Here is a 55577-nt window from a genome sequence, read left to right on the forward strand (position 1 = left end):
AAACACACTCTTCCCCCCCCCGCCGCTCTTCCGAGGGGGGCCGGGGCGGGGGGTCGGGCCCCCACGGGGGGGCGGGCAGTCGATCGACTGCCCGCCCCGGCTTCACAGGTATCGGCCCGGCGGCTCAGAAGCCCCCGGTCTGCTCGTCCCGGCGACGCTGCCAGCGCTGCTCCACCCGGTCCATCATCCCGGCCTTGCGGCGCGGGGCGGCGGCCGGGCGGGCCCCGGCCCCCTGGCCGGCGGGCCCACGGCGCCAGCCGGTCACGGCGAACACCGCACACCCGAGCATCACCAGGAAGCCCACGACGCTGACCCAGATCTGGTCCGGCACGACCATGCCGCCCATCAGCAGGCCGATGCCCACCACGAAGCCGGCGACGGCCAGGTAGACCCGCCGACGGGTGTAGGTGCGCAGCCCGGTTCCCTCAAGCGCAGACGCGAATTTGGGATCTTCGGCATACAGCGCTCGCTCCATCTGGTCGAGCAGTCGCTGCTCGTGCTCCGAGAGCGGCACGGAGTCCTCCTACTCGTCGGTCGCGGGTGCGACCGGTCCGCCCACCCCGGTCGGGGAGGCAAGTCCAATCAGCCTTGGGGCACACGGTCGGACGCCCGTGCGGGGGACCCGGCCCGTGTCGTCCATATGCCCCACGCGTCCGGCTGTCATGCTTTCCGGCTTTACCCAGATCATACGGTCCGTGGGCCCGTTACGGAGTGGTCGGCGCCGCGTGGGACGGGCCACTTCGTGCGGGGACGGCCGCACCGGTGTCAACGCACCACGCCCCGGACAAGTGCCCGATCGGATGGAATCGTCCCGGACCTGGGCAGGTTCGCCACCGGGCGCCGTGGCAGGGCCGGAGCCGGGCGGCGCGGGACGGGAACACGGCCGGGAGAGCCGGCGGCTTCAAGATCCTGAACCGCCGCCGTACGGCGTGCGAAAAAGCCGTACGGCGGCGGGAGGGTCGGTGAAGGGGCGCGCGGGCCCGGAGGGGCGCCTCAGCCCAGGGTGGCCAGCAGGTGCAGCTGGGTCGCCACGGCGTGGAAGGCGGGCTGCGCGGCGGCGGCCTCCTCCAGCTTCAGCAGCGCGTCCAGCGCGCCCGGCTCGGTGTCCACCAGCACGCCGGGGACGAGGTCGGAGAAGACCCGTACGCCGTGCACCGACTCCACCCGCAGGCCCGCGGCCTCGGCCAGCCGGCCCAGCTCCTCGCCGGTGAAGCGGCGCGGCATCGGGTCCTGCTCGCCCCAGCGGCCGTCGGCGGCGGTGAGCACGGTGCGGGCCTCGTTGAAGTGGCCGGCCAGGGCGCGGGCCAGCACGGCGCCGTTGCGGTTGGCCGCCAGCAGGCTGACCACGCCGCCCTCGCGCAGGGTGCCCGCCAGGCTGCCGAGCGCCTCGGCCGGGTCGTCCACCATCTCCAGCACGCCGTGGCAGAGCACCGCGTCGACGCTGCCGGCGGCGACCAGCTCGGGCAGGGTCTGGGTGTCGCCCTGGACGGCCCGCACCAGGTCCGTCACACCGGCCTCGGCGGCCCGGCGCTCCAGGGCGAACAGGGCGTCCGGGCTCGGGTCGACCACGGTGACCCGATGGCCGAGCTTGGCGACCGGCACGGCGAAGTTCCCGGTGCCGCCGCCGGTGTCGACCACGTCGAGCACCGGCTGGTCCAGCTCGGCCGACCGCTTCTCCAGGGCCGCCCGGACCACCTCCCACACCACGGCGGTACGCAGGGCGCTGCGGGGACGCGTCGGGTACAAGGTGGGGCTCCTTGGCACGTGCAGTTCGATCAGGATGCCTCCACCTTAGAGCCTGTCCCTCGGATCCTTGCCGGGCCCACGGCGCTCCCCCGCCTCCGCCTTGCGATGCACGCACCCCGACGCCGCGGCCTGGTCCGACGAAATCCAGGAGACAGGCCTAAACCGGCCCGGCGGGGACCACGCCCACGCCCGGCGGCTCGCCGCCGTCCGGCGGCAGCCGGGGCGGGGGCGGGACGGCGTGCAGGCCGAGCAGGCGCTCGACCAGGCGCAGGAACAGGGCGGAGTTGCGGATCAGGTCGTCGGCGTCGCGGGCCGAGGCGGCGCCCCTGATCCCGGCCTCGGCGGCGGCCCGGCGGCGGGCACCCGCACCGTAGTAGAGCGCCCACTCGGCGAGCTCGGGGGCCACCTCGGGCAGCACCTCCCACGCGCTGCGGATGGCCTTGCGGCGGCGCGGGCTCTTCTCCGGGCGCCCGCGCACCGCCAGGACGGCGGCCACCGTGCGCAGCGCGGCCAGGTGGGCGGTGGCGTAGCGCTCCAGCGGATCCTCCAGGGCGCGGGCCCGGGCGAGGGTGCGGTGGGCGTCGGCGAGCAGGTCGAGGGCGGCCGGCGGCGCGGAGACCCGGCGCAGCACGGGATGGACGTCCGCTGTGGCGGGGCGTCCGGCGGACGGACCCGGGAAGAGCGGCAGGGCGGCGGAGTGGAGGCGGGCGGTGACGGGCTCAGGACGGCTGATGGTCATGGTCTCCCCCGTTCCGAGGCAGCGCGCGGACCGGGTGGCCCGTGCGTCTCCATCGTGGACGGCGGCACTGACAATCCGGGCCCCCGGTGAGCCGGAAGCGGGCAAGGGTGGCCGGAAAGGCTCCGGAAACGGCGTAAGGCGGCGGGCGCGGTCCTCCCCCGGTTCCGCGCCGCCGCCATGCCGTCGCTCCGCCGATCCCACGGTCGGCGGTGCGACTCCCCCGTACGGCCGGTCTCCCCCCGGCCCGCTCCGCCGCCCCGTGTCGGCGGTGCGAGGACCGTGACCAGCCCCGTGGCGGTCCGTCCGCCGCCTCCCCCTGGCGTTTCGCTTCCGGGGGACGGACGGATCCGCCGCCCGGGTGGGCCCGGCGCCCGACGCGCCGCCCTCCCGGGTGCCTCCACTCTCCCGTCTGCGCAGGTCGGCGGCCATCCGCTGAGGTACTCAACCGTGGATCTGAGTATCCGTACTCAGTCCGCCCCGGCCCGCCGGCCGCCGGAACCGGGAGGTGCGCCCACCGCGTCCCGGCTGCCGGTACGGTACGGCGGAGCCGGGCACGGACCGACCCCGCCGGACGACGAGACGACGAGGGGACGCGATGACGAGGAGGGGGACGAGATGACGGTCCTGCCGCTGATCTTCACCAGCGGACTGGCCAGCGGCGTCAACGCCTACGCGGTGGTGCTGCTGCTCGGCCTGCTGGGCAGGTTCGCCGACGCGGACTCGGTGCCGCGGGCGCTGGAGCGCACGGACGTGCTGGTCGTGGCCGGCGTGCTGTTCGCACTGGAGGCGGTGGCCGACAAGATCCCGTACCTGGACAGCGTCTGGGACGCCGTGCACACGGTGATCCGGCCGGTCGCCGGCGCCACCGTCGGCGTGCTGATCGCGAGCAACGACCCCGGCTCGCTGAGCGAGGTCGCGGCCGGCGCGATGGGCGGCACCTCGGCGCTGGTCAGCCACCTGGTGAAGGCCTCGCTGCGGATGGCCGTCAACACCTCCCCCGAGCCGGCCAGCAACATCGTGGTCAGCCTGGCGGAGGACCTCTCGGTGGCCGGCCTGATCACCCTGGCGATCTTCCACCCCTGGCTGGCCGCCACCGCGGCCGCCGTGGTCCTGGCCGTCGGGCTGCTGCTGGTCCGGCTGGCGGTCAGCAGGATCCGGGCCTTCCGGGCCCGCCGCCGCGAGCGCCGGGCCGCCCGGGCGGCGGGGGTCGCGTAAGGGCCGTCCTAGGATCTGGTGCCATGGCACGGATCGTCATCATCGGCGCAGGAATGAGCGGGCTCGCGGCGGCCTCACGGCTGGCGACCATCGGCCACCGGGTGACGGTCTGCGAGGCGGGCGGCACCCACGGGGGCATGGTCGGGCGGTACGAGCGCGAGGGCTTCGCCTTCGACACCGGGCCCGGGCTGCTCGCCCTCCCCGCGGTCTACCGCGACCTGGCGCTGAAGACCGGCAGGGAGCCGCTGGAGCAGCTGGTCGAGCTGGCCCCGGTCGACCCGGAGAGCCGGCACCTGTTCGCCGACGGCACCGTCGTCACCCTGCCGAACGCCTCCCGCGGCGGTGTCAGCCAGGCCCTGGACGCCGCCTTCGGCGCGGGCTCCGGCGCCCGCTGGAGCGCGGTGATGAACCACGGCCGGACGGTCTGGGAGGCCACCCGCCGCCCGCTGCTGGAGGAGCCGCTGCCGGCCGAGCGCGGCGTGCTGTCCGCGGCCGACCGGGCCCTGCTGGGCACCGACCCGTACCCCGTCCCGCCGCGCACCGGCCTGGCCCGGCTGCGCCGCGCGCAGCCGTGGTCCCTGGAGCACGTGGCCGCGCGCGAGCTCGGCGGCCACCCCGGCCTGACCGCCCTGCTGTTCGAGTCGGCCGTCCGGTACGGCTTCAACCCGGCCGAGGCGCCCGCCGGGGCCACCGTGCTGCCGTACATGGAGCAGTCCTTCGGCGTCTGGTACGTCCGGGGCGGCCTGCGGGCGCTCGCGGACGCGGTGTTCCGCCGCTGCGAGCTGCGCAAGGTCGAGTTCCGCTTCGACACCCCGGTCACCCGGGTGGTCGTCGAGGGCGGCCGGGCGCGCGGGGTCGAGACGGCGGGCGGCCGGATCGACGCGGACCTGGTGGTCTCCGCGATGGACACCGCCGCCCTCCACCGCCACGGCCTCTCCGAGTGGCCGGGGGTGCCGGCCGAGGACTGGGAGCCGCAGGAGGTGCCCGGCCGGTTCAGCGTGCTGCTCGCACTGCGCGGGCCCCGGCCGGAGGGCACGGCGCACCGCACGGTGGTGCACGCGGCCGATCCGGCTGCCGAGGCGAACGCCCTCACCCTCTCCGTCCCGCCGTGCGAGCGCCCCACCGTCCAGGTGCTGCGCCCGGACGACCCGGCGCTGCGGCCCGACGACGACCACGAGAGCGTGGTGCTGACCGCGACCGTCCCCGCCCAGGGCGAGTTCGACTGGACGGCGCCGGGCGTCGCCGACCGCTACGCCGACCGCCTGCTCGCCCATGTGGACGCGGCCGGCCTGGGCCTGCGCGAGCGGGTGCTGTGGCGGGTCGTCCGCACCCCGGAGGACACCCGCAGGGAGACCGGAGCCCTCGGCGGCGCGGTCGCCCGCCCGGCCCTGGCCGGCTCCGGGGGCTCCTGGCTGAAGGCCGCCAACGAGTCCCCCGTCCCCGGGCTCTACCTGGTCGGCGGCAACGCCCACCCCGGCGGCGGCCTCGCCCGGGTCGGCATGTCGGCCTGCATCACCGCCGGGCTGATCGGCCCGGCCTAGGGCCGTCGGACCGGGGTCAGCCCTGGTGCCAGGTGTGCTGCTGCTGGTAGCCGTGGTTCTGGTCGTACGTCGGCTGCTGCGGGATGCCCTGGACGTTCGGGTCGGGCTGGGGCTGCCACTGCTGCTGGGGCTGGGCGTTCTGGTCCCAGGCCTGCTGGTGCTGCGGCTGCTGGTGCTGCGGCTGCTGGTAGCCCGCGTAGGGGTCCTGCTGCGGGTAACCGCCGTACGGGTCCTGCTGTTGCTGGGGGTAGCCGCCGTAGGACTGCTGGTCGTAGGACGACTGCTCGTACGGCTGCTGCTCGTAGTCGAAGGCGGGCTGCTGCTGGGTCTGCCACTGCTGCTGGTCGTAGCCGGCCTGGTAGGCGCCGGCGTACGGGTCCTGGGGCTGGTGCTGGACCTGCGGCTGCTGCTCGTAGTACGCGGAGGCGTAGACGCCGTCCTGGGCGAGTTCCTGCATCTCGAAGGCGGCGGTCTGCTCGACCTCCGGCACCTCGTCGGGCACCGGCAGGGGCTCCGGGGTCTCCTCGACGGCGCTGACCTCGCCGACCCGCTTCCGGGTGGCCGCGGCGGCCGCCACCGCGGCGGTGCCGCCGGTGAGGGCGCCGAGCAGCGGCACCTTGGCGAGCGGTCCGGGCAGGCTGCCGTCGGGCTTCCGCAGGGACCAGCCGGTCTGGTAGCCGCGCCTGACCGAGAGGGTGACGAAGGTCTGGCCGACCGCGAACAGCGCGGCGCCGGCGCCGATCACCACGACCGAGCCGAGGACCATCCCGACGGCCACGCCCAGGAAGCCGGCCAGGGCCAGGACCCGCCAGTGCACCGGGGCCCGGTTCTGCAGCAGCACCTCCGCGACCAGCCAGAGCGCCACCACCGCCAACGCGGCGTACAGCAGCAGGTATCCGATGCCCATCCGCCCGCTACCTCCAGTCGCGTGCCCGCGCGTGTGCGCCGCGCGTGTGCGGCGACTGTACCGGTTCAACGGCCGGGGTACCGCATCGCGTTCCCCGGGCCCCGGACACCGGCCGCACACGACCGGGCCCGCCACCCCCGGTACGGTGACGGGCGCGTGAACACCCGGCGTCAGCGCCGGTGCAGCCCCAGGTTCTGGTAGATCTCCAGCGTCGCCGTCGAGTGGTTCAGCGTGATGAAGTGCAGACCGGGCGCGCCCTCGGCGAGGAGGCGCTCGGCCATCGCCGTGGCGTGCTCCATGCCGACGGCCCGCAGGGCCTCCGGGTCGTCGATGGCCGCCCGCAGCCGGGCCTCCAGGTCGGCCGGGAAGGCCGAGCCGCTGAGCTGCGGGAAGCGCTCCAGCTGTTTGGCGTTGGTGACCGGCATGATCTCCGGGATGATCGGCGCCTCGCAGCCGGCGGCCGCCACCCGGTCGCGCAGCCGCAGGTAGTCGTCCACCTCGAAGAACATCTGGGTGATCGCGTAGTCGGCCCCGGAGCGGATCTTCGCGACGAAGTGCCGGATGTCCTCGTCCCAGTCGGTGGAGCGCGGGTGCATGTTCGGCGAGGCCGCGACGCCGACGCAGAAGTCGCCGATGCCCTTGATCAGCTCCACCAGCTCGTACGCGTAGGTGACGCCGTCGGGGTGCCTGACCCACTCGCCCATCGGGTCGCCGGGCGGGTCGCCCCGGACCGCGAGGACGTTGCGCACGCCCTGGTCGGCGTACTGGCCGATGATGTTGCGCAGCTCGGCGATCGAGTGGTCCACCGCGGTGAGGTGGGCGACCGGGGTCAGGGTGGTCTCGGTGGCGATCCGGCCGACCATGTTGACGGTGCGCTCGCGCGAGGAGCCGCCGGCGCCGTACGTCATGCAGACGAAGTTGGGGTCGAGGGGCTCGAGCCGGCGGATGGCGTCCCAGAGCTTCTGCTCGCCGACCTCGGTGCGCGGCGGCATGAACTCGAAGGAGAAGGAGCGCTTGCCGGCCGCCAGGAGTTCGCGCACGGTCAGTGCGCGATCCGTTCTCGTGGAAGCGATGCCGAGTGCCATGCTGGCAGGCTATCCGGCGGTCGGAGGGGCCGGACATCGGATTCCATCTATTGAGACAACTGATGGACGGCGCTCCGGTTCACCCCGGTAGGGCTCCGCGGCGCCTCCCGCGCGCCCCCGGCGGGGCCGCTCGCACGCCCGTTCCCGGCCGCCCCGCTACGCTTGCTGCACCCCCAGAGAACCAGCGGAGCCCCATCGTGACCTCGTCCAGCACCCGGCCGGCCAACCCCGGTTCGGCCATCAGTGCGGCCAGCAGTGCGGCCAATCCCATTGACGTGGAGGACGTCCGCACCCGCGTCAACGCGGCGCTCGCCGCGTTCATGGACGGCCAGTCCGTGCTGCTCGACAAGATCTCGCCCCGGCTGGCCCCCGCCGCCGACGCGCTGCGCGACTTCCTGCTGGACGGCGGGAAGCGGCTGCGCCCGGCGTTCTGCTACTGGGGCTGGCGCGGCGCCGGTGGCCCGGCCGGGGGCGCCACCGGCGAGGCGATCGCCAACGCGGCCGCCGCCCTGGAGCTGCTCCAGGCGAGCGCCCTGGTCCACGACGACCTGATGGACCGCAGCGACACCCGCCGCGGCCTGCCCTCGGTCCACCGCCGCTTCGAGGCGCTGCACCGCGACAACGGCTGGCGCGGTGACCGCGAGCAGTACGGCACCTCGGCCGCGGTGCTGCTCGGCGATCTGCTGCTGATCTGGTGCGACGAGCTCTTCCTGCGCTCCGGCCTGGAGCCCGCCGCCGTCCTGGCCGCCAAGCCGGTGTTCGACCTGATGCGCACCGAGGTCATGCTCGGCCAGTACCTGGACGTGCTGGAGCCGGTGGCCGGCGACTCGACCGACGAGGGCGCGCTGGACCGCGCGCAGACCGTGCTGCACTACAAGTCCGCGAAGTACACCATCGAGCGGCCGCTCCAGGTGGGAGCGCTGCTGGCCGGCGCCGGCCCCGAGCTGGTCGAGGCGTACGGGGCGTTCGGGCTGCCGCTGGGCGAGGCCTTCCAGCTGCGCGACGACCTGCTCGGCGTCTTCGGGGACCCCGCCGTCACCGGCAAGCCGGCCGGGGACGACCTGCGCGAGGGCAAGCGCACCCTGCTGGTCGCCCACGCGATGCGGGGCCTGTCGGCCGCCGACGCCCGACACCTGGACGGGCGGCTCGGCGCACCGGACCTGGCCGCCCCCGAGGTCGCCGAACTGCGCGCGCTGGTCGCCCGCAGCGGCGCGCCGGAGGTGGTGGAACGCCGGATCGAGGAGCTGATGCGGCAGTCGCTGGCCGCGCTGGAGGCGGCGCCGCTCGCCGACGGGCGGGCCCGTGCGGTGCTGCTGGCACTGGCCGAGGCCGCCACCGTCCGCAAGTACTGACGGACGGCGACGGCCTCGGGCGGGTTCTCTACCGGTTCGGGCCGGGGCCCCACGGATCCGGGCGGATCCGGCGGGTTCCGCGGACCCGGGCGGTCAGAGCGCGGCGCGCACCCGGCGGGACAGCTCGGCGGCGGCCGCCCCCGGGTCCGCCGCGGCGGTGATCGCCCGCACCACGACGATCCGGCGGGCGCCGGCGGCCAGCACCTCGTCCAGGTTGCCGAGGTCGATCCCGCCGATCGCGAACCACGGCCGGTCGGTGGCCTGCTTCGCCGCGTACGAGACCAGGCCGAGGCCCGGGGCCGGGCGGCCCGGCTTGGTCGGGGTCGGCCAGACCGGGCCGGTGCAGAAGTAGTCCACGCCGGGCTCGGCGATCGCCGCGTCCACCTCGGACTCGGCGTGGCAGGAGCGGCCGATCAGCACGTCCTCGCCGAGGATCGCCCGGGCGGCCGGTACCGGTAGGTCGTCCTGGCCGAGGTGCAGCACGTCCGGTCGGGCCGCGTGGGCGACGTCGGCGCGGTCGTTGACGGCCAGCAGCCTGCCGTGCCGTCGGCAGGCGTCGGCGAAGACCTCCAGGGCCGCCAGCTCCTGCCGGGCCTCCAGGCCCTTGTCGCGCAGCTGGACGACGTCCACCCCGCCCGCCAGCGCCGCGTCCAGGAACTCGGCGAGGTCGCCCTGCTCCCGACGGGCGTCGGTGCACAGGTACAGCCGGGCGTCGGCGAGGGCGGCGCGGGGGTCTGTCATCACAGCGCCATGGCCTGGGCGCGGCGCTTGACCTCCGTCGCCCGGTTCTCCCACAGCGCCTGCACCGGGGTGCCGGGCAGCGACTCGTCCTCGGAGAACATCCACTCGATGATCTCCTCGTCGGAGAAGCCGCTGTCCCGCAGCACGGTCAGCAGGCCGACCAGGTGCTTGACCGGGCCGGTCTCGTCGATGAAGGCCGCCGGGACCTGCAGGGACTTGTTGGGACCGCGGCGGACCGCGATCAGGTCACCCTTCTTGACCATGTTGCGGACCTCGGTGACCAGCACACCCCACCGCTCGGAGATGTCGGGCAGGTACAGCCACTGGGGGACCAGGGCGTCAGTCTTGGCATCGATCTCACTCACGGCACCAGACTGCCACCTCGACGGCCCGCCGCGCACCCGGCCCTACGCCACGGCCGCCTTCAGCGGCACCGCGGGGTCGGCCGCGCGGACCGGATCCAGCGCCGTGCCGCGCTCGATCAGCCTGCGCCCCTGGGTGAGGTCGCGCGGCCGGTCCACGGCCAGCAGCGCGCTCGGCACGCCGTCGCGCAGCCAGAGCACCGACCACTCGCCGTCCTGCGGACCGCCGCGCCAGAGCGGCACGTCGCCCTCGGCGTGCCGGCCGGCGTACTGGACCATCCGCCCGAACTGCTCGGACCAGAAGTACGGCACCGGGTCGTAGTCCGGCGCGTCCGCGCCCAGGACGGCGGCGGCCACCGCCTCACCGGACTGCAGGGCGTGGTCCCAGTGCTGGACGGCCAGCCGGGCGTCGGCCCGGGCCGACGGGTAGCTGACGCAGTCGCCCGCCGCGAAGACGCCGGGCACCGAGGTGCGCAGCCGCCCGTCCACGACGACGGCGCCGGTCGCGTCCAGCTCGACCCCGGTGCCGGCCAGCCAGCCGGTCGCGGGGCGGGCCCCGATGCCGACCACCACCTCGTCGGCGGGCAGGTGCGAGCCGTCCGCCAGCAGCACCGCGCCGGGCTCCACGGCGGCCACGCCGACGCCGCAGCGCAGCTCGATCCCGGCCGCGGCGTACCAGGCGGCCATCGCCGAGCCGATCTCCGTCGGCAGCGCGCCGGGCAGCGGCGCCGGACCGGCCTCGACCACCGTCACCTCGCAGCCGGCCGCGCGGGCCGCGGTGGACACCTCGGCGCCGATCCAGCCCGCGCCGACCAGCACCAGCCGCAGCCCGGGGCGCAGCAGCGCACGCAGCGCCAGGGCGTCGTCCAGGGTGTGCAGCAGGTGCGCCCGCTCGGCGCCGGGCAGGGCGCGCGGCACGGCGCCGGTGGCGATCACCAGCGAGCCGTACGGGAGGTCGCCGCCGTCGGTGTGCAGCACGCCGGGGGTGAGGCCGGTGGCGCGGCGGCCGGTGAGCAGCTCGATGTCGAGCTGCCCGTAGTCGATGTCCAGGGCGGTGGAGTCGGCCTTGCCGAGCAGCACGTCCTTGGAGAGCGGCGGCCGGTCGTACGGCGCGTGCGGCTCCTCGCCGACCAGCACGATCCGCCCCTGCCAACCGCCCTGCCGCAGCTTGAGGGCGCACTGCGCCCCGGCCAGCCCGGCTCCGACGACGACCACCTGATCCGTTCCGCTCAGCTCTGCCACGCCGGTCACTGTACTCAGCGGCCGACCGGCGGCCGCGGGGCCGGGGGTGGGCCGGGGGTGCGGGCGGTCCCTCCCCGGTTCGGGCCTCCGGCCGGGCGGGTCCCACCTCCCGCGCCGCTGTCCACCCCGCGTACGGGCCTTCGGCCGGGCCGACCCCCGGCGTTAAGGTGGGGGCACCACACGGGAGCCCGGCGGACCGGGCTGAGAGGCGGGCTGACACGGCCTGCGACCGTCCGAACCTGATCCGGGTCATACCGGCGAAGGGAGAAGAGCAGCTTTGTCACGCTTGCCATCGCCCGCCCACGCCGACGTGCTGGTGATCGGCGGGGGCGTCATCGGCCTCGCCATCGCCTGGCGCGCCGCCCAGCGCGGCCTGCGGAACGTGACCGTGGTCGACCCCTCCCCCGGCGGCGGCGCGGCCCGGGTCGCGGCCGGCATGCTCGCCCCGGTCACCGAGCTGCAGTACGGCGAGGAGCCGCTGTTGCGCCTCGGCATGGCCTCGAACGAGCGGTACGCGGACTTCGCCGCCGAGCTCACCGAGGCCGGCGGCGGCCGGGACACCGGCTACCGCCGCTGCGGCACGCTCGCCGTCGCGCTGGACTCCGACGACCGCGCGGAACTGCGCGAACTGCACGCCTTCCACCAGCGCCTCGGCCTGGACTCCGGCTGGCTGACCGGCCGGGAGGCCCGCAAGCTGGAGCCGATGCTCGCCCCCGGGGTGCGCGGCGGCCTGCACGTGGCCGAGGACCACCAGGTGGACGGCCGCCGGCTGCTGGACGCCCTGGTCTTCGCCTGCGAGGGCGCCGGGGTCCTGTTCCACCGGGCCGAAGCCGTCGAGCTGCTGGTCGGGAACGGCCGGGCGACCGGCGCCCGCCTGAGCACCGGGGAGACGGTGGGCGCCGAACAGGTCGTGCTCGCCGCCGGCCCGCACAGCCACCGGCTGCCCGGCCTGCCCGAGGGGGTGCTGCCCGCGATCCGCCCGGTGAAGGGGCAGGTGCTGCGGCTGCGCGTCCCTGACGCCTACCGTCCGTTCCTGTCCCGCAACGTCCGTGCCGTCGTCCGCGGCCGGCACGTGTACCTGGTGCCGCGCGAGAACGGCGAGCTGGTGGTCGGCGCGACCACCGAGGAGCAGGGCTACGACACCACCGTCACCGCCGGCGGGGTGTACGAACTCCTGCGCGACGCCCACGAGTTGGTCCCGGGCATCACCGAACTCCCGCTGCTGGAGACCTCGGCCGGGCTGCGCCCGGGATCACCGGACAACGCCCCGCTGCTGGGCCCGACCTCGCTGCCCGGGCTGGTCGCCGCCACCGGCCACCACCGCAACGGCGTGCTGCTCACCCCGGTGACCGCCGACCTGGTCTCCGAGTACCTGGCCACCGGCGAAGTCCCCGAGCTCGCAAGGCCGTTCACGCCCCTGCGCTTCTCCCCCGACCGCTCCACGACGAAGGCCTCCGCATGACCGAGACCACCCGGAACGGGACCCCGCAGAACGGGACCGCCCCGACCGAGATCACCCTGACCGTCAACGGCGAGCCCCGCCGGCTGTCCGCCGGGACCACCCTCGCCGAGGTGGTGGCCTCCGTCAGCGCCGCCAACACCGGCGTCGCCGCCGCGCTCAACGAGGCCGTGGTGCCGCGCGGTTCGTGGCCCGCGACGGCGCTGGACACCGGCGACCGGATCGAGATCCTCACCGCCGTCCAGGGAGGCTGAACCATGGCCGACGACCTTCTCACCATCGCCGGGACGTCCTTCTCCTCCCGGCTGATCATGGGCACCGGCGGCGCCCCCAGCCTGGAGGTCCTGGAGCGCGCGCTGCTCGCCTCCGGCACCGAGCTGACCACCGTCGCGATGCGCCGGGTCGACGCCGGCACCCAGGGCTCCGTACTGGACGTGCTGACCCGCAACGGCGTCCGGGTGCTGCCCAACACAGCCGGCTGCTTCACCGCCGGCGAGGCCGTGCTGACCGCGCGACTGGCCCGCGAGGCGCTCGGCACCGACTGGGTCAAGCTGGAGGTGATCGCCGACGAGCGCACCCTGCTGCCCGACCCGATCGAGCTGCTGGACGCCGCCGAGACGCTCGTCGACGACGGCTTCACCGTCCTGCCGTACACCAATGACGACCCGGTGCTGGCGCGCAAGCTGGAGGACGTCGGCTGCGCGGCCATCATGCCGCTGGGCTCGCCGATCGGCTCGGGCCTGGGCATCCGCAACCCGCACAACTTCCAGCTGATCGTGGAGGGCGCCGGCGTCCCGGTGATCCTGGACGCGGGCGCCGGCACCGCCTCCGACGTGGCACTGGCGATGGAGCTGGGCTGCGCCGCGGTGATGCTCGCCTCCGCGGTGACCAGGGCTCAGGACCCGGTGCTGATGGCCGAGGCGATGCGGCACGCCGCCGAGGCGGGCCGGCTCGCCCACCGGGCCGGCCGCATCCCGCGCCGCTTCCACGCCGAGGCCTCCTCCGCGATGGCCGGCCGGGCCGACCTGGACACCCGCGAGCGCCCCGCGTTCTGAGCGCCCGGCACGCCCACGGCACCGGCCCCCGCGGCGCGAAGCCGTGTCACAAGCAGGGCACAGCCGGGCCCGGAGGCGGTGTCCTCCGGGCCCGGCTCCGCCCGGCGGCACTAGACTCACCGGGTGGACATGGCACTGCACGACCCCCTGATCGGCAGCCTGCTCGACAACCGGTACCGGGTCGAGCAGCGCATCGCGACCGGCGGGATGTCCACCGTCTACCGGGGCACCGACACCCGCCTGGACCGGGTGGTCGCGCTCAAGGTGATGCACCCCTCGCTGGCCGGGGACGAGGGCTTCACCGCCCGCTTCATCCGCGAGGCCAAGGCGGTCGCCAAGCTCACCCACCCCAACGTGGTCAACGTCTTCGACCAGGGCGCGGACGGCGGCCACGTCTTCCTCGCCATGGAGTACGTGCCCGGCCGCACCCTGCGCGACCTGCTGCGCGACCGCGGCGCGCTGTCCGTCCGGGCCGCGCTGGACGTGCTGGAGCCGGTGCTGGCCGCACTCGGCGCTGCCCACAGGGCCGGGCTGGTCCACCGCGACGTCAAGCCCGAGAACGTGCTGATCACCGAGGGCGGCCTGGTCAAGGTCGCCGACTTCGGTCTGGTCCGGGTGCTCGGCACCGCCGACGGCGCGCCCACCTCGACCACCACCGCCACCGGCGGCACCGTCCTGGGCACCGTCTCCTACCTGGCTCCCGAGCAGATCCTCCCGGACACCCCCACCGACCAGCGGGTGGACGTCTACGCGGCCGGCATCCTGCTGTACGAGATGCTCACCGGCCACCGCCCGCACACCGGCGACAACCCCGTCCAGGTCATGTACAAGCACCTGCACGAGGACGTCCCGGCCCCGTCGCTGGTCGCCCCCGCCGTGGGCCCCGAGCTGGACGCGATCGTGGCCGGCGCCTGCGCCCGGTCCGCCGACGCCCGTCCGTACGACGCGGTCGAGCTGCTCGCCGCCGTCCAGCGGGTCCGCCGCACCCTCACCCCGGCCGAGCTGGACGCCGAGCCGCCGGCCTCCACCCGGCCCAGCCCGCGCTACCCGACCAACGAGCCGACCTCGGTGATCCAGCCGCTGCCGCGGCCCGCCGACGAGCCGCCGACGGAGCGCACCAGCGTGCTGGACATGCCGCCGGAGCTGATGGACGAGTTGCTCGCCGAGCCGCGCCCGTACGACGAGCCGACCCCGGTGCACCGGCGCCGGCCGGGGCGGCCGCGCCGCCGTCTGCCCCGCGGGCCGCTGATCTGGACGGCCGCGGCGGTCGCCCTGGCACTGGCGATCGGCGGCGCCACCTACGGGATCTCCGAGGGGCTGTACGGTTCGGTGCCGGGCGTGCTCGGCAAGGACCGGGCCGAGGCGCAGCGGGTCCTGGACAGGGAGGGCCTGCACGGGAAGTTCGTCGAGGTGTTCAGCGAGTCCGTCCCGTCCGGGCAGGTGATCTCCACCGACCCCGGGGTGGGCGCGCGCACCCGCAAGAGCGACAGCGTCACCGTCACCCTGTCCAAGGGCCCCAAGCGGATCGCGGTGCCGGACCTCGCCGGGAGGAGCGCCGCCGACGCCGCCTCGACGCTGACCGGCGCCCAGCTGACCAGGGGCACCGTGACCGAGACCTACGACGACACGGTGCCCGAGGGCTCGGTGATCAGCAGCTCGCCGGCGGCCGGGCAGCTGCTGCAGGAGAACTCCGCGGTCTCGCTGGTGGTCAGCAAGGGCATGGTGCCGGTCCCGAACGTCACCGGGATGAGCAAGGACGAGGCGCAGAAGGCGCTCCAGGCGGCGGGCTTCAGCATGCAGACCAGCGGCTGGGACGTGTTCGGCGCGGTCACGTCGTCCGGCCAGAGCCCGGCCGCGGGCGAGCGGCGCCCGCAGCGCAGCACGGTGACGGTCAAGTTCTCGCTGTTCTGAGTCCGAGAGCCGGACGGGGTCAGCGCAGCGGCCCGTCGCCGGGCTCCTCCTGGTAGGAGTAGCGCTGCTCCCGCCAGGGGTCGGCGAGGTTGTGGTAGCCGCGCTCCTCCCAGAAGCCGCGCCGGTCGGCCCGCATGTACTCCACCGCGCGCACCCACTTGGGGCCCTTCCAGGCGTACAGCCGGGGCACCACCAGCCGGACCGGGAAGCCGTGTTCGGCGGTGAGCGCCTCGCCGTTGCGGTGGGTGGCGAGCAGGGTGTCCGGGTCCGCGAAGTCGGCCAGCCGCAGGTTGGCGCTGTAGCCGTACTCGGCCCAGACCATGACGTGGGTGACGCCGGGAGCGGGCGGCACCAGGTCGAGCACGGCGGCGGCCGACACGCCCGTCCACTCGTTGCCGAGCACCGAGAACCTGGTCACGCAGTGCAGGTCCCCGACGACGGTGGTGCGCGGCAGGGCGTTGAAGGCGTCGAAGTCCCAGCTGTGCTTCTCCGCCGAGGCGGTGGCTCCGAACACCTGGAGGTCCCAGGTCAGCGGCTTGAAGCGGGGCACCGGCCCGTAGTGCAGGGCGGGCCAGCCGCGCTGCGCGCGCTGTCCCGGGGGGAGCCTCGGGTCAGACGGCGGAAGCGGTTCGTGTTTCGACTGACCCATGGATCCATGGTGACAGACGGCGGACAGGCCTCGGCGCACGCCCCTTCGCGCTGATTCGCGCCCCCGACCGTACGGACCGGCGGTCGCCCGCCCACCAGCACGTTTCGGCATGAATCGGATATTCCGACACATGTCCTAGTGAGTGTGAACTTACTGGAATTTCCTCCCAAAGCGGTGCCAGGATGCGCAGCACACCGGCAGCACGAGCGCAGGAGGCATCACCATGCAGGGCGATCCCGAGGTCATCGAGTTCCTCAACGAGCAGCTCACCGCCGAGCTGACCGCGATCAACCAGTACTTCCTGCACGCCAAGATGCAGGAGAACTTCGGCTGGACGAAGCTCGCCAAGTACACCCGGCACGAGTCCTTCGACGAGATGAAGCACGCCGAGACGCTCACCGACCGGATCCTGTTCCTGGAGGGGCTGCCCAACTACCAGCGACTGTTCCACGTCCGGATCGGCCAGACGGTCAAGGAGATGTTCGAGGCGGACCGCCAGGTCGAGGTCGAGGCGATCGACCGGCTCAAGCGCGGGATCGTGGTGATGCGGGCCAAGAACGACGTCACCTCGGCGAACATCTTCGAGGACATCCTGGCCGACGAGGAGCACCACATCGACTACCTCGACACCCAGCTGGAGCTGCTGGAGAAGCTCGGCGAGGCGCTCTACATCGCCCAGGTCATCGAGCAGCCGGAGTCCTGAGGCGCACGACCCCGGGCTCAGGCCGCCCGCAGCGGGACCACCGGGGCGATCCCCGGGGCCGGCGCCGGCACGGTCGGCCCCGCCGCCGGGACCTCCGGGTCCGCGAGGCCGAGCTTCGCGGCCAGCCTGGCGGTCGGGCAGGGGCGGGCGCCGTGCTCGCCGAGCAGCGCCTGGATGCGGCGCACGCAGGACCCGCAGTCGGTGCCGGCCCGGCAGTCCTTCGCGATCTGGCGCGGGGTGCCGGCACCACCGTCGATCGCCTTCTTCACCTGGTCCTCGGTGACCGCATGGCACATGCACACGTACATCGCGGTGTCTCCCGGGGGTGAAGCGGAGTGGATCTTGACTAAGGTCTGCCTTAGTTCACTGAGGCTTACCTTACCTGGAGAAACCGGTACGAAAAAGCCCCTCCGGGCACGGGGACACCGATTCCGGAGGGGCCTTCGTCACATCGGACGGGCGCCGGGCCTACTGGCCGCGGTACATCTCCGCCACCAGGAACGCCAGATCCAGCGACTGGCTGCGGTTGAGGCGCGGGTCGCAGGCCGTCTCGTAGCGCTGGTGCAGGTCGTCCACCATGACCTCGTCGCCGCCGCCTACGCACTCGGTGACGTCGTCGCCGGTCAGCTCCACGTGGATGCCGCCCGGGTGGGTGCCGAGCGCCCGGTGCACCTCGAAGAAGCCCTTGACCTCGTCCAGGACGTCGTCGAAGCGGCGGGTCTTGTGCCCGCTGGAGGCCTCGAAGGTGTTGCCGTGCATCGGGTCGCAGATCCACACCGGCTTGGCGCCGGAGGCGGTGACCTTCTCCACCAGGGTGGGCAGGTGGTCGCGGATCTTGCCCGCACCCATCCGGGTGATGAAGGTCAGACGGCCGGGCTCGCGCTCCGGGTCCAGCTTCTCGATCAGGGCGAGCGCGTCGTCCACCGAGGTGGTCGGGCCGAGCTTGACGCCGATCGGGTTGCGGATCTTGGAGGCGAACTCGATGTGCGCGTGGTCCAGCTGCCGGGTGCGCTCGCCGATCCACACCATGTGGCCGGAGACGTCGTACAGCTCGCCGGTGCGCGAGTCCACGCGGGTCAGCGCGGTCTCGTAGTCGAGGACCAGCGCCTCGTGCGAGGAGAAGAACTCGACCGCCTTGAACTCCTCCGGCTCCACGCCACAGGCGCTCATGAACGCCAGGGCGTTGTCGATCTCCCGGGCGAGCTGCTCGTAGCGCTGGCCGGCCGGCGAGTTGCGGACGAAGTCCTGGTTCCAGGCGTGCACCTGGCGCAGGTCCGCGTAACCACCGGTGGTGAACGCGCGCACCAGGTTGAGCGTCGCGGCGGACGCGTTGTACATCCGCTTCAGGCGCTCCGGGTCCGGGATGCGGGACTCGGGGGTGAACTCGAAGCCGTTCACCGAGTCGCCGCGGTAGACCGGCAGGGTCACGCCGTCGCGGGTCTCGGTCGACTTGGAGCGCGGCTTGGAGTACTGGCCGGCGATGCGGCCGACCTTCACCACCGGCACCGAGGCCGCGTACGTCAGCACGGCGGCCATCTGCAGCAGGGTCTTCAGCTTGTTGCGGATGTGCTCCGCCGAGACACCGTCGAAGGCCTCGGCGCAGTCACCGCCCTGGAGGAGGAAGGCCTCCCCGCGCGCCACAGCTCCGAGCCGGGCGCGCAGCTGGTCGCACTCGCCGGCGAAGACGAGCGGCGGATACGAGGCGAGCTCGGCAAGGGTCTTGCGCAGAGCCTCTTGGTCCGGCCATTCAGGCTGCTGCGCCGCGGGCAGGGACTGCCAGGAGTGGGCAGTCCTCGGAGTGTCAGTCGTAGCGGTCACACCGCAAGGCTACGGGGTGACAGGAGTGACTTGTGACTATTGCCCGAAGGATGAGACACATCTCGGACAAACGCGTGATCCCCCTCACCCGTCCCGGCGTATCCGCTAGTCTCGAACCATGCACGCGCCCCACACCCACTCCTGGTGGTGGGCCTCCCCCAAGGGTGGCCCACAGACGACGCGTTCCTAGACGAACACGACGGCCGCCCCTCGGGGCGGCCGTCGGCGTCTGAGCAGACGGCCCTCCGGGAGCGGACCTTGCACCGCCTCTCAGCCAGTCCACCCGGAAGGATGCCGTTCCCGTGACCACCGCCGTCGATCTGCTCTCCCGCCTCACCGGCCCCGACGCCCCCGCGTTCGCCCTGCTGCACCGCCGCACCCCCCGGCTCAGCCCGGACACCGTCGAGGTGCTGGTCGGCACCGTCGACAGCTACGAGCGCCTCGCCGACCTGCCCGTACGCAGCGGCGCGCCGGCCGGCGGCGGCCCGGTGCACGACCTGCTCGCGCTCGTCCCGTACCGCCAGATCCGCGAGCGCGGCTTCGAGGCGCACGACGACGGCACCCCGCTGCAGGCCCTCTCGGTGACCGAGCAGCACACCCTCCCGTTGGCCGAATTCACCCACGCCCTACCGAACTTGCCGGTCTCACTTGCCGGTGGCGGGTTCGACGTGGACGACGACGCGTACGCGTCGATCGTCCGCCGGGTGATCCGCGACGAGATCGGCAACGGCGAGGGCGCCAACTTCGTGATCCGGCGCGACTTCCACGCGACGCTGGAGGACTTCGGGCCCGAACTCGCGCTGACGCTCTTCCGCCGGCTGCTGGAGCAGGAGCGCGGCGCGTACTGGACCTTCCTGGTGCACACCGGCGGACGGGTGCTGGTCGGCGCGTCCCCCGAGGTGCACGTCCGGCAGAGCGGCGGCACCGTCGTGATGAACCCGATCTCCGGCACCTACCGCTATCCCACCGGCGGCTCCGACCTCGACTCGCTGCTCCGCTTCCTGCACGACCCCAAGGAGCTGGAGGAGCTCACCATGGTCGTGGACGAGGAGCTCAAGATGATGTGCACGGTCGGCGATCTCGGCGGCCAGGTGCTCGGGCCCCGGCTCAAGGAGATGGCCCACCTCGCCCACACCGAGTACGAGCTGCGCGGGCGCACCTCGATGGACGTCCGCGAGGTGCTCCGCGAGACGATGTTCGCCGCGACCGTCACGGGCAGCCCGGTCGAGAACGCCACCCGCGTGATCAGGCGCTACGAGCCCACCGGGCGCGGCTACTACTCCGGCGCGCTCGCCCTGATCGGCCGCTCCGCCAGCGGCGGGCAGCTGCTGGACTCGCCGATCTGCATCCGCACCGCCGACATCGACCCGGCCACCGGCCGGCTGGTCGTCCGGGTCGGCGCCACCCTGGTCCGCCACTCCGTCCCGGAGTCCGAGGTCGCCGAGACCCACGCCAAGGCCGCCGGGGTGCTCACCGCGATCGGCGCCCGGCCCGCGCCCGCCCGGCTCCCCCACCCGGCCGGGCCCCGGCTCGCCGACGACCACCGGGTGCAGGCCGCCCTGGACGCCCGCCGGGCCGACCTCGCGCCGTTCTGGCTGCGGATGCAGCAGCCGGCCGAGGTCACCGAGGCCGAGCCGACCCTGGTCGTGGACGGCGAGGACACCTTCACCTCGATGCTCTCCCACCTGCTCGGCTCGCTCGGCCACCGGGTGACCGTGGCCCGGTACGACGAGCCGGGGCTGCGCGAGCGGGTCGCGGCGCACCGGGGCGCGCTGGTGCTCGGCCCCGGCCCGGGCGACCCGGCGCTCGCGGACGACCCCAAGATGGCGGTGCTGCGACCGATCGTCGCGGACGCGCTGGCCGCCGTCCGCTCCGGCGCCCGCACCGCGCCGCTGCTCGCGGTCTGCCTGAGCCACCAGCTGCTGGCCGCCGAGCTCGGGCTCGCGCTGGGCCGCAAGGCCGTCCCGTACCAGGGGGCGCAGGAGCGCATCGACCTGTTCGGCAGCAAGCGCACGGTCGGCTTCTACAACACCTTCACCGCGCGCTGCTCGGAGGCCGACGCGGCGCGGCTCGCCGCCGAGGGCGTCGAGGTCTCCCGGGACGCCCTCACCGGCGACGTGCACGCGCTGCGCGGGCACGGCTTCGCGGGGCTGCAGTTCCACCCGGAGTCGGTGCTCACCCGCGACGGCGTCGACATCGTGGCGGGCCTGCTGCGCGAGGCGACGGCCGCGCTGCGCTGAGCCGACGGGCCTGGCCGGGGGCGGATCCCCCGGTCACGCCCGGGCCAGGCGCCCCGGCCACCCTTCGGCCGGTCCTCAGATCTCGTCGTCCAGGCCCTGCTCGATGGCGTACCGGACCAGCTCCACCCGGTTGTGCAGCTGCAGCTTCCCGAGCGTGTTCTGCACGTGGTTCTGCACCGTCCGGTGCGACAGCACCAGCCGGTCGGCGATCTGCCTGTAGGACAGCCCCTTGGCCACCAGCCGCAGCACCTCCGTCTCCCGGGCGGTCAGCTGCGGGGCGGCCGGCGCCGAGGCCGGGGCCGGCTCGGCCGCCAGCCGGCGGAACTCGCCGAGCACCAGGCCGGCCAGGCCCGGGGTGAACACCGCGTCGCCGACGGCCGTACGGCGCACCGCGTCCAACAGCTCCTCCCGCCCGGCCGACTTCACCAGGTAGCCGGTCGCGCCGGACTTCACCGCCTCCAGCACGTCCTGGTGCTCGCCGCTCGCCGACAGCACCAGCACCCGGACCGCCGGGTCGTGCGCGACCACCTGGCGGCACACCTCGGCGCCGGGCAGGCCGGGCAGGTTGAGGTCCAGCACGACCACCTGCGGCGTGCAGGCGCGGGCCCGGCGGACGGCCTCCTCGCCGTCGCCCGCGGTGGCCACCACGTCCAGCCCGGCCTCGGCGAGGTCGCGCGAGACGGCGTCCCGCCACATCGGGTGGTCGTCCACCACCATCACCCGCACCGGCCGGTCGGCGGTCGGCTGATCGGTCATCGGCTGGTCGGTCATTGAATGGCCTTCCTCGGGACGCGCAGTTCGACCTCGACGCCCTCCCCGGGCGCCGAGTACAGCTCGGCCGTGCCGCCGAGGTCCAGCAGCCGGCCGCGGATGGACTGGGAGACGCCGAGCCGGCCGGCCCGCTCCGCCTCGCCGAGCCGCCCGGGGGCGTATCCGGGGCCGTCGTCCCGGATGCCGACCGTGACGGCCTCCGGCTCGTCCTCGACCAGGATCCAGGCCCGCGCCCGCTCCCCCGCGTGCTTGCGCACGTTGTCGACGGCGGCGCCGACCGCCGCCGCGAGCTCGCCCGCCGCCCGGCCGGGCAGCAGCACCGGGGTGCCGGGGGCGGAGAGGGTGATCCGCTCGTCCGCGTACGGGCGCAGCAGCGCGGTGAGGTCGCACGGCGCGTCCGGGTCCGCCGGCCCGGCGGCGTCGGCCAGCGGCGAGCGCTGGGCCGGCAGCGGACCGCCCGTCATCAGGGCCCGCAGCGCGCGCTCCTGTTCGCCCGCCAGCCGGCCGAGCTCGGCGAGGCCCGAGCCGGGGCCCGGTCCGCCGCCCGGCTCCGTGGCGCGGCGCTGGACCAGGGCGAGCACCTGGAGCACGCCGTCGTGGATGTCCCGGGAGAGCCGCTCGCGCTCCCGGGTGGCCGCCTCGACCTGGAGCGCCCGGGTGAGGGTGGCCTCGCTGGCCCGGGCCAGCTCGATCACGTAGCCGATCGCGCAGCCGGCCACCATCAGCAGCACGATGTTGTGGATGTTGTCGCCGGTCGGACCGCCGTGGCCGAGGATGTTGGCGACGCCGATCACCGAGCCCGAGGCCGCCGCCGGGCGCCAGCCGCCCTTGGCGGCGAAGCCGAGCACCGTGCCGGCCGCCCAGATGGTCGGCAGGGTGGGCGCGCCGTGGCTGATCCTGGCCGGGGAGTCGGTCATCCCGCTCATCACGATGCCGGTGACGGCGAGGGTGAGGTCGGTGCCCAGGACGTACCAGGTGCAGCGCTGCGGGTTGCCGAAGGCCCGGGTGCTGGCCAGGGTCCACAGGGTCAGCGCGCCGAGGAATATCCAGCCGGCCACCGGGTGCAGGAAGTGCAGGTACGAGTTGAAGTACCGCAGCAGCGCGTAGCACAGGGCCAGCACCCGGAAGTAGGAGATCGCCCGCCACAGCGGGAGCTCGACGGACATCCCGCCGGCCGCCACCGTGCCGCCGACCGCGCCGGCTCTGCCGCCGTCGTCCGTCATCCGTCCCCGCCCCTCCCCTGGGCCCGTCCGGGTGGCCGCGCGGCCACCCGGGCGCCTGCTCCGGTTACTGCGGCTTCTCCGAGCTGCCCGCCTCGGCGGCCTTCTCGGCCTTCTCCGCCTTCTCGGCCTCGGCGGCCTCCGCCTTCTCCGCCTTGGCGGCGGCCCGGCGCTCGGCGTCGGCCTTCTTCTTCTCCTCGGAGATCTGCCGCTTGGCGGCGGTCGCGTAGATGTCCACATACTCCTGGCCGGACAGCCGCATGATCTCGTACATCACCTCGTCCGTCACCGAACGGAGGATGAAGCGGTCGTTCTCCATGCCGTGGTAGCGGGAGAAGTCCAGCGGGCGGCCGATCCGGATGCCGGGACGGATACCGAAGTTGGGAACGACCTGGCCGGGCGGCTGCACCTTCTCGGTGTCGATCATGGCGACCGGGATCACCGGGGCGCCGGTGGCCAGCGCGACGCGGGCCAGACCGCCGACCTTGCCGCGGTACAGCTTGCCGTCGGGCGAACGGGTGCCCTCCGGGTAGACGCCGAACAGCTCGCCGCGGTCCAGCACGGCGATGGCGCTGCGGATCGCGGCCTCACCGGCGCCGCGCACGCCCGAGCGGTCCACCGGCAGCTGGCCGACGCCCTTGAAGAACGCGGCGGTCAGCCGGCCCTTGAGGCCCGGGGTGTTGAAGTACTCGGCCTTCGCGATGAAGGTGACCCGACGCCTGATCAGCGCGGGGAAGAAGAACGAGTCCGAGAAGGACAGGTGGTTGCTCGCGATGATCGCCGCACCCTCGGCGGGGATGTTCTCCTCGCCCTCGATCCAGGGCCGGAAGAAGATCCGAAGCAATGGCGCGACGATCATCTTCATCAGTCGGTAGAACAACCCGGGCCTCCTGTTATGCGGACCGGTCGATCCTAATGCCCCGCGGCCGTCCGCCGCGCCCGGCCCCGCCGGGGGCCGGTGCCCGGGCCCGCCCGTAGGGGGTGTACGACCCGGCGCGGCGCGTGGGACGATGCGGGTCCGCAGCACCTCCCCTCCAGCGTCCCTCCCCCAGCGCCACCCGCCCGCGAAGGAGTCCGCCATGCCGTTGCTGCCCGGTGCCGAGCCGTTCCGCCACCGTGGCGGACCGGTGGGAGTACTGCTCTGCCACGGCTTCACCGGGTCACCGCAGTCGCTGCGGCCGTGGGCCGAGGACCTGGCGGCGGCCGGCCACACGGTCTCGCTGCCGCTGCTGCCCGGGCACGGGACCCGCTGGCAGGACATGCAGGTCACCCGCTGGGAGGACTGGTACGCGGAGGTCGAGCGCGAGCTGCTGGCGCTCGCCGAGGAGTGCGAGCAGGTCTTCGTCTGCGCGCTGTCGATGGGCGGCGGGCTGGCGCTGCGGCTCGCGGCGCTGCACGGGCCGACCGTCTCCGGCCTGGTGCTGGTCAACCCGTCGGTGCGCTCGGACACCCCCGCGAGTGTGCTGCTGCCGGTGCTGCGCCACCTGGTCCCCAGCCTGCGCGGGGTCGCGGGCGACATCGCCCGGGCGGGCGCGGCCGAGGTCGGCTACGACCGCACCCCGCTGCACGCCGCCTGGTCGCTGAGCCGGCTGTGGCGGGAGGTCCAGGGGCTGCTGCCGGAGGTGACCCAGCCGGTGCTGCTCTTCCACAGCCCGCAGGACCACGTCGTCTCGCCGGCCAACTCCGAACTGGTGCTGGCCCGGATATCCTCGACGGACGTGGCGGAGCGGCTGTGCCAACGCAGCTTCCACGTCGCGACGCTGGACCACGACGCGGCGGAAATATTCGCGGCCAGCCAGGACTTCATCCGACGGCTGGCTCCCGCGCACGCGGCGGGCGTCATCCGGGTTGAATCCGACGACCACCATGGCTGAAGGGCCGGAAGTGCACGAGAGCAGCACGGCGGGCGGCGGGGACGAGACTCCCCGCGAGGACGGCGCGACCAAGGACGGCGGGACGAACGCCGCCGCCCCGGGCGGCGTGCCGGCGGACCGTACCGGAGCGGACGGCGGCGCCCCGACGCCCCCGCCCGTCCGGGACGCCGTCAAGGACGCCACCGAGGGCTCCGCGCAGGACGCCACCGAGCCCGCGGCCCCCGCCGAGCGCCGTCCGCGCCGCGCGCCCGAGCGCAGCCAGGCCGAGCAGGACGAGATCTTCGCCGCCCTGGTCGCCCAGTTCGACGACCCGGTCGACCTCAACAACCCGAACTGGCCCGAGATCGAGAACCTCCGGGCGCAGAACGAGCTCAAGGGCGGCCACCAGGACGGCGGCCGCGGCGACCAGGGCGACCTCTCCGACCTCGCCCCCAAACCCCGCCCCCGCTCCGGCCGGCCGGTGATGCCGGCGGGCGGCGCGGGTCCTCGGGACTTCGAGCTGGCCGAGGAGACCGACGAGGGCCACTTCGTCCCGCCGGAGCCCCCGCCGCTGCCGACCGCCGACGTGACGGCCAAGTTCGCCTGGCTGGCGGTGCTCGGCGGCCCCGCCCTGCTGCTGGTCGACGCGGTGGTCTGGCGGGAGATCTCCGGCTGGCCCGCCTGGGTCGGGATCACCGCCTTCCTCGGCGGCTTCGTCACCCTGGTCGCGCGGATGAAGGACCGGGACGAGGACGAGCCGGAGGACCCGGACCACGGCGCGGTCGTCTAGCCGTTCGACGGGACGATCGGCAGTTCGAGGACGGCGAGCACCGGCAGGTGGTCGGTCGCGGCCCGCAGGTCCGCCTCGGTGACGCCGGGCAGCCCGTGCGGCACCCCGCAGCCGAGGACGGTGATCCCGGGCGTGGCGAAGACGGCGTCGATCCGCTGATAGGGGCGCTCCGGTACGGAGGTGAACTCGCCTCCCCAGGGCGCGGTCGGGTACCCGTCCTGGAGCCGGGAGGCCAGCAGCCGCCAGCCCGGCCCGTCCGGGTGCTCGTTGAAGTCCCCTGCCACGACGCCGAGTTCGGCGATGCCGAGCTGGTCGAGCAGCAGCTCGAACTGCCCGTGGCGCTCCTCCTGGTCCAGACTGAGGTGGCAGCTGGTGACGGTGAACGGCGCCGTGCCGGGCAGTCGCAGCAGCGCGCTGGCGAAGCCCCTGGCGTGCAGGCCGCGGGTCTTGGGCAGCAGCCGGTCGTGCACCTCCAGCAGTTCCACCGCACCGGGCCGGGCGAGCAGCAGCGGACCGGCGGCGGTGCGGCCGCCGCCGGCCAGCACGGCCGTCCCGGTGTTCCGGGCCAGCCAAGCGGCCTGGCCCTCGGGCCGCCAGTAGCGCGGGGCCTCCTGGACGCAGACCAGGTCCGGCTCGCAGGCCCTGATCACCCGGGCCAGCGCCCGCCGGTCGTCGCGCAGCGAGCGGATGTTGTAGCTGAGCAGGCGCAGCCGACCCGGGCCGGGCGGGGGCAGCGGTGCGGGCCGGGCGGCGGCCTCGGCCGCGGGGGCGCCCGTGCTCGGGCCGGTGTTCGCGGTCGAGGCGTTCGTGGTCGCGGCGCTCATGGTCCTCCCCTGGGCGGTCACCGGATCGGTCCGACCGTACGCGGCCGGGCCGGGACGTGCGACGGCGGCGGTGCGTCCGGGGTCGGTCGGGGCCCGGTCGCACCGCCGCCGGCGGGCTCGAGGAGTTCTCCCCCGCGGCCGAAGGCGCAAGGGGGAGGCCGTGATTACGGGACGCGGGCGAGGTCCGCCGCGCCGACGATGCCGGCGGCGGAGCCCATCGAGGCCAGCACGACCTCGGCGCGCGGACGGTGCACCCCGCCGGTCAGGTAGTGCTCGAAGGCCTTGGCGACCGGGTCGAGCAGCAGTCGGCCGGAGTCGGAGACGCCGCCGCCGAGCACGAAGACGCCCGGGTCGAACAGCGCGGCGAGGTCGGCCATGCCGCGGCCCAGCCAGTCGGCCAGCTCGGCGTAGCACTCCAGGGCGAGCGGGTCGCCCTCCTCGGCGGCCTGGGTGATGTGGATGCCGCGGATGGTCTCGGCCACGCCGTCGTTGAGCTCCAGCATCCGGTGGCCGCGCTGCGGGTCGGCGGCCGTCTTCTCCCGGCCGTAGCGGCGCAGCGCGCGGCCGGAGCCGTACTGCTCCCAGCAGCCCTTGCCGCCGCAGCCGCAGAGCAGGCCGTCGGGGACCATGTTGAGGTGGCCGATCTCGCCGGCCACGCCGAAGCGGCCGCGGTGCAGCCGGCTGTCCAGGACGATGCCGCCGCCGATGCCGGTGCCGACGGTGATCAGCACCATGTCACGGTGGTCGGCGGCCGCGCCGAAGCGGAACTCGGCCCAGGCCGCGCAGTTGGCGTCGTTCTCGACGACGGTGGACAGGCCGGTGAGCTCCTCGATCCGCCCGCGCAGCGGCTCGTTCTCCCAGTCGATGTTGGGGGCGAAGATCACCGTGGAACGGTTGCTGTCGACGAAGCCGGGGGCTCCGACACCCACCGCCGTGACGCCGGGGTGCTCCTCCTTGAGCTCGCGCACCGCCTGCGCGATGGCGTCGACCGCCCACTGCGGATCGGCCGGGGTGGGCACCCTCGTCCGGGCCAGGATCGCGCCCGCGTCGTCGACCACGCCTGCCGCGATCTTGGTCCCGCCGACATCGACGCCGATGGTCAGAGCCATGTGTCCCTCAGCTATTCACTCGTTCCGCTGGACGGAACGCTACCGCCCAACCCGGCCCCCGTATACAGCCTCGCATACATTATCCGAAGACAATTCTGGGGAAACCGGGCCGCGAAGCTTCAAAAGTCGTATCTAATCTCCTCCTTCGTGACGTACGAGAGCAACGCGATCACCCTCCGAAAGTTACGGTTTCACTGCTTGGCGGACGGCCCGTCAGCCTCGTCAAAGCCGGCACCACGGCCGGCACCACGGTCCGCGCCGGGGGCGGCGTCGGAGTCGGCGTCGAGGTCGATCTTCTCGGTCGGCGCGCCCGGCCCGGCGGTCCAGCGGCTCTCGTGCCCGGCCACGGCGGCGCGGTAGGCGGCCAGCAGTTCGGAGCCCGCGGCAGCGAGCCCGGTGCCGGCGGCGGCGAGGTGGGAGTAGACCTCCGGCTGCTGGGTGCGCAGCCGGTCGGCCAGCCCGGAGAGGGTGATCAGGGTGGTGGCGCTCGCCTCCTGGGCCTTCTCGCCGAGCGCCCCGGCGAACCGGCGCACCTCGTCCACCAGCGGGCCCAGCTCCGGCCCGAACGGGTGTCCCTGGCCGCCGGGCCCGCCGTCCTGCCCGCCGCCGGGCTCGGTGCGGTCGTCGCCGGGCTCGGTGCGGTCGTCGGTGCTGGTCATCGCGGGCGCCTCCTCAGCCGTGGCCGCACCCCGCGGCCCTCCGGCCCGACGCTACCCGACCGGCCGGGCGGCCCGAAAAGCCGACGACCGCCCGCCGAGAGTCGCGTCGAACGCCCGCCGCCCCCGGCCGACCCCCCGTCAGCCCCGGGGCCAGAGCGCCGGGTCGGGCGCGAACCGCACCGAGAGCACCCCCTCCTGCAGCCCCGCCCCGGCCACCGCGCAGCGGCGCAGCGCGGACGGCAGGGTGAGCACCCGGCGGTGGGTGCCGAGTCCGACCACCAGTTCGTCGCCCCGGCGGACCAGGTCCAGCTCGGAGCGGTCGGCGCCGGGCAGGTCGAGGTGCCAGACCAGCAGGCCCTCCTCGGCGAGCCGGTCCTCGACCGGCCAGGGCTCGGGCGCGAGCCGCTCGGGCCCGTCCGCGTCCCCGTAGAGCCGGTCGGCGACGTCCTCCAGGGTGACCTCGGCCAGGCCGGTGATCAGCACCGGGGCGTCGGTCTCGGCGGCGAGCCCGGTCAGCTCCTCCTGCCGGCGGCGGGCCAGGGCGGCCAGCCAGGGGTCGGGTGAGGCGGCGGCGGCCTCGGGCAGCGCCCCGTGCACGACCACGGCGTCCGGCCGGTGCCCGTGCAGCGCGAGCCCGGCCCTGATCCGGCGCAGCTCCCGGTACGGGTGGCCGTCGGCCGGGACGACCAGCCGGACGCTGGTGCCGGGGTCGGTGATCGCGGCACGGGACTCGGCGAGGGCCGCGGCGGCCTTGGTGCGCCCCTCGTACAGCCAGTCGGCGGGCATCGGGACGCCGGCCAGCCCGGCCAGCAGCGGGCGCAGGGCCCGGGCGGCCTGGCGCTGCTCGGGGACGAGCCGGTCGAGGTAGCGGGCGAGCTGCTCGGGCAGCGCGAGGGTGGCGATCAGTTCGGCGGGCGGCGGGGCGAGCACCACCAGGACGTCCTGGTCGGCGGCGGGCAGGGCGCGCAGCAGGGCGAGCCGGGCGATGCCGGGGAGGGCGGTGAGCTCCTCGGGGTCGAGCTGTTCGGCGCCGAGCAGGTCGAGGGCGGGCTTGAGCCGGCCGGTGAGCTCGCCGACGGCGTAGCGGAAGGCGGCCTGCTCGTCGATCCGGGAGACGGTCAGGCCCGGGGCGTACAGCAGCGGTTCGGGCTCCAGCCGGGTACCGAGGGCGGAGTCCAGGGCTCGGTGCGGGTCGTCGGCGGCCAGCAGCCAGGTTCGGTGGCCGCGCCGGGCGGCGTGCAGTGCGGTGGCGGCGGCCACCATGGGCGCGCCGGCGTCACCGCTGACCAGGATGGTGCGTGTCGCCGTCATGCCGTCCTCCCCCCGTTCGGTGGTGTCAGCTCTGGGCGGGCTTCTTGCCGTCGGTGCCCTCGACGCGCTTCTTCAGGCCGGCCAGGGCGCGGTCGATGATGACCTTCTCGGCCTTGCGCTTGATCATGCCGAGCATCGGGATCTTGACGTCCACGGCGAGCTGGTAGGTCACCTCGGTGCGGCCGCCGGCCAGCGGGGCGAGGATGTAGGAGCCGTCCAGCGAGCGGAGCATCTGGCTGCGGACGAGGGTCCAGGAGACCTCGCGGTCGCCGTCCCAGGTGTAGGCGAGGACGTGTTCGTCGCGGATGGCGCCGGCGTCGAGCAGCAGCCGGACCTCGGCGGCGCGGCCGTCCTCACCGGTCTTCAGGACCTCGATCTCCTTGACCTCGCCGGTCCAGGCCGGGTAGGCGGCGAAGTCGGCGATCACGGCCATGACCGTGGCCGGGGTCGCGTCGATGGTGATGCTCGACCTGGTGTGCTCCGCCATGGAATGGCCCTCCGCCTCGTCGCCTCTGCCTGCCGGTCCGGCCGGGGCGCGCTCGGCCCGGTCCGCCCGGAGCAGGCTATCGCGACCGGTGCGCGGCCCGGTGGCGCGGGCCTCGCTCCGCGGGCGGCCGTGGCACGGGCGGGCACCCGGCGGGCGGGCATGTTACCGGCCGGTCGGGCCGCGCTGCCGTAGGGTGCCATTCGAACGACCCGGTCACGGCCTGGTCGGACCCGGCCGGGTGTGACACTTCGAACACCGGGGCCGACCCCTCTGGTCGAAGCTGCCTACCGGGCAGTAACGTCCTGCCGTCCCGCAGCGTCGCGAACGAGGAGCAGTCTTGCTCGACTTCAGCCTTCCGGCCCTCTACCAGGTACCGAGCGGCGGCAACCTCGCCGACCCGGTGCACCGGAACGCCGAGGAGCACCCGGACGTCGCCGTGCTCAGCCGCAAGGTGGACGGCCACTGGCAGGAGTTGACGTCGGTCCAGTTCCTGGCCGAGGTGCACGCCGCCGCGAAGGGCCTGATCGCCGCGGGCGTGCGGCCGGGCGACCGGGTGGGCATCATGTCCCGCACCCGGTACGAGTGGACGCTGCTGGACTTCGCGATCTGGACGGCCGGCGCGGTCACCGTGCCGGTGTACGAGACCTCCTCCCCCGAGCAGGTCGAGTGGATCCTCGGCGACTCGGGCGCCGTCGCCGTGATCACCGAGACCGCCCAGCACGTCGCGGTGGTCGGCGAGGTCCGTGACCGGCTGCCGGAGCTGAAGCACACCTGGCAGATCGAGGGCGGGGCACTCGCCGCGCTGGACGCCGCCGGGCAGGACGTCCCGGACGCGACGGTCCACGAGCGCCGCCGGATCGCCGGCCCCGACGACGTCGCCACCATCGTCTACACCTCGGGCACCACCGGCCGCCCGAAGGGCTGTCAGCTGACGCACGGCAACTTCCTGGCCGAGTGCGGCAACATCGTCGAGCGCCTGGCCCCGCTGTTCCGCACCGGCGAGAGTTCCGTCCTGCTCTTCCTCCCGCTGGCCCACGTGCTCGCCCGGATCGCCGAGATCGCCCCGGCGATGGCCCCGATCAAGCTCGGCCACGTCTCCGACATCCGGGACGTCACCGCCGAGCTGGCCGCCTTCAAGCCGACCCTGATCCTGGGCGTGCCCAGAGTGTTCGAGAAGGTCTACAACACCGCCCGCGCCAAGGCCCAGGCCGACGGCAAGGGCAGGATCTTCGACAAGGCCGCCGACACCGCGATCGCCTACAGCCGGGCGCTGGACGCCGGCGGCGCCGGTCTGGTCCTGCGGCTCAAGCACGCGGTCTTCGACAAGCTGGTCTACAGCAAGCTGCGCGCCGCCCTCGGCGGCCGGGCCACCCACGCCATCTCCGGCGGCGCCCCGCTCGGCGAGCGCCTGGGCCACTTCTACCGCGGCATCGGCTTCACCGTCCTGGAGGGCTACGGCCTGACGGAGACCTGCGCGGCCACCGCCTTCAACCCGTACGACAGGCCGAAGATCGGTACGGTCGGCCAGCCGGTGCCCGGCTCCTCCGTCCGGATCGCCGAGGACGGCGAGGTCCTCCTCAAGGGCCCGCACGTCTCCACCGGCTACTGGAACAACCCGCAGGCCACCGCCGACGCCTTCAAGGACGGCTGGTTCTCCACCGGCGACCTCGGCTCGCTGGACTCCGACGGCTACCTGACCATCACCGGCCGCAAGAAGGAGATCATCGTCACGGCCGGCGGCAAGAACGTCGCCCCGGCCGTGATCGAGGACCGGATCCGCGGCCACGCCCTGGTCGGAGAGGTCATGGTGGTCGGCGACCGCAAGCCGTTCGTCGCCTGCCTGATCACCGTCGACCCGGACTTCTTCCCGAAGTGGAAGGAGCTCAACGGCAAGCCCGCCGGCGCCACCGTCGCCGACCTCGCCGAGGACCCGGACCTGCTGGCCGCCCTCCAGGCCGCGGTCGACGACGGCAACGCGGCCGTGTCGCACGCCGAGGCGGTCAAGAAGTTCCGCCTGCTGGACACCGAGTTCTCCGAGGAGAGCGGCCACCTGACGCCCTCGCTGAAGCTCAAGCGCAACGCCGTGCTGAAGGACTTCGCCGCCGACGTCGAGGCGCTCTACCGGAAGTAGCCGCCGGCGCCGTACGGGCCCCGCCTCTCCAGGAAGGAGGTGGGGCCCGTACGCGCCGTCACCCGGCCAGCAGCGAGGTCAGCCGCCCGGCCAGCAGGTCCCAGCGCCAGGAGCGCTCCACCCAGCGCCGCCCGGCCTCGCCCATCCGCCGCCGCAGCTCCTCGTCGCGCAGCAGCCGCACGATCCGCTCGGCCGCCGCCGAGGCCGAGCCGCCGGGCACCACGTACCCGGTCTCGCCTTCCAGCACCGCGTCCGGCGCCCCGCCGGAGTCCCCCGCGACCACCGGCAGGCCGGTCGCCGACGCCTCCAGGTAGACGATGCCCAGGCCCTCGACGTCCAGGCCCCCGCGCCGGGTCCGGCAGGGCATCGCGAAGACGTCCCCGGCGCCGTAGTGGGCCGGCAGCTCCTCCCACGGCACCGAGCCGGTGAACCGCACCGAGTCCCGTACGCCGGTGGCGTCCGCGAGCTTCTCCAGGTCCGCCCGGTACGGGCCGCCGCCGACGATCAGCAGCACCGCGTCCGGCACGTCGGCGAGGATCTGCGGCATCGCCTCGATGAGGGTGTCCTGGCCCTTGCGCGGCACCAGCCGGGAGACGCAGACCACCACCGGCCGGTCCGCCAGCCCGAGCCGGCGGCGCACCTCGGCGCCCCCGGAGTCCGGGTGGAAGGTCGTCTCGTCCACGCCCGGCGGCAGCTGGACCATCCGGGCCGCGGCCTGCGGCCCGACCGCGGCGGCGATCCGGGAGCGGGTGTACTCGCCCAGGTACGTCAGCACGTCGGTACCCGCGCCGATCCGCCGCAGCAGCTGCCGGGAGACCGGCAGCTGGGCCCAGGCGGCCTCGTGCCCGTGGGTCATGCCGAGCAGCCGGCCGGCCCCGGCCCGGCGCAGCGTGGGCGCCATCAGCCCGAGCGGGGCGGCGGCACCGAACCAGACCGAGTCGCACTTCTCCGCCCGCAGGATCTCGGCGGCCCGCCGGGTGACCCGCGGTGTGGGAACCATCACCTTCGTCCGGTCCCGGATCACCGGGAACGGCTGCTCCGCGTCGAAGCGGGCCACCTCGCTGCCGTCCCGCCAGGTGGAGGCGTAGACCACCACGCTGCCTGCGGGCTGACGGACGGCCATGTTGTGCACGAACGCCTGGATGCCGCCGGGGCGGGGCGGGAAGTCATTGGTGACGATCAAGGTTCTGTGCATCAGGCCAGGCTCGCTCGGTCGGGGGGTGCGCGGTGTACCGCTGGGTGATCCGTACGATAGGTCAACACCATGACCCGCCGGGAACGGAACCGCACACGGCAACCGTTTGACCCCCGGGTCAGTCCTAGTACCTAGGCCGTCGTCCAGGACGCGGCCCGGGCGTCCGTCGGTACGACGCCTCCGGTGGGGACGTCCGAGACGAACGAGGGAGCGCAGTGGAATTGGCCCCGGCCACCGAGCCCGGTTCTTCGCGCGGCCGCCTCGGCCGCCCGCTCGGGGCGCTCGCCGCGCTCGGTGCCACCGGGGTCGCCACCCGCGCCCTGCTGGTACTGCTGGCGACGGGCGTGCTGAAGGCGCCCGGCGGCGACGTCACCGCGGACGTCTGGATGATCTACCACGCCTGGTACGGCGTGCTCCAGACCGGCACCTTCCCGTTCGACGACGTGACCTGGCAGTACCCGCCGGGCGCCGCCCTGGTGATCCTGCTGCCGGGCCTGCTGCCCTGGTCGTACCTGGTGTCGTTCTGGGTGATCTGCGGGATCGCCGACGCCGCCGCGGCCGCGCTGCTGGTGCGCACCGGCCTGCGCCGGGGCCGGGCGCTGACCGGCGCCTGGATGTGGGTGGTGGGCGTCCCGCTGCTCGGCCCGATGATCTACAACCGCTTCGACGTCATCGTCACCGCGGTCGCCCTGGCCGGCCTGCTGGCGCTGATCCGCCGCCCGGCCGTGGGCGGACTGCTGCTGGGCCTGGGCGGCATCGTCAAGATCTGGCCGCTGCTCGGCCTGATCGGCACCCCCTCCGGCCGCCGCACCCGCCGCTCCTGGACGCTGGCGGGGGCCACCGCCGTCTCGATCGGCTTCCTGCTGACGGCCGGGATGAACGGCGCCTTCGAGTTCCTGGCGTTCCAGAAGGACCGCGGCATCGAGGTCGAGTCGCTCGGCGCGCTGCCGCTGCACTTCGCCCGGCTCGCCGGCGCCTGGGACGGCAAGGTCACCATGAACTACGGCTCCCCGGAGATGCTCGGGCCGTGGGTCAGCGTGATCAGCAAGGTGATGATGGCCGGCACCCTGCTGGGCTTCGCCTGGCTGCTGCTGTGGCGCTACACCTCCAAGCGCCGCAGCGCGGCCACCATGTACGACGCGGCGCTGTGCGCGCTGCTGATCTTCGTGGTGACCAGCCGGGTGATCAGCCCGCAGTACCTGGTCTGGCTGGTCGGCGTCGCGGCGGTCTGCCTGACCGTGCGCAACAGCAGCCAGCGGCCGGTGGCGCTGCTGATCCTGCTCGCCTGCCCGCTCACCCTGGTCGAGTTCCCGACCATGTTCACCCAGGTCCTGGCCAGCGAACCGGCGGCGGTCGCCGTACTGGCCGCGCGCAACCTGCTGCTGCTGGCCGCGGCCGTGCTCTCCTGCGTCCGGCTCTGGCGCTCCACCCGCGGCGAGGCGCCGCTGCCGCCCACCGTGGTGCTGGACCACGAGCCCGCCGCACTGCCGGCCGCCGGCTATCCGGTGCGCCCGGGCATCGCCTACGAGCAGGACCTGCTGGACGGCATCGACCACCCGGGCGCCCCGGCCCGGCAGCACCGCTGAGCCGGCGCCGGTCAGCCCTTCAGCGCCGCCACCTGCTCCAACCAGAGCCTGGTGAACTCCGCCAGCCCGACGCCCAGCTCGCGGCGCATCAGCCGGTCCGTCCGGCGCTCCCGGTCCTCGCCCTGCCCGTCGGCCGCTCCTACGGCCCGGTAGAAGGCGACCAGCCGCTGCGGCCCGTGGGTGCGGGCGATCAGCTCGCAGGCCAGCCAGGACTGCTCGTAGGCCTGGGCGATGCCGTCGGCCCCGGCGGCGAAGTCCCGGTCGGCGGGCAGCGCGGCGGGCTGCTTCCCGGCGGCGACGTCCCTGGCCAGCTCGGGGGCGATCTGCTGCGGGCCGCGGGCCGAGTCGCGGTAGGCCGTCCAGTCGGCGACGCCCTCGGAGAGCCACAGCGGGGTCCAGGCCCGGGTGTCGGCCCTGGTGGCGACGTGGGTGGCCTCGTGGGTGATCACCACCTGACGGCCGAAGTCGCTGAGCCGCCCGTACGCCTCCGGGTTGACCAGCACCCGGTCCGCCGGGGTGTGCCAGGGCGCGCCGGGGGCGGCCACGGTGACCGCCGCCATGCCCGTCCAGCCGTCCGGGTCGCCCTCCAGCAGCCGGGCGAACCGCTCCTCGGTGGCGGGCCACTCCAGCAGCAGCCGCTGCGGCCAGGCGTCGCCCCAGACCTCGGTGACGGCGGGCACCGCCCGGTCCGCCACCGCGACCAGCTCGGCCGGGTCGGGGCCGTCGACCGGCCCGAGCACCAGGCAGTGCGCGCCCGGCGCCGACCGCAGCGGCCCGAAGTCCCAGGGCGCGGGCGGTCCGCCCGCGTTCTCCTCGCGCTCCACCCGCCAGCCGTCCCCGGCCGGGACCAGCTCGATCCGGCGCGGGTACACCACCGGGTACTCGTCGTACCCGGCGATCCGCACCGTCAGGTCGGCGGCGGCGGTCAGCCGTTCCGGCCCGCCGGAGGCGGCGAGCACCACGTTGCGGTACGCCGCCTCGGCCACCGGCAGCCCGGCCCACGGCGGTGCCGCCCCGACCCGCTCCGCCAGTGCGGAGGCCACCTCGCCGTGCCGGTCCGCCGAGCGCGCCGCGGGCGGCGCCGCCGGGGCGGCCGGGGGCAGCGACAGCTGGGCCAGCCCGCCGGCCGCGAGCAGCAGCGCGCCCCGCCGGGACAGGGCGCGGCGGGGGCGGGGTATCCCGGCGGGGTCTGCGGGGTCGGCGGAGCCGGGCGTCGGGGCGTTCAGAGCCGGACCACCCCGGAGACCGGCATGGCGGTGACGCTCTCGTAGCGGACCTTGGCACCCGGGCGGGGGGCGTGCACGATCACGCCGCCGCCGGCGTACATGCCGACGTGGTGCATGTCCCGGTAGAAGATCACCAGGTCTCCCGGTCGCGCTTCGGACAGGCTGATCCGCTGCCCGGCGTACGCCTGGGCCTGCGAGGTGCGCGGCAGGGTCACTCCGGCCTGCCGCCAGCTGTAGTACATCAGACCCGAGCAGTCGAAGGCGTGCGGTCCGGTGGCCCCGTAGACGTACGGGGAGCCGATCATCCGCACCGCGGCGGCAAGCGCGGCCGCCCCCCGCTCGGAGGCGGGCGGGGCGGTGCCGAGGTCCAGCCGGTCGGTGCCCCGGGTGGCGCGCTGCTCGGCGTCCCGGGCGTCCTGGGCCGTCATCCGGGCCCGCTCGGCGGCGCCCAGGCCGTTCAGCAGCTTCTGCGCCCCGGCGAGCCGCTGCTGGATCTGCTGCTTGGTGTCGGCGAGCGTGCGGCGGGTCTGGTCCAGCTCGGCGAGCTTGCCGGCCGCCTCGGTGCGGCGCTGGTCGAGCCGGCGCTGCCGGGTGACCAGCTCGTGCAGGGTCTCCTGCTGGCGCGCGGCGGCCTGCCCCAGGGTGCGGGCGCGGACCAGGTAGCCCTCCGGGTCGGACGAGAGGAACAGCTGGGCGGTCTGGGCCATTCCGCCACCGCGGTACTCGGCCCCGGCCACTGTCGCCAGGTCGCCGCGCAGTTCGTTGAGCTGGTCCTGGGCGATGGCGATCTCGCCCTGGAGGATCGTGGTCTCGCCCTGGAGCCGCCGCTGGGCCTCCTGCGCCGCGTTCGCCTTCTCGGAGGCCTGCTCGGCCTCGTCGTACAGCTGCTCGACCTGCGTCCTGACGTCCTGACGATCGCCCGGGTCCGGGCTGTCCGGCGCGGCCTGGGCGCGGCCTCCGGCGGCCACGCCCAGCGCGGTGGCGGCGGCCGCGGTCAGCACCAGCGCCCGGGTGAGCAGTTGGGAACGGCGGTGCACGGGCATGGCGGCAGCGGCTCCAATCCTGCGGCGCGGCCCCGCCGCCGCACCGGGACGGGCGGCCGTCGAGCGGGAGTCCGGTGGCAGACGTTAGCGAGTCCGGGCAAGCGAGTCCAAACCCTTCCCAACCCGAATATTCGACCCCTAATCGGACATCAGCTCGACCCGCCGGAAAAGCCGCAGGCCCGGCCTTCCCTGGGGAAGACCGGGCCCGGAGGCGTCCGAGCGGGGATCAGACCCGCACGATGGAGGTCAGCGGCATGTTGCCGACCGCCTCGTAGCGCACCGACGCACCCGGCTTGGGAGCGTGCAGCACCTGGCCGTTGCCGGCGTAGATGCCGACGTGGTGGGCGTCGCTGTAGAAGATCAGCAGGTCGCCGGGCTGGGCCTGGGAGATGTCCGAGCCGATCCGGGTGCCGGCCCCGGCCTGCGCCTGCGAGGTGCGCGGCAGCGACACCCCGGCCTGGTTGAACGCCCAGACCATCAGGCCGGAGCAGTCGAAGGAGCCCGGGCCGGTGGCGCCCCAGACGTACGGGCTGCCGACCTTGGACGCGGCGTACGAGAGGGCGGCGGCACCGCGCGAGCTGCCCGCGGCCACCTTCACCGGAGCGGCGGTCGAGCCGGTCGCCAGGTTGCCGCGGCTGTTGTCGCGCGAGGCGCGGTCGGCCTGCTGCTGCTGCGCCTGGGCGGCGTCGGCCTTGGCCTTGGCGTCGGCCGCGGCCTTCTCCTCGGCCTGGCGCAGCGCCTGGCGGTCCTGCTCGGTCAGGGTGTTGAGCAGGTCCTGGGCCGCCTTCAGCTTGCCCTGGACCTCGTCCTTGGAGGCCTTCAGCTGCTGGGTGGTCGACTCCAGCTCGGCGAGCTTGCCCTGGGCCTCGTTGCGGTCCTGGTCGAGCTTGCGCTGCTGCTCCTGGAGCTCCTTCAGCTGCCCCTTCTGGGTGCTGCCGGCCTGGTTCAGCGTGCCGGCCTGGCTGAGGAAGTTGTCCGGGCTGGAGGAGAACATCAGCTGGACGGTCGGGGATATGCCCCCGTTGCGGTACTGCTCGCCGGCGATCTCGGCGAGGCCGCCCTGGAGCTCGGTGACCTGGGCCTGCTGACGGGCCACCTGGTCCTGCAGGCCGGAGACCTGCTTCTCCAGCTCCTGCTGCTTGGCCTGGGCGGCGTTGTAGTTCTCGGTCGCGACCTCGGCCTGCTCGTTGAGCTGGTCGACCTGCCCCTTGACCTGTTCCTTGGTCGGCTGCGGGTCCGCGTGGGCACCCTGCGCGGAGAGGACGACGGCCGCCGCGGCGACACCCGTCAGGATCGAGACGCGGGCGCGACCGGCGGGCTTGGGACGACGATGGGACGCCACGAAGGCGGACTCCTTCTTCCTACGTCCGCCTACCGGGTGAGCTGACGGGTTCGGGCCGGAAGCATGCCCTACGACGCCTCACGGCCGTTCCACCGGCCGACCTGGCGCCGATTCACCCCGGAGGAACATGGTTCCCCGGCTCCGCTCCGCAGCGCCCCCGAACACTGGGCTCCCCTGTCGGGCAGTCGCTTCGACCTGCCCCGCTGCCTCGCGAACTCGGCGGTAACCACCGCCGCCACCCTGGCTGGGCGATCGACAGTGCGGTGGTTCGGAGCATGACCCTAGTAACTGAACCGTGATCCGTTCAAATCCTTGTCAGAAAAAAGGCAGAAGATTACCCAAGTTCTTTTGTGAAAATGACCGATGGTGACCACTGGCACACACAAGGCTGATCGGTTCTCAGCATGTGGTCGCGAAAGGGCGGGAAAGCCGAACGCCACCCCCAAGGGAGGGTGGCGCTTTTCACAGGCCCCCGAGGGAGCCCGGCGGGCGTGTCGGACCGTCAGACCCGGCGGATGGTGTTGATCGGCATCGCGTCGGCCTTCATCACCTTCACCACGTCACCGGTGTGCGGCGCGTGGACCACCATGCCGTTGCCGATGTACATCCCGACGTGGTGCATGTCGGAGCCGTAGATCACCAGGTCGCCGGGCTGGGCCTGGTCCAGCGAGGGCACCCGGGTGCCGTAGTGGCCCTGCTCCTGCGAGGTGCGCGGCAGCGAGACGCCCGCCTGCCCGTACGACCAGACCATCAGGCCCGAGCAGTCGAAGGTGGTCGAGCCGGTGGCGCCCCACACGTACGGCGAGCCCTGCTTGCTCATCGCCTTGGCCATCGCCACGGCCGCGTAGCCGCTGGCCGGCGGCAGGCTGCCGAGGTCGACCCGCTCGCTGCCGCGCGAGGCGCGGTCGTCCTGCGCCTGCTGGGCCTTCAGCGCGGCGCGGTCGGCGGCGCTGAGCGAGTTCAGCAGGTCCTGGGCGGCCTTCAGCTTGGTGTTGACGTCCGCCTTGGCCTGATTGAGGTCCTTGGTGGTGGTGTCCAGCGAGGCGAGCACGGCGGCCGCCTCGGCCTTCTCCTGGTCCAGCCGGCGCTGCTGTTCCAGCAGCCCCTTGAGCGCCTCGGCCTGGCTGGTGCTGGCCTGCTGGACGGTCGAGGCCTTCTCCAGGTAGCCGGACGGGTCGGAGGAGAGCATCAGCTGGACGGACGGGTCGATGCCGCCGGAGCGGTACTGATCCCCCGCCACCTCGGCCAGGCCACCCTGGAGCTGGGTCATCTGCTCCTGGCTGCGGGCCACCTGGTCCTGCAGCTGGTCGGCCTGCTTGCGCAGCTGGTCGGCCCGCTCCTTGGCGCCGTTGTACTTCTCCGCCGCCTGCTCCTGCTCCTCCTGGAGCTGGTCGATCTGCGCCTTGACGTCCGCCTTGTTCGGCTGCGGCGCGGCGTGCGCGGCCACCTGGGCGGAGAGGGCGACCGCGGTCGCAGCGGCAGCGGTGAGCACGGAGATCCGCGCGCGGCTCGGCTGCTTGGGACGGCGGTGGGAGGCCAAGGGACCGGCTCCTTCTTCCAGCGGACTCACCTGATGGGATGAGATTCCCGAAAATAGGTTTGACGCCAGACCCTAGTGAAGATCTATCCGTTTTGCCACTCCCCCGATGGCATGAACTCGGCCACCCCACACTGACTCCACAGCCCCCTCACAAGGCCCCGGAACCGCCCCTGACCAGGAATCACACGGAATCGGCCGAGGTCAGGGCCGGGCCAGCCGGTTCAACAGCAGCACCGACGCCACGGGGCGCGCGCCCGCCTTCCGCACGCCCTCCGCGACCTCCCGGTCGGTGGACACCACCACCACCGGACGACCCTGCGGCTCGGCCCGCACCAGACGGCGGATCAGCTCGTCGGCCGTTTCCCCGGTCCGGCTGAACCGCACCCGGACCCCGCGCGGTGGCGCCATGATCACCGGGACGTCCAGGTCCTGCCCGTCGAACACGCAGGTGACCTCCGCCTGGGTGCGCTGAGCCAGCATCGCCAGCCCGCCCAGCAGCCGGATCCGCTGTTGCTCCAGCGGCAGTGCCGGATAGCCGGCCTTGGTCACGTTGTAGCCGTCCACCACCAGGTGGACCTGGGGGATCGCCAGCAGCTGGTCCAGCAGCGCCGGATCGTCCTCGGCCAGCCCGCGCCGGGCCACGTCGTGCGGCGAGGCCGCCCCCGGCACCACCGCCTCCACCAGGTCCGCCGGGCGGATCTGGGAGACCGGCAGCGCCAGCTCCCGCTGCAGACCCTGGGCCGACTGCAGCACGGTGTCGAGCAGCAGCCGCAGCCGCATGTCCTCGACGCTGCGCCCCTCGCGGGCCGACCGGCGGCCCTGCTCGGCCGCGGTCTCCAGTTCGGAGAGCCGGTGCCGGAGCCTGCGCGCCTCGGTCTCGGCAGCGCCGCGCTCGGCCGCGGCCTGCGCCTTCAGGGCCTCCAGCTCACCGCTCACCCGGCGGGTCTCGGCCTGCGCCCGGCGGGTGTCGCTCTCCAGCGACCGCACCTTCTTGCGCAGCGACTCGGCCTCCTTGCGGACACCGTCGGACTCGGCCCGCTGCCGGTCCAGGTCCGCCCGGGCGGCGGCCCGTACCTCGGCCAGCTCGGCCTGCAGCTTCTCCACCAGCCGGGCGGCCTCCGCGGCCGCGTCCTCGGCACCGGCCCGCTCGGCCTCCTCGCCGGCCTCGGCCACCAGCCGGCTCCAGCCCGCCGAACGCACCAGGTAGGCGGCGGCCGCGACGTCCATCGGATCGGCGGCGCTCGGGACGGTGCCGCACTCCAGCGCCCTCACCAGGTCCGGCTGCCCGAGGCGCAGCCGCTCGGCTATCCGCACCCGGAAGGCCGGCTCCGCCTCCAGCGCCGCCGCCAGCGCCGTGGCCGCGTACTTGGCCCGCCGCACCGGGGTGAACTTGACGTACTGGCGCAGGCTCTGCGGGAGCTCGGCCGGCGGCAGCCCGCCGAGCGCGTCCGAGGCCAGCCCGACCACGCGCCGGCGCACCCCCTCGGGCAGCGGCCGGTCGAGCTTCTCGGCCACGCGCTCCGCCGCGGGCTCGGAGGAGTCGTCCGCCGTCCCGGCCGCCTCGGCCTGGGCCTCGGCCGCAGCGGGCTGAAGCCCCTGGGCTTCGCCGGGCTCCTTCGCTGCGTCCACCACGTCCTCGGCTCCGATCCTGGTCCAGCGGGGTCGGCCGCGGCCGCCCCTGTCGTCACGCTCCGTGCGTCTTGTTCTGTATTGTCCCGTGCGGCGCGGGCGGGTGCTCCGCGCACCCGCCCGCCGCGGCGGCGGGGATCAGCCCTGCTCGGCGGGGGCCTGCTCCCCCTCGGCACCCGGGCGGGCCACCAGCTCGACCTGGTCCACCGCGTTGCACCAGCGGCAGCGCACCGACTCGATCGTCTCGCTGAGCACCTCGGTCTCCTCGACCTCGGACTCGCCGGCCAGGTCGAAGTGCAGGAACTCGGTCACCCGCGCGGTGCGGGTCACGTCGAAGCGGGTGAGGTTGCCGCACAGGGTGCAGCGCCAGCGCGTCTCGGCGGTCAGGGCGGGGACGGTCATCGGGGGTCCTCTCGGGTGGTCCCTGGGTGGGCTAGGCGCTCCCCCCGGAGCCCCGGCATCGGCGGCGGGAGGCGGGAATGCCCGCCCCAAGCCTATTGCCTGGGGCAACCACCGCGGCCACCGGTCGCCTGAACTCCCCGGCTAGTCCACCTGCCGTAAACCACCGTGTCACCTGCGGCGCCCGGAGGGATGCTTGGCCGCATGGCGCTCGCGGTCCCCGACCACACCGCCGCCCGGGCCGGCCGCCCGGCGGTGCCCGTCCCGGTGGTCAGCTACGCCCTGATCGCCCTCAACACCCTGGTCTTCCTGCTCGGCCCCGCCGCCGGGCTCAACCCGCTGTACGGCACCGGCCAGGCCCGGGTCTGCTCGGAGCAGCGGTACGAGCAGCGCTGGGGCGCCGTCCCGGCCGAGGTGCTGGCCGGACGGCCGCTGACCGCCGAGCAGCTGGCCGAGGCCCCCGACCCGGCCCCCGGCTGCCCGGCCGCCCCGACCCCGGGCAAGCACCCGGCCCTGTCCGTCCTCACCGGGCTGTTCCTGCACGCCGGCTGGCTGCACCTGCTGGGGAACCTGCTCTTCCTCCAGGTCTTCGGCCCCACCGTGGAACGGCGGCTCGGCCGGGCCAGGTACGTCCTCTTCTACCTGGCCGCCGGCAGCCTGACCACGTACGGCTTCGCGCTCGCCGAGGCGCACTCGCCGAACTCCACCCGGGTGCTCATCGGGGCCTCCGGGGCGATCGCGGCCGTCCTCGGTGCCTATCTACGCCTCCACCCCCGGGCCCGGGTGACCACCCTCGTCCCGCTGCTCCTCTTCCTGCCGCTGCGCTTCCCCGCCTGGCTGGTGCTCGGCCTCTGGTTCGCCCTGCAATGGTGGTCGGTGCACTCGGCCGGCCCCGGGGTGGCCTACCTGGTCCACGTGATCGGCTTCTCGGCCGGGTTCCTCTACGCCTGTACCGCGGTCCGCCACCCCCCGAGACGACCGCGCCGACGCCCGATACGCTGGCGGCACCCCACAAAGGAGCCCGAACTGTGATCACCGCCATCGTCCTGATCAAGACCAGTGTCGACCGCATCCCGGAGATCGCCGAGTCCATCGCCGCCATCGAGGGCGTCAGCGAGGTCTACTCGGTGACCGGCGGCTACAACCTGGTGGCGATGGTGCGGGTGCGCCGGCACGACGACCTGGCCGAGGTCATCCCGGGCCGGCTCAACAAGGTCCCGGGCGTGGCCCACACCGAGACCCAGATCGCCTTCCGCACCTACTCCCAGCACGACCTGGAGGCCGCCTTCGCCCTCGGCCTGGACGAGTAGCGGTCAGCCCTCGCGCCGAGAGTCGGCGACGCAACGCCCGCCCTCGTTGCGGTAGTTCCACGCCGCACCGTCCGTGACCAGCTCCCGGACGGCGGTCAGGAAGCGGTCGACGTGCTCGTCCGGCGTCCCGGCGCCGAAGCTCACCCGGATCGCGTTCAGGCTGCGCTCGCCCGGCAGCGAGGACTCGGGCGCCCCGCACTCGGACGGCGCGACGTCCTCGTCCCCGAGCAGCGTGCGCACCAGCGGGTGGGCACAGAACAGGCCGTCGCGCACCCCGATGCCGTACTCGGCGGACAGCGCGGCCGAGAAGTGCGAGCTGTTCCAGCCCCGGACGACGAAGGACAGCACGCCCACCCGTGCGGAGTCGGCCCCGAACAGGTTCAGCACCTTGACCTGCGGGATCGCGGCCAGCCCGGCCGTCAGCCGGGCGACCAGCTGCCGCTCGCGGGCCTCCAGCGCGTCGAAGCCGGCCTCGGTCAGCGCCCGGCAGGCCGAGGCGATCGCGTAGGCGCCGATGACGTTCGGCGAGCCGGCCTCGTGCCGGGCCGGGCCGGTGTGCCACTGCACGGCCACCGAGCCGTCGGCCGCCCGGGCCACCGTCCGGGTCGCCCCGCCGCCGGCCAGGTACGGCTCGGCCTCGTCCAGCCAGTCCGCCCGGCCGGCCAGCACCCCGGCGCCGAACGGCGCGTAGATCTTGTGGCCGGAGAAGGCGATCCAGTCGACGTCCAGTTCGCGCACCGAGACCCGGTGGTGCGGCGCCAGCTGGGCGGCGTCCAGCACCACCCGGGCGCCGTGCCGGTGCGCGGTCCCGGTCAGCTCGGCGACCGGCCACAGCTCGCCGGTCACGTTGGAGGCGCCGGTGACGCAGAGCAGCTTGGGGCCCTCGGGTGCCTCGGCGAGCGCGGCGTCCAGCGCGGCCACCGCCTCGGCCCGCGAGCGCGGCGCCCGCAGGTAGGTGACGTCCAGTCCGGCGTGCGCCCAGGGCAGCAGCGAGGCGTGGTGCTCGGTCTCGAAGGCGAACACCCGGGTGCCGGCCGGAACGGCGGCGGCCAGCAGGTTGAGCGAGTCGGTGGTGGCCCGGGTGAAGACCACCTGGTCGCCCTCCCGCAGGTCGAGGAACTCGCCGACGGTGCGGCGGCTCTGCTCGAACAGGTCGGTGGACAGCTGGGAGAGGTACCCGGCCCCGCGGTGGACGCTGCCGTAGTACGGCGCGTAGGCGGCGACGTCGTCCCACACCCGCTGGAGCGCCGGCGAGCTGGCCGCGTAGTCGAGTGCCGCGTAGCCGACCTTCTCACCGCTGGCGAGCGGGACCTGGACGTCGGTGCCGAGGACGGCGAGCGGGGCGCAGATTTCGGTGGCGACGGGGGACATGGGGATGCACTCCTTCAAGGGGTAAGGGACCCCGGGAGTGTCATTCGTCCGGCGTCCGCGCTTGTCGCACGGACGGCTTGCCGTGACGACCCGGTCCTCACCCAGGGCACCCCGCCACGGACGGAGGGTTGCCGGACAGCAAGCTGGGGCTTCGCGCTGTCACTCATGACCTGGCGAAGACTCTAGGCCGCGCCCATCGGGCGGTCAAACGGGCGTCCGGCATCCGGACAGCGTGAGGGGCCCGCGGGAGGAGTTCCCGCGGGCCCCGTCAACTGCCGTGTCAGATCCGGCTGGTGGCCTCCGACCAACGCCGCAGCAGGTCCTGGGCCGCGCCGGAGTCGATCGCCCTGGCGGCCCGCTCCATGCCGGCCGCCAACTGCTCGGCGAGCGGTGCGTCGCGCAGGTCGAGCGCGACCAGCGCCGCCGCCGTGTTCAGCAGGACGGCGTCCCGGACCGGCCCGTGCTCCCCCGCCAGCAGCCGCCGCGCGACCTCCGCGTTGTACGAGGCGTCCGCCCCGCGCAGCGCCTCGATGCCGACCAGCTCGATGCCGACGTCCCGCGGGTCGAAGGCGGTCCGGGTGACCGCCCCTTCGCGCACCAGCCAGACCTGAGAGGTGGTGGTGATGGTCAGCTCGTCCAGTCCGTCGTCGCCGCGGAAGACCAGCGCCGTCGCACCCCGCTCGGCCAGGACCCCGGCGATCAGTCCGGCCAGCCGGGTGTCGAAGCAGCCGATGGCGTGCGCGGTGACCTTGGCCGGGTTGGTCAGCGGGCCGAGGATGTTGAAGGAGGTCGGCACCCCGAGGTCGCGCCGCGCGGTGGCGGCGTGCCTCATCGAGGGGTGGAACTTCGCCGCGAAGCAGAAGGTGAGCCCGACCTCCTCGGCCACCTCGGCGACCCGCCGGGCCGAGAGGTCCAGCGCCACCCCGAGCTTCTCCAGCACGTCCGAGGAGCCGCTGCTCGAGGAGGCCGACCGGTTGCCGTGCTTGACCACCTTGGCGCCGGCGGCCGCCGCGACGATCGCGGACATGGTGGAGATGTTGACGGTCTTCGCCCGGTCGCCGCCGGTGCCGACGATGTCCACCGCCGGGCCGGGGATGTCCAGCGGCTCCGCGTGCGCGTACATCGCGTCGACCAGGCCGCCGATCTCCTCGACCGACTCGCCCTTGGCCCGCAGCGCGATCATGAACCCGGCCACCTGTACGGGGGACGCCTCGCCGCTCATGATCCGGTCCATCGCCCACGCGGTGGACGAGCGGTCGAGGTCCTCCCCCCGCAACAGCGCCGCCAGGAGGTCCGGCCAGGTGCGGACCACCTGCGCGGGGTCGCTACCGCCGTTCGCAGGGTTCACGTTCACCATGGCTGACTCCAGCTGTTGTCGGTTCCCCACTACGGGGGGACGTCCGTACGGATGGAGCCAGCCTATCGAGCGAAGCCTCCGCTTCTACCCCTGTCCTTTCCAGTTGCCGGGCCGCCTTCAGCGGACTGCCGGAGTCCGCTTCGCCAGTCGCGCCCGCAGCAGGGTGGCCGCCGCCTCGGCCAGCGCCACCGGCTCCACCGGGTGGGAGATGGCCGCGTCGGCCCGGCTCCAGGCGGCGAGCCAGGAGTCCTGCGGCCGGCCGATCAGCACCAGCACCGGCGGGCAGCCGTAGATCTCGTCCTTGAGCTGGCGCGCGAGGCCCAGCCCCCCGGCCGGAACGGCCTCACCGTCCAGCACGCAGAGGTCCACTCCCCCCTTCTCCAGTGCCTTGAGCACCGCGGGGGTGGTCGCGCACTCCAGGTAGGTCAGTTCCGGAAGGTCCTCGGCGGGCCGGCGGCCGAGCGCCGTCAGCACCTGCTCGCGGGTGTTGCGGTCGTCGCTGTAGACGAGGACGGTGAGCATCTCATCGGTCGTGTACGCCATGGGCCCTGCTCCCTCAAGTGTGATCCGGACCACGTTCGCCTGATCCGGATGCTACTCCCGATCACCCCCGCCGAGTCCTCCTCGTGCAGCTTCCCGGCCAACCGGGCCGCACCCCGGCTCACCCACCCGGAGGACGGTCCGTCACCCGATCCCGTCCGGTCCACCCGTACGGCCGACCCCGGGTCCCGTCCCCTACCTCCTGCGGCTGCTCCGGCCGTGCAACGACGCACCGGGCAACGGGGTCGCGGGCCCCTCCGAGGAACCATCAGAAAAGGGACACGCCGCTGCTCAGCCCCCGTCCGGACCCGGCGCCGCCCCCCAAGCGGGCATACCGCACGCACCGGACACTCCGAGGGACACCCCCCGACGTGAAGACGGAATAAGGGACCGACATAATGTCCGTCGTGGCGACAGCAACAGCAGTAGAAACCGGGCACGCGCACGGATCGGTCAACCGGCCGAACATGGTCAGCGTCGGAACGATCGTCTGGCTCAGTTCCGAGTTGATGTTCTTCGCGGCCCTCTTCGCGATGTACTTCACGCTCCGCTCCGTCAAGGGGCCGGAGTTCTGGACCGAGAAGGCCCACGCCCTCAACGTGCCCTTCTCGTCGGTCAACACCACGATCCTGGTGCTCTCCTCGCTCACCTGCCAGCTCGGCGTGTTCGCCGCCGAGCGAGGTGACGTGAAGAAGCTCCGGGCGTGGTTCATCCTCACGTTCGCCATGGGCGCGGTCTTCATCGGCGGCCAGGTCTTCGAGTACACCGAGCTGGTCAAGAAGGACGGCCTCTCGCTGTCCTCCGACCCGTACGGCACGGTGTTCTACCTGACCACCGGCTTCCACGGGCTGCACGTGACGGGTGGTCTGATCGCCTTCCTGCTGGTCCTGGGACGGACGTACGCAGCCAAGCGCTTCACGCACGAGCAGGCCACCGCCGCGATCGTCGTGTCGTACTACTGGCACTTCGTCGACGTCGTGTGGATCGGCCTGTTCGCGACCATCTACCTGATCAAGTAACCAGCTGATCAGGTCGCTGGCCACCGGCTGCGGCCCCCGCCCTCACCGGCGACGGGCCGCTTCTGCCGGTGCCGACGCTCCCACCGACCGACCGCGCGCGCAGCCCTAGACAGGCAGCCTCGTGCCGGCCAGACCGGCCGCCGGGTGCACCCACCAGTCGACCAGATCCTGACACCGGGGTTATTCCGTGAAAAAGCTCTCCGCACGACGGCGCCACCCATTGGCGGCGCTGGTCGTCCTACTTCTCGCCCTGGCGGCAACCGGGGGGCTGTACGCCGCGTTCGCGCCCGCCGACAAGGCGCAGGCCGACGTCGCCGCGCAGTCGCTCGCGATCGATGAGGGCAAGAAGCTCTTCGCCGTGGGCTGCTCCTCCTGCCACGGCCTGAACGGCCAGGGCAGCAGTGACGGTCCGAGCCTGGTCGGCGTCGGCTCCGCCGCCGTCGACTTCCAGGTCGGCACCGGCCGCATGCCCGCCCAGCAGCCCGGCGCGCAGGTCCCGCGCAAGAAGAACATCTACACGCAGGCCGAGATCGACCAGCTCGCCGCCTACGTCGCCTCCCTCGGTCCCGGCCCGGTGACCCCGACGGAGGAGCAGTTCACCTCGACCAACCCCGAGGACATCTCCAAGGGTGGCGAGCTGTTCCGCACCAACTGCGCCCAGTGCCACAACTTCGCCGGCCAGGGTGGTGCCCTGACCAAGGGCAAGTACGCCCCGTCGCTGGAGGGCGTGGACGCCAAGCACATCTACGAGGCCATGCAGACCGGCCCGCAGAACATGCCGTCGTTCCCGGACACCACCATGCCCGAGGAGCAGAAGAAGCAGATCGTGGCCTTCGTCCGCCACACCACCAACGATGAGCCCAACCCCGGCGGTCTCACCCTGGGCAGCCTCGGTCCGGTGACCGAGGGCCTGTTCGGCTGGATCTTCGGCCTCGGCACGCTCATCGCGGTCGCGATCTGGGTCGCCGCCCACACCACCAAGGCCAAGAAGTCATGAGCCACGACATGTCAGAAGAGAAGCTCCCGGAGCCGCACGGCTCCGCCGGCGAGGTGGCCGACCACGGCAGCCCGTTCGCCGACCCGGGCCTGCCGGCCCACGAGCCCCGTCGCACCGACATCGACGAGCGGGCCGCCAAGCGCGCCGAGCGCCAGGTCTCGCTGATGTTCGTGATCTCGATGCTCGCCACCGTCGGCTTCATCGCCTCGTACGTGGCCATCGACCCGGACAAGATCGTCTACATCTTCCCGCTCGGTCACGTCAGCGCGCTGAACTTCGCGCTCGGCCTGACCCTGGGTGTGGCGCTGTTCATGATCGGCGCGGGCGCGGTCCACTGGGCCCGCACCCTGATGTCGGACGTCGAGATGCCGTCCGAGCGTCACCCGATCGAGGCCTCCGACGAGGTCCGCGCGGACGTCATCGAGCAGTTCAAGACCGGTGCCGCCGAGTCCGGCTTCGGCCGCCGCAAGATGATCCGCAACACCCTGATCGGCTCCATGGCGCTGGTCCCGCTCTCCGGCGTGGTCCTGCTCCGTGACCTGGGCCCGCTTCCCGAGAAGAAGCTCAAGGAGACCGGTTGGAAGGAGGCGACCGAGACCAAGCCGCTGGCGCTCATCAACATGAACACCATGCAGCCGATGAAGCCCGAGGACATCGTCGTCGGCTCGCTCACCTTCGCCATGCCCGAGGGCCTGTCCACGCACGACGAGGACTTCCAGCAGCGGATCGCCAAGGACGCCCTGATGCTGGTCCGGATCGCGCCCGAGGACATCAAGGACGAGAAGTCCAAGGACCTCGGCTTCGAGGGCATCCTGGCCTACTCCAAGATCTGCACCCACGTCGGCTGCCCGATCAGCCTGTACGAGCAGCAGACCCACCACGCGCTCTGCCCCTGCCACCAGTCGACCTTCGACCTGGCGGACGGCGCCCGCGTCATCTTCGGCCCGGCCGGCCACCCGCTGCCGCAGCTGAAGATCATCACTGACGAGAAGGGCAACCTGGTCGCCACCGGCGACTTCGATGAGCCCGTCGGCCCGAGCTACTGGGAGCGTGCTCGATGAGTAGCGCGAGCAGCACCACGACCGGTGCCGCCAAGCCCTCCAGCACGCGTGAGAAGCCCGCCAACAAGTGGGAAGCCGCGGCTGACTGGACTGACGGCCGGCTGGGGATCTACTCCCTCGCCAAGGCCAACCTGCGGAAGATCTTCCCGGACCACTGGTCCTTCATGCTGGGCGAGATCTGCCTCTACACGTTCGTCATCATCATCCTGACCGGTGTCTACCTGACGCTGTTCTTCAAGCCCTCGATGGCCGAGGTCGTCTACGAGGGCTCGTACGTGCCCCTCAAGGGCATCCCGATGTCGGAGGCCTACGCCTCCACGGTGGACATCAGCTTCGAGGTCCGCGGCGGTCTGCTGATCCGTCAGATCCACCACTGGGCCGCCCTGGTCTTCGTGGCCGCGATGCTCGTCCACATGATGCGCGTGTTCTTCACCGGCGCGTTCCGCAAGCCGCGTGAGATCAACTGGGTCTTCGGCTTCCTGCTGCTGGTCCTGGGCATGTTCGACGGCTTCTTCGGCTACTCCCTGCCGGACGACCTGCTGTCGGGCACCGGTATCCGCTTCATGGAAGGCGCGATCCTCGCCGTCCCGCTGATCGGCACCTACGTCCAGATGTTCCTGTTCGGGGGCGAGTTCCCCGGCCACGACATCGTGCCGCGGTTCTTCACCATCCACGTGCTGCTGATCCCGGGCATCATGCTCGGCCTGCTGGTGGCACACCTGATCCTGGTCTTCTACCACAAGCACACCCAGTGGGCGGGCCCGGGCAAGACCGAGAAGAACGTCGTCGGCATGCCGCTGATGCCGGTCTACATGGCCAAGGCCGGTGGCTTCTTCTTCCTGGTGTTCGGCCTCATCGCCGTCGTCTCGGCGATCGCCACGATCAACCCGATCTGGGCGTACGGCCCGTACCGTCCGGACCAGGTCTCCACGGACGCCCAGCCCGACTGGTACATGGGCTTCTCCGAGGGTCTGATCCGTGTCATGCCGGGCTGGGAGATCAGCGTCTGGGGCGGCCACACCCTCAACCTGGGTGTCATGGTCCCGCTGGCGATCTTCCCGCTGGTCCTGGTCTCGATCGCGGCCTACCCGTTCATCGAGGGCTGGATCACCGGTGACAAGCGCGAGCACCACATCCTGGACCGCCCGCGCAACGCCCCGGTCCGCACCGCCCTGGGTGCCGCCTGGATCAGCCTCTACCTGATCCTGCTGATGGCCGGTGGCAACGACCTGTTCGCCACCCACCTGCACCTGTCGATCAACTCGGTGACCTACTTCGTCCGCGTCGGCTTCTTCGTCGTCCCGGTCGTGGTCTTCATCGTGACCAAGCGCTGGTGCCTCGGCCTCCAGCGCCGCGACAAGGAGAAGGTGCTGCACGGCCGCGAGACCGGCGTCATCAAGCGCCTGCCGCACGGCGAGTTCATCGAGGTGCACGCCCAGCTGCCGCAGCAGGACCTGTACAAGCTCACCGCGCACGACCAGAACCAGCCGGTCGAGCTGCCGGCCCAGACGGACGAGAACGGCGTGGCCCGCAAGGCCGGCGTCCTCACCCGCACCCGGGCCAAGCTCTCCCGCGGCTTCTACGGCGAGGGCAGCCAGATCCCCAAGCCGACCGCCGAGGAGCACCACGAGATCACCAGCGGCCACGGCCACCACTGATCCCGTAGGCACCACCGAGTCACCCCGAGGGCCGCAGACCAGAGTTCTTCTGGTCGGCGGCCCTCGGGCTTTCCCGTACCCGCCCGCGTCACCAGGAGCCCCCGTGCAGCTCTCCGTCGACCCCGCCTCGGCCACTCCCCCGTACGAGCAGATCCGCGCCCAGATCGCCGAGCGGGCCCGCTCCGGCGAACTGCCGACCGGGCTGCGGCTGCCCACCGTCCGGGCCCTGGCCGAGGAGCTGGGGCTGGCCGCCGGGACGGTCGCCCGGGCCTACCGCGAGCTGGAGGCGGACGGCGTTGTGGAGACCCACGGCCGGCGCGGCACGCTGATCGCCGCCACCGGGGACGCCGCCCACCGGCTGGCCGCCGAGGCCGCCGCCGAGTACGCCGCCCGCGCGCACCGCCTGGGCGTCTCCCACGCCGACGCCCTGGCCGCCGTGGACACCGCGCTGCGGCTGGCCTACCCGGAGCTCTGACGGTCCCGTCAGAGCTCCGGACGGATCATCCCCGCGGCGGGGGCCTGGGAGGCCGGTGAGGTGGTGCTGACGGGCTGTCCGGAGGCGCTGTGCTTGACCCACTCCGTCCAGGCCACGTTCCAGTCCCCGAAGCCGTTGCCGAAGGGCTCCATCGGGCCGCCGCGGCTGTTCACCACCGTCACCAGGTCCCCCACCCTGGTGTGCTGGTAGAACCACTCGGCGTTGTCGGTGCTCATGCCGGTACAGCCGTGGCTGACGTTCTCGACGCCCTGCGAGCCGACCGACCAGGGCGCGGCGTGTACGTACTCGCCGCTCCAGGTCACCCGGGTGGCCCACTTCACGTCGAGGTCGTACGACTCCGCGCTGCCCGCCGCTATGCCGATGGTCTCGCCGTTCATCCGGACCGAGCGCTCCTGGCCGAGCACCACCTTGATGCCGTTGCGGGTGTCGAAGCCGGGCTTGCCGGTGGTGACCGGGATGGTCCGCAGCACCTCGCCGTCACGCTTCAGGGTGAGCTCGTGGGTCCCCGCGTCGATCACCGACTCCACCCGCTCGCCGATCCGCAGCTTCAGCGAGCTGCGGTCACCGCCGTAGAGGCCGTCGGCGATCCGGCTGCCGGTGCCGTCGAAGGCCAGCGAGACGGTCGTCCCGGCCGGCCAGTAGGTCTCCGGGCGGAAGTGCAGGTTCTTGTCGTCCACCCAGTACCAGGCGCCGGTGACGGCGGGCTGGGAGCCGACGGTCAGCACGTGCTCGACCTCCAGGCGGGCCTGCGGGTCCTTCACGGCCTCGGAGAGCTGCACGGTGAGCGGCTGGCCCACCCCGTAGACGCCGCTGCCGGAGGAGTCCGGGCCGAGCTTGGCGGTGAGCAGGCGCTGGCCGGGGAGGGTCCTGAAGTTCGCCGTGGTGTCGCCGCGGCCGCCCTTGCCGTCGTCGGCGGAGATCCGCACGGTGTACGCGGTGGCGGCCTTCAGCCGGCCGGTGGTCTGCCAGCTGCGCTGGTCCTCGGCGAGCTTTCCGGCGACCACCCGGCCGTCCGGGCCGACCACGGTGACGTCGGTGAGCCGGCTGTCCTTGACGGCGGTCACGGTGACCGGCTGGGACGGGTCGACCTTCTCCTTTGCGGAGAGGTGGACCAGTGGGGCCGCGTCGATCCGGTGCGGTCCGACGGGCTCCTCCTCCCCGGCCGTGCAGGCGGCCAGGGGGGCCAGCACCGCGAGGGCCAGCGAGATGCCGCCGAGAGTTGCGCTTCCCCGCCTGTCGGCCATGACCGCCTCCGAAGGTTCGCACGATTGATCAGATCGTAGGAACGCCATCTGGTGGAGCGACATCCGGGGGACTTCCGATTCACCCACCGGAGTGAGCCCGTCACCCTGCAGGATGCAGCAGGGCCGGTCCTCCCGTGCGGGAGGACCGGCCCTGGTGCCGGAAAGCGGGAACCCTACTGGTTCTGGTTCTCGCCCCGGTAGAACTCGAAGACCCATCCGAAGATGCCGATCATGATGATCGGGGCGGCCCAGAACATCAGCCACCAGCCGAAGATCACGCCCAGGAAGGCGAGCGCGCCACCGAGCGCCAGCGAGAGCGGCTGCCAGCTGTGCGGGGCGAAGAAGCCCAGCTCGCCGGAGTCGTCCGCGACCTCGGCCTCGGGGTTGTCACCCGCGCCGCTGTCCACCCGGCGGGCGGTGAAGGCGAGGTAGTACCCGATGAACGCGCAGAGGCCGAAGGCCAGGAACAGCGCGGTGGTACCGGCGGCCTCGATGCCGAGGTCCGAGTGGTTGGTCCACAGACCGTAGGTCAGGGCCATCGCCAGCACGAAGACCGACAGGCCCAGGAAGATCTTTCCCTGTTCCTTCATCAGGCGTCGCCCTCCTTGTTGCCCTTGTCCAGCTTCGGGGCGTCGTACTTCGCCGGGGTCACGCCGGCGAGGTGCTTGGCCGGCTCACCGTGGTTCTCCAGGTAGTCCAGCGCGGCGATCTCCGGGTGGTGGAGGTCGAAGGCCGGGGATTCGGAGCGGATCCGCGGGAGGGTGAGGAAGTTGTGCCGCGGCGGCGGGCAGGAGGTCGCCCACTCCAGCGAGCGGCCGAAGCCCCACGGGTCGTCCACGGCGACCTTCTCGCCGTACTTGGCGGTCTTCCAGACGTTGTAGAGGAACGGCAGGATCGACAGGCCGAGCACGAAGGAGCCGATGGTCGAGACGGTGTTCAGGGTGGTGAAGCCGTCCGCGGCCAGGTAGTCGGCGTAGCGGCGGGGCATGCCCTCCGCGCCGAGCCAGTGCTGCACCAGGAAGGTGGTGTGGAAGCCGACGAACAGCGTCCAGAAGGTGATCTTGCCGAGGCGCTCGTCCAGCATCTTGCCGGTCATCTTCGGCCACCAGAAGTGGAAGCCGGCGAACATCGCGAAGACGACGGTGCCGAAGACCACGTAGTGGAAGTGGGCGACGACGAAGTACGAGTCCGAGACGTGGAAGTCGATCGGCGGGGAGGCCAGCAGAACACCGGTCAGACCACCGAAGAGGAAGGTGACCAGGAAGCCGACCGTCCAGAGCATCGGGGTCTCGAAGCTCAGCGAGCCCTTCCACATGGTGCCGACCCAGTTGAAGAACTTCACACCGGTCGGGACCGCGATCAGGAAGGTCATGAACGAGAAGAACGGCAGCAGTACCTGCCCGGTGACGTACATGTGGTGCGCCCACACCGTCACGGACAGACCTGCGATCGCGATGGTGGCCGCGATCAGGCCGGAGTAGCCGAACATCGGCTTGCGGCTGAAGACCGGGATGATCTCGGACACGATGCCGAAGAACGGCAGCGCGATGATGTACACCTCGGGGTGGCCGAAGAACCAGAACAGGTGCTGCCAGAGCATCGCCCCGCCGTTGGCCGGGTCGAAGACATGGGCACCGAACTTGCGGTCCGCCTCCAGGGCGAACAGCGCGGCGGCCAGCACCGGGAAGGCCAGCAGGACCAGCACCGAGGTCAGCAGGACGTTCCAGACGAAGATCGACATCCGGAACATCGTCATGCCGGGAGCGCGCATGCAGATGATCGTGGTGATGAAGTTGACCGCACCGAGGATCGTGCCGAAGCCGGAGAAGGCCAGACCCATGATCCACATGTCGCCGCCGATGCCGGGCGAGTGCACGGCGTCGGACAGCGGGGAGTAGGCGAACCAACCGAAGTCGGCGGCGCCGTTCGGGGTGACGAAGCCCGCCACCGCGATGGTCGAACCGAAGAGGTACAGCCAGTACGCGAACATGTTCAGACGCGGGAACGCCACGTCCGGGGCGCCGATCTGGAGCGGCATGATCCAGTTCGCGAAGCCGGCGAAGAGCGGCGTCGCGAACATCAGCAGCATGATCGTGCCGTGCATCGTGAACGCCTGGTTGAACTGCTCGTTCGACAGGATCTGGGTCCCGGGACGAGCCAGCTCGGCGCGCATGACCAGGGCGAGGATGCCACCGATCAGGAAGAAGGCGAACGACGTGGCCAGGTACAGCGTGCCGATCGTCTTGTGGTCAGTGGTGGTCATCCACTTGATGATGGTCGAACCCGGCTTCCGGGTCCGCTGCGCCCCGACCGTGACGGCCTCGGCGCCCCCGCCGGCCGCGGCGGGCTCGTTGAGGATTGTCACTTCTCTTCACTTCCCATGGTGATCAGGCCGGAGGGCACCGCACCGTTCTGGCCCTTGGCGCGAAGCTCGGCCAGGTGCTTGTCGTAGTCGGCACGGTCGACGACCTTGACGTTGAACAGCATGCGCGAGTGGTCGACGCCGCAGAGCTCGGCACACTTGCCCATGTACTCGCCCTTGACGGTCGGCGTGACCTCGAACTTGTTCACCACGCCCGGCACGACGTCCATCTTCATCATGAAGTTGACGGGCCAGAAGTCATGGATGACATCACGCGAGGTG

At 73.1% G+C, this 55577-nt stretch carries 53 protein-coding genes and 3 riboswitches (1 of these 56 running past the window's edge); of the genes, 20 read left to right on the forward strand and 33 right to left on the reverse strand.

Translation table 11 applies throughout. The annotated features are described in order from the left end of the window. Positions 1-124: 124 nt before the first annotated feature. The 3 genes from ACWDBE_RS04400 to ACWDBE_RS04410 all read right to left on the reverse strand — a co-directional run bounded on the left by ACWDBE_RS04400 (position 125) and on the right by ACWDBE_RS04410 (position 2485). On the reverse strand, positions 125-514 hold the full coding sequence (locus tag ACWDBE_RS04400; protein ID WP_074000911.1) for a DUF3040 domain-containing protein: 390 nt from the start codon (positions 512-514) through the stop codon (positions 125-127). Positions 515-993: 479 nt separating this feature from the next. After that, positions 994-1746 (reverse strand): methyltransferase domain-containing protein, encoded by a 753-nt coding sequence (locus ACWDBE_RS04405; protein ID WP_392922450.1) that lies wholly within the window; start codon positions 1744-1746, stop codon positions 994-996. Between the two features lie 157 nt (positions 1747-1903). Beyond that, a complete protein-coding gene (locus tag ACWDBE_RS04410) occupies positions 1904-2485 on the reverse strand; it encodes an SAV_6107 family HEPN domain-containing protein (protein ID WP_449807186.1) in 582 nt (193 codons plus the stop codon). Positions 2486-3100: 615 nt separating this feature from the next. Here ACWDBE_RS04410 and ACWDBE_RS04415 point away from each other — a divergent pair. Continuing rightward, on the forward strand, positions 3101-3700 hold the full coding sequence (locus ACWDBE_RS04415) for a DUF4126 domain-containing protein (protein ID WP_449790712.1): 600 nt from the start codon (positions 3101-3103) through the stop codon (positions 3698-3700). A 23-nt stretch (positions 3701-3723) separates the two neighbouring features. After that, a complete protein-coding gene (locus ACWDBE_RS04420; protein ID WP_449807187.1) occupies positions 3724-5241 on the forward strand; it encodes a phytoene desaturase family protein in 1518 nt (505 codons plus the stop codon). Positions 5242-5257: 16 nt separating this feature from the next. Here ACWDBE_RS04420 and ACWDBE_RS04425 read toward each other — a convergent pair whose 3' ends face one another. Continuing rightward, positions 5258-6148: a hypothetical protein gene (locus ACWDBE_RS04425; protein ID WP_449807188.1), complete on the reverse strand. Its 891-nt coding sequence runs from the start codon at positions 6146-6148 to the stop codon at positions 5258-5260. Positions 6149-6318: 170 nt separating this feature from the next. Then, positions 6319-7233, reverse strand: coding sequence for a methylenetetrahydrofolate reductase [NAD(P)H] (gene metF / locus ACWDBE_RS04430; RefSeq protein ID WP_449790715.1), 915 nt, complete (start codon positions 7231-7233; stop codon positions 6319-6321). 197 nt (positions 7234-7430) lie between these two features. Between metF and ACWDBE_RS04435 the strand changes: the two genes are divergently transcribed. Beyond that, on the forward strand, positions 7431-8585 hold the full coding sequence (locus ACWDBE_RS04435) for a polyprenyl synthetase family protein (protein WP_449807189.1): 1155 nt from the start codon (positions 7431-7433) through the stop codon (positions 8583-8585). 93 nt (positions 8586-8678) lie between these two features. Here the strand turns inward: ACWDBE_RS04435 and thiE are convergent, their stop codons facing one another. The 3 genes from thiE to ACWDBE_RS04450 are packed head-to-tail and all read right to left on the reverse strand — an operon-like array spanning position 8679 to position 10939. Next, positions 8679-9326 carry a thiamine phosphate synthase gene (gene thiE, locus ACWDBE_RS04440; protein ID WP_449807190.1) on the reverse strand — a complete coding sequence of 216 codons (648 nt, stop codon included), beginning with the start codon at positions 9324-9326 and terminating at the stop codon, positions 8679-8681. Beyond that, a complete protein-coding gene (locus tag ACWDBE_RS04445) occupies positions 9326-9691 on the reverse strand; it encodes an Rv2175c family DNA-binding protein (RefSeq protein WP_449807191.1) in 366 nt (121 codons plus the stop codon). The genes thiE and ACWDBE_RS04445 overlap by 1 nt, the downstream gene beginning before the upstream one ends. A 42-nt stretch (positions 9692-9733) precedes the next feature. Beyond that, positions 9734-10939 carry an NAD(P)/FAD-dependent oxidoreductase gene (locus tag ACWDBE_RS04450; RefSeq protein ID WP_449807192.1) on the reverse strand — a complete coding sequence of 402 codons (1206 nt, stop codon included), beginning with the start codon at positions 10937-10939 and terminating at the stop codon, positions 9734-9736. A gap of 161 nt (positions 10940-11100) precedes the next feature. After that, positions 11101-11213: riboswitch (TPP riboswitch) on the forward strand. Here ACWDBE_RS04450 and thiO point away from each other — a divergent pair. The 4 genes from thiO (at position 11208) to pknB (ending at position 15355) form a co-directional block, all read left to right on the forward strand. After that, positions 11208-12392, forward strand: coding sequence for a glycine oxidase ThiO (gene thiO / locus ACWDBE_RS04455; protein WP_449790720.1), 1185 nt, complete (start codon positions 11208-11210; stop codon positions 12390-12392). (Overlaps the previous riboswitch by 6 nt.) After that, positions 12389-12643, forward strand: coding sequence for a sulfur carrier protein ThiS (gene thiS / locus ACWDBE_RS04460; RefSeq protein ID WP_449790721.1), 255 nt, complete (start codon positions 12389-12391; stop codon positions 12641-12643). Before thiO ends, thiS begins: the two co-directional genes overlap by 4 nt. 3 nt (positions 12644-12646) lie before the next feature. After that, positions 12647-13444, forward strand: a complete 798-nt coding sequence (locus ACWDBE_RS04465; RefSeq protein WP_449790722.1) for a thiazole synthase — start codon at positions 12647-12649, stop codon at positions 13442-13444. A gap of 129 nt (positions 13445-13573) precedes the next feature. Continuing rightward, complete coding sequence (gene pknB / locus ACWDBE_RS04470) at positions 13574-15355, forward strand: Stk1 family PASTA domain-containing Ser/Thr kinase (RefSeq protein ID WP_449807415.1); 1782 nt, start codon at positions 13574-13576, stop codon at positions 15353-15355. A 19-nt stretch (positions 15356-15374) separates the two neighbouring features. Here pknB and ACWDBE_RS04475 read toward each other — a convergent pair whose 3' ends face one another. Further along, positions 15375-16004: a sulfite oxidase-like oxidoreductase gene (locus ACWDBE_RS04475; RefSeq protein ID WP_449790723.1), complete on the reverse strand. Its 630-nt coding sequence runs from the start codon at positions 16002-16004 to the stop codon at positions 15375-15377. A 223-nt stretch (positions 16005-16227) separates the two neighbouring features. Here ACWDBE_RS04475 and bfr point away from each other — a divergent pair, with 223 nt between their 5' ends. Then, positions 16228-16707 (forward strand): bacterioferritin, encoded by a 480-nt coding sequence (gene bfr / locus ACWDBE_RS04480; RefSeq protein WP_402405344.1) that lies wholly within the window; start codon positions 16228-16230, stop codon positions 16705-16707. Between the two features lie 17 nt (positions 16708-16724). On the opposite strand, the gene ACWDBE_RS04485 is transcribed toward bfr, so the two are convergent. Together ACWDBE_RS04485 and ACWDBE_RS04490 are read right to left on the reverse strand one after the other, a co-directional pair. Then, entirely contained in the window at positions 16725-17015 is a 291-nt protein-coding gene (locus tag ACWDBE_RS04485; protein ID WP_449790724.1) for a (2Fe-2S)-binding protein, read from the reverse strand. 160 nt (positions 17016-17175) lie between these two features. Next, a complete protein-coding gene (locus tag ACWDBE_RS04490; protein WP_449790725.1) occupies positions 17176-18525 on the reverse strand; it encodes a class II 3-deoxy-7-phosphoheptulonate synthase in 1350 nt (449 codons plus the stop codon). 302 nt (positions 18526-18827) lie between these two features. Between ACWDBE_RS04490 and ACWDBE_RS04495 the strand changes: the two genes are divergently transcribed. Beyond that, positions 18828-20765 carry an anthranilate synthase family protein gene (locus ACWDBE_RS04495; protein WP_449790726.1) on the forward strand — a complete coding sequence of 646 codons (1938 nt, stop codon included), beginning with the start codon at positions 18828-18830 and terminating at the stop codon, positions 20763-20765. A gap of 75 nt (positions 20766-20840) precedes the next feature. Here the strand turns inward: ACWDBE_RS04495 and ACWDBE_RS04500 are convergent, their stop codons facing one another. The 3 genes from ACWDBE_RS04500 to ACWDBE_RS04510 form a co-directional block, all read right to left on the reverse strand. After that, positions 20841-21536, reverse strand: a complete 696-nt coding sequence (locus tag ACWDBE_RS04500; RefSeq protein WP_392869375.1) for a response regulator — start codon at positions 21534-21536, stop codon at positions 20841-20843. Continuing rightward, a complete protein-coding gene (gene macS, locus ACWDBE_RS04505) occupies positions 21533-22759 on the reverse strand; it encodes a MacS family sensor histidine kinase (RefSeq protein ID WP_449790727.1) in 1227 nt (408 codons plus the stop codon). Before macS ends, ACWDBE_RS04500 begins: the two co-directional genes overlap by 4 nt. Before the next feature lie 64 nt (positions 22760-22823). Then, a complete protein-coding gene (locus ACWDBE_RS04510; RefSeq protein ID WP_449807193.1) occupies positions 22824-23636 on the reverse strand; it encodes a lysophospholipid acyltransferase family protein in 813 nt (270 codons plus the stop codon). A gap of 199 nt (positions 23637-23835) precedes the next feature. Between ACWDBE_RS04510 and ACWDBE_RS04515 the strand changes: the two genes are divergently transcribed. Next, entirely contained in the window at positions 23836-24630 is a 795-nt protein-coding gene (locus tag ACWDBE_RS04515) for an alpha/beta hydrolase (RefSeq protein ID WP_449790729.1), read from the forward strand. Between the two features lie 10 nt (positions 24631-24640). Continuing rightward, complete coding sequence (locus tag ACWDBE_RS04520) at positions 24641-25399, forward strand: hypothetical protein (protein ID WP_449790730.1); 759 nt, start codon at positions 24641-24643, stop codon at positions 25397-25399. Here the strand turns inward: ACWDBE_RS04520 and ACWDBE_RS04525 are convergent. The 5 genes from ACWDBE_RS04525 to ACWDBE_RS04545 all read right to left on the reverse strand — a co-directional run bounded on the left by ACWDBE_RS04525 (position 25396) and on the right by ACWDBE_RS04545 (position 29789). Continuing rightward, complete coding sequence (locus tag ACWDBE_RS04525) at positions 25396-26223, reverse strand: endonuclease/exonuclease/phosphatase family protein (RefSeq protein ID WP_449807194.1); 828 nt, start codon at positions 26221-26223, stop codon at positions 25396-25398. The two genes, ACWDBE_RS04520 and ACWDBE_RS04525, sit on opposite strands and share 4 nt — an antisense overlap. Before the next feature lie 164 nt (positions 26224-26387). Continuing rightward, a complete protein-coding gene (locus ACWDBE_RS04530) occupies positions 26388-27332 on the reverse strand; it encodes an ROK family glucokinase (protein WP_449790732.1) in 945 nt (314 codons plus the stop codon). 191 nt (positions 27333-27523) lie between these two features. After that, positions 27524-27991, reverse strand: a complete 468-nt coding sequence (locus tag ACWDBE_RS04535; protein WP_449790733.1) for a DUF5304 family protein — start codon at positions 27989-27991, stop codon at positions 27524-27526. A gap of 138 nt (positions 27992-28129) precedes the next feature. After that, on the reverse strand, positions 28130-29302 hold the full coding sequence (locus ACWDBE_RS04540; protein WP_449807195.1) for an ArsA family ATPase: 1173 nt from the start codon (positions 29300-29302) through the stop codon (positions 28130-28132). Between the two features lie 25 nt (positions 29303-29327). Beyond that, positions 29328-29789, reverse strand: a complete 462-nt coding sequence (locus ACWDBE_RS04545; RefSeq protein WP_449790735.1) for an SRPBCC family protein — start codon at positions 29787-29789, stop codon at positions 29328-29330. Positions 29790-30126: 337 nt separating this feature from the next. Between ACWDBE_RS04545 and ACWDBE_RS04550 the strand changes: the two genes are divergently transcribed. After that, the gene (locus ACWDBE_RS04550) at positions 30127-31920 is read left to right on the forward strand and encodes an AMP-dependent synthetase/ligase (RefSeq protein WP_449790736.1); all 1794 of its coding nucleotides are present in this window, start codon (positions 30127-30129) and stop codon (positions 31918-31920) included. Between the two features lie 58 nt (positions 31921-31978). Here the strand turns inward: ACWDBE_RS04550 and ACWDBE_RS04555 are convergent, their stop codons facing one another. Beyond that, positions 31979-33115 carry a glycosyltransferase family 4 protein gene (locus ACWDBE_RS04555; RefSeq protein WP_392869394.1) on the reverse strand — a complete coding sequence of 379 codons (1137 nt, stop codon included), beginning with the start codon at positions 33113-33115 and terminating at the stop codon, positions 31979-31981. Positions 33116-33330: 215 nt separating this feature from the next. On the opposite strand from ACWDBE_RS04555, the gene ACWDBE_RS04560 reads away from it, so the two are divergent. Next, positions 33331-34701 carry a glycosyltransferase 87 family protein gene (locus tag ACWDBE_RS04560; protein ID WP_449807196.1) on the forward strand — a complete coding sequence of 457 codons (1371 nt, stop codon included), beginning with the start codon at positions 33331-33333 and terminating at the stop codon, positions 34699-34701. Positions 34702-34712: 11 nt separating this feature from the next. On the opposite strand, the gene ACWDBE_RS04565 is transcribed toward ACWDBE_RS04560, so the two are convergent. The 6 genes from ACWDBE_RS04565 to ACWDBE_RS04590 all read right to left on the reverse strand — a co-directional run bounded on the left by ACWDBE_RS04565 (position 34713) and on the right by ACWDBE_RS04590 (position 41883). Continuing rightward, positions 34713-35744 (reverse strand): hypothetical protein, encoded by a 1032-nt coding sequence (locus ACWDBE_RS04565; protein ID WP_449807197.1) that lies wholly within the window; start codon positions 35742-35744, stop codon positions 34713-34715. A 179-nt stretch (positions 35745-35923) separates the two neighbouring features. Further along, entirely contained in the window at positions 35924-36970 is a 1047-nt protein-coding gene (locus tag ACWDBE_RS04570; protein ID WP_449790739.1) for an NlpC/P60 family protein, read from the reverse strand. Positions 36971-37196: 226 nt separating this feature from the next. Beyond that, complete coding sequence (locus ACWDBE_RS04575) at positions 37197-38312, reverse strand: NlpC/P60 family protein (RefSeq protein ID WP_449790740.1); 1116 nt, start codon at positions 38310-38312, stop codon at positions 37197-37199. A gap of 10 nt (positions 38313-38322) precedes the next feature. Beyond that, a riboswitch (cyclic di-AMP (ydaO/yuaA leader) is annotated at positions 38323-38476 on the reverse strand. 338 nt (positions 38477-38814) lie between these two features. After that, positions 38815-39852, reverse strand: a complete 1038-nt coding sequence (locus ACWDBE_RS04580; protein ID WP_392869402.1) for a C40 family peptidase — start codon at positions 39850-39852, stop codon at positions 38815-38817. Between the two features lie 201 nt (positions 39853-40053). Beyond that, a complete protein-coding gene (locus tag ACWDBE_RS04585) occupies positions 40054-41367 on the reverse strand; it encodes an NYN domain-containing protein (RefSeq protein ID WP_449807416.1) in 1314 nt (437 codons plus the stop codon). A 252-nt stretch (positions 41368-41619) separates the two neighbouring features. Continuing rightward, entirely contained in the window at positions 41620-41883 is a 264-nt protein-coding gene (locus ACWDBE_RS04590; protein ID WP_449790742.1) for a hypothetical protein, read from the reverse strand. A 201-nt stretch (positions 41884-42084) separates the two neighbouring features. On the opposite strand from ACWDBE_RS04590, the gene ACWDBE_RS04595 reads away from it, so the two are divergent. After that, positions 42085-42912 carry a rhomboid family intramembrane serine protease gene (locus tag ACWDBE_RS04595; protein ID WP_449790743.1) on the forward strand — a complete coding sequence of 276 codons (828 nt, stop codon included), beginning with the start codon at positions 42085-42087 and terminating at the stop codon, positions 42910-42912. Continuing rightward, positions 42909-43190 carry an Lrp/AsnC family transcriptional regulator gene (locus ACWDBE_RS04600; RefSeq protein ID WP_224278336.1) on the forward strand — a complete coding sequence of 94 codons (282 nt, stop codon included), beginning with the start codon at positions 42909-42911 and terminating at the stop codon, positions 43188-43190. The genes ACWDBE_RS04595 and ACWDBE_RS04600 overlap by 4 nt, the downstream gene beginning before the upstream one ends. A 3-nt stretch (positions 43191-43193) precedes the next feature. Here the strand turns inward: ACWDBE_RS04600 and ACWDBE_RS04605 are convergent, their stop codons facing one another. From ACWDBE_RS04605 to ACWDBE_RS04615, 3 genes are all read right to left on the reverse strand, one after another. Continuing rightward, on the reverse strand, positions 43194-44561 hold the full coding sequence (locus ACWDBE_RS04605; protein WP_449807198.1) for an aminotransferase class V-fold PLP-dependent enzyme: 1368 nt from the start codon (positions 44559-44561) through the stop codon (positions 43194-43196). Positions 44562-44613: 52 nt separating this feature from the next. Continuing rightward, a riboswitch (SAM riboswitch) is annotated at positions 44614-44732 on the reverse strand. Positions 44733-44841: 109 nt separating this feature from the next. Beyond that, a complete protein-coding gene (trpD, locus tag ACWDBE_RS04610) occupies positions 44842-45918 on the reverse strand; it encodes an anthranilate phosphoribosyltransferase (RefSeq protein ID WP_449790745.1) in 1077 nt (358 codons plus the stop codon). Between the two features lie 117 nt (positions 45919-46035). Next, entirely contained in the window at positions 46036-46461 is a 426-nt protein-coding gene (locus tag ACWDBE_RS04615) for a response regulator (protein ID WP_402405385.1), read from the reverse strand. A gap of 395 nt (positions 46462-46856) precedes the next feature. On the opposite strand from ACWDBE_RS04615, the gene ctaE reads away from it, so the two are divergent. The 5 genes from ctaE to ACWDBE_RS04640 all read left to right on the forward strand — a co-directional run bounded on the left by ctaE (position 46857) and on the right by ACWDBE_RS04640 (position 51668). Then, positions 46857-47477, forward strand: coding sequence for an aa3-type cytochrome oxidase subunit III (gene ctaE / locus ACWDBE_RS04620; protein ID WP_049651835.1), 621 nt, complete (start codon positions 46857-46859; stop codon positions 47475-47477). Positions 47478-47664: 187 nt separating this feature from the next. After that, entirely contained in the window at positions 47665-48474 is an 810-nt protein-coding gene (gene qcrC, locus ACWDBE_RS04625; protein WP_360353819.1) for a cytochrome bc1 complex diheme cytochrome c subunit, read from the forward strand. 8 nt (positions 48475-48482) lie between these two features. Next, positions 48483-49535, forward strand: coding sequence for a cytochrome bc1 complex Rieske iron-sulfur subunit (gene qcrA, locus ACWDBE_RS04630; RefSeq protein ID WP_449790746.1), 1053 nt, complete (start codon positions 48483-48485; stop codon positions 49533-49535). Further along, the gene (gene qcrB / locus ACWDBE_RS04635) at positions 49532-51193 is read left to right on the forward strand and encodes a cytochrome bc1 complex cytochrome b subunit (protein ID WP_449807199.1); all 1662 of its coding nucleotides are present in this window, start codon (positions 49532-49534) and stop codon (positions 51191-51193) included. Before qcrA ends, qcrB begins: the two co-directional genes overlap by 4 nt. 103 nt (positions 51194-51296) lie before the next feature. Further along, positions 51297-51668: a GntR family transcriptional regulator gene (locus ACWDBE_RS04640; RefSeq protein ID WP_449790748.1), complete on the forward strand. Its 372-nt coding sequence runs from the start codon at positions 51297-51299 to the stop codon at positions 51666-51668. A gap of 8 nt (positions 51669-51676) precedes the next feature. Here ACWDBE_RS04640 and ACWDBE_RS04645 read toward each other — a convergent pair whose 3' ends face one another. The 4 genes from ACWDBE_RS04645 to ctaC all read right to left on the reverse strand — a co-directional run. Then, positions 51677-52933, reverse strand: a complete 1257-nt coding sequence (locus ACWDBE_RS04645) for an Ig-like domain-containing protein (RefSeq protein WP_449807200.1) — start codon at positions 52931-52933, stop codon at positions 51677-51679. Positions 52934-53106: 173 nt separating this feature from the next. Continuing rightward, positions 53107-53523 carry a cytochrome c oxidase subunit 4 gene (locus ACWDBE_RS04650; protein WP_392869420.1) on the reverse strand — a complete coding sequence of 139 codons (417 nt, stop codon included), beginning with the start codon at positions 53521-53523 and terminating at the stop codon, positions 53107-53109. Then, complete coding sequence (ctaD, locus tag ACWDBE_RS04655; protein ID WP_449790750.1) at positions 53523-55298, reverse strand: aa3-type cytochrome oxidase subunit I; 1776 nt, start codon at positions 55296-55298, stop codon at positions 53523-53525. Before ctaD ends, ACWDBE_RS04650 begins: the two co-directional genes overlap by 1 nt. Beyond that, positions 55295-55577 carry the final stretch of an aa3-type cytochrome oxidase subunit II gene (ctaC, locus tag ACWDBE_RS04660; protein WP_392869423.1) on the reverse strand. The gene runs 572 nt beyond the window's last position, so 283 of the gene's 855 nt are visible here — the last part of the coding sequence; the start codon falls outside the window, past its right edge — the gene reads right to left on this strand; it ends in the stop codon at positions 55295-55297. Before ctaC ends, ctaD begins: the two co-directional genes overlap by 4 nt.

It is taken from the genome of Kitasatospora sp. NPDC001132, from assembly GCF_053598415.1.

What these genes read in the sequence shown, in the direction of transcription:
- ACWDBE_RS04410 (WP_449807186.1), bottom strand. Translation starts at nt 2,485, where the DNA reads ATGACCATCAGCCGTCCTGAGCCCGTCACCGCCCGCCTCCACTCCGCC.
- ACWDBE_RS04415 (WP_449790712.1), top strand. Translation starts at nt 3,101, where the DNA reads ATGACGGTCCTGCCGCTGATCTTCACCAGCGGACTGGCCAGCGGCGTC.
- ACWDBE_RS04420 (WP_449807187.1), top strand. Translation starts at nt 3,724, where the DNA reads ATGGCACGGATCGTCATCATCGGCGCAGGAATGAGCGGGCTCGCGGCG.
- ACWDBE_RS04425 (WP_449807188.1), bottom strand. Translation starts at nt 6,148, where the DNA reads ATGGGCATCGGATACCTGCTGCTGTACGCCGCGTTGGCGGTGGTGGCG.
- metF (WP_449790715.1), bottom strand. Translation starts at nt 7,233, where the DNA reads ATGGCACTCGGCATCGCTTCCACGAGAACGGATCGCGCACTGACCGTG.
- thiE (WP_449807190.1), bottom strand. Translation starts at nt 9,326, where the DNA reads ATGACAGACCCCCGCGCCGCCCTCGCCGACGCCCGGCTGTACCTGTGC.
- thiS (WP_449790721.1), top strand. Translation starts at nt 12,389, where the DNA reads ATGACCGAGACCACCCGGAACGGGACCCCGCAGAACGGGACCGCCCCG.
- ACWDBE_RS04465 (WP_449790722.1), top strand. Translation starts at nt 12,647, where the DNA reads ATGGCCGACGACCTTCTCACCATCGCCGGGACGTCCTTCTCCTCCCGG.
- pknB (WP_449807415.1), top strand. Translation starts at nt 13,574, where the DNA reads ATGGCACTGCACGACCCCCTGATCGGCAGCCTGCTCGACAACCGGTAC.
- ACWDBE_RS04475 (WP_449790723.1), bottom strand. Translation starts at nt 16,004, where the DNA reads ATGGGTCAGTCGAAACACGAACCGCTTCCGCCGTCTGACCCGAGGCTC.
- bfr (WP_402405344.1), top strand. Translation starts at nt 16,228, where the DNA reads ATGCAGGGCGATCCCGAGGTCATCGAGTTCCTCAACGAGCAGCTCACC.
- ACWDBE_RS04485 (WP_449790724.1), bottom strand. Translation starts at nt 17,015, where the DNA reads ATGTACGTGTGCATGTGCCATGCGGTCACCGAGGACCAGGTGAAGAAG.
- ACWDBE_RS04500 (WP_392869375.1), bottom strand. Translation starts at nt 21,536, where the DNA reads ATGACCGACCAGCCGATGACCGATCAGCCGACCGCCGACCGGCCGGTG.
- macS (WP_449790727.1), bottom strand. Translation starts at nt 22,759, where the DNA reads ATGACGGACGACGGCGGCAGAGCCGGCGCGGTCGGCGGCACGGTGGCG.
- ACWDBE_RS04515 (WP_449790729.1), top strand. Translation starts at nt 23,836, where the DNA reads ATGCCGTTGCTGCCCGGTGCCGAGCCGTTCCGCCACCGTGGCGGACCG.
- ACWDBE_RS04525 (WP_449807194.1), bottom strand. Translation starts at nt 26,223, where the DNA reads ATGAGCGCCGCGACCACGAACGCCTCGACCGCGAACACCGGCCCGAGC.
- ACWDBE_RS04530 (WP_449790732.1), bottom strand. Translation starts at nt 27,332, where the DNA reads ATGGCTCTGACCATCGGCGTCGATGTCGGCGGGACCAAGATCGCGGCA.
- ACWDBE_RS04535 (WP_449790733.1), bottom strand. Translation starts at nt 27,991, where the DNA reads ATGACCAGCACCGACGACCGCACCGAGCCCGGCGACGACCGCACCGAG.
- ACWDBE_RS04540 (WP_449807195.1), bottom strand. Translation starts at nt 29,302, where the DNA reads ATGACGGCGACACGCACCATCCTGGTCAGCGGTGACGCCGGCGCGCCC.
- ACWDBE_RS04545 (WP_449790735.1), bottom strand. Translation starts at nt 29,789, where the DNA reads ATGGCGGAGCACACCAGGTCGAGCATCACCATCGACGCGACCCCGGCC.
- ACWDBE_RS04555 (WP_392869394.1), bottom strand. Translation starts at nt 33,115, where the DNA reads ATGCACAGAACCTTGATCGTCACCAATGACTTCCCGCCCCGCCCCGGC.
- ACWDBE_RS04570 (WP_449790739.1), bottom strand. Translation starts at nt 36,970, where the DNA reads ATGCCCGTGCACCGCCGTTCCCAACTGCTCACCCGGGCGCTGGTGCTG.
- ACWDBE_RS04590 (WP_449790742.1), bottom strand. Translation starts at nt 41,883, where the DNA reads ATGACCGTCCCCGCCCTGACCGCCGAGACGCGCTGGCGCTGCACCCTG.
- ACWDBE_RS04595 (WP_449790743.1), top strand. Translation starts at nt 42,085, where the DNA reads ATGGCGCTCGCGGTCCCCGACCACACCGCCGCCCGGGCCGGCCGCCCG.
- ACWDBE_RS04605 (WP_449807198.1), bottom strand. Translation starts at nt 44,561, where the DNA reads ATGTCCCCCGTCGCCACCGAAATCTGCGCCCCGCTCGCCGTCCTCGGC.
- trpD (WP_449790745.1), bottom strand. Translation starts at nt 45,918, where the DNA reads ATGGTGAACGTGAACCCTGCGAACGGCGGTAGCGACCCCGCGCAGGTG.
- ACWDBE_RS04615 (WP_402405385.1), bottom strand. Translation starts at nt 46,461, where the DNA reads ATGGCGTACACGACCGATGAGATGCTCACCGTCCTCGTCTACAGCGAC.
- ctaE (WP_049651835.1), top strand. Translation starts at nt 46,857, where the DNA reads ATGTCCGTCGTGGCGACAGCAACAGCAGTAGAAACCGGGCACGCGCAC.
- qcrA (WP_449790746.1), top strand. Translation starts at nt 48,483, where the DNA reads ATGTCAGAAGAGAAGCTCCCGGAGCCGCACGGCTCCGCCGGCGAGGTG.
- qcrB (WP_449807199.1), top strand. Translation starts at nt 49,532, where the DNA reads ATGAGTAGCGCGAGCAGCACCACGACCGGTGCCGCCAAGCCCTCCAGC.
- ACWDBE_RS04645 (WP_449807200.1), bottom strand. Translation starts at nt 52,933, where the DNA reads ATGGCCGACAGGCGGGGAAGCGCAACTCTCGGCGGCATCTCGCTGGCC.
- ACWDBE_RS04650 (WP_392869420.1), bottom strand. Translation starts at nt 53,523, where the DNA reads ATGAAGGAACAGGGAAAGATCTTCCTGGGCCTGTCGGTCTTCGTGCTG.